A 57,671-nucleotide genomic window follows, 5' to 3' on the forward strand; every position below is an offset into this window, starting at 1 on the left:
CTCACCCGTTATAACCGCATGATGGGTAAAAACACTTTGTGGCAACCAGGTACAGACCATGCTGGTATTGCCACTCAAATGGTTGTTGAGCGTCAACTTGGCTTACAAGGTGTAACTCGTCACGACTTAGGCCGTGAAAAGTTCATTGAAAAAGTTTGGGAATGGAAAGAACAATCTGGCGGCACAATCACTAAACAAATTCGTCGCTTAGGTTCTTCGGTAGACTGGTCACGTGAACGCTTCACGATGGACGAAGGTTTATCAAACGCAGTTAAAGAAGTATTCGTTCGTTTGCACGAAGACGGTTTAATTTACCGTGGTAAGCGCCTAGTAAACTGGGACCCTAAACTTCAAACAGCACTTTCTGACCTTGAAGTAGAAAGCAAAGAAGAAAAAGGCTCACTTTGGCACTTTAAATATTTCTTTGAAGACAAATCAGTTAAAACTCAAGACGGCAAAGACTATTTAGTCGTTGCAACAACTCGTCCTGAAACTTTACTTGGTGATACTGCTGTTGCTGTTCACCCTGAAGATGAGCGTTATGCACACCTTGTTGGTAAAAACATTGTATTGCCAATTACAGGTCGTTTAATTCCAATCGTTGCCGACGACTACGTTGAAAAAGACTTCGGTACTGGCTGTGTAAAAATTACCCCTGCACACGACTTCAATGACTATGACCTAGGTAAACGCAATAGCTTGCCTATCATTAATATCTTCAACAAAAATGCCGAAGTTTTAGGTGAGTTTGAATATATTGCAAAAGCTGGCGAACAAATTTCTAAAACGATTACTGCACCTGCGGAATACGCTGGTTTAGAGCGTTTCGAAGCACGTAAAAAATTAGTTGCTCAAGCTGAAGCTGAAGGCTGGTTAGATCAAATCCAACCGTATGACTTAAAAGCTCCACGTGGCGACCGTTCAGGCGTGATCATTGAGCCGTTACTGACTGACCAATGGTACGTAAAAATTGCTCCGCTTGCTGAACCTGCAATTGAAGCAGTTCAAGATGGCCGTATTAAGTTTGTTCCAGAGCAGTACAGCAACATGTACATGGCGTGGATGCGTGAAATTCAAGACTGGTGTATTTCACGTCAGCTTTGGTGGGGTCACCGTATTCCGGCTTGGTACGATGCGAATGGCAACATCTATGTGGGCCGTAATGAAGAAGAAGTACGCGCGAAAAATAACATCGCGGCTGATGTTGAACTTAAACAAGACGAAGACGTACTTGATACATGGTTCTCATCTGCACTTTGGACATTCTCAACTTTAGGTTGGACTGGCGACGCACAAAAAGATGCAGCAAATGATTTCTTAAAAACTTTCCACCCAACAGATGTGTTGGTGACTGGTTTTGACATCATTTTCTTCTGGGTTGCCCGTATGATCATGATGACCCTACACTTCATGAAAAATGAAGATGGTTCATCGCAAGTTCCATTTAAGACTGTTTACGTTCACGGCTTGGTACGTGATGGTGAAGGTCAAAAAATGTCGAAGTCTAAAGGTAATGTACTTGACCCATTAGACTTGATTGACGGTATTGATTTAGAAAGCTTAGTTGCAAAACGTACGACTGGCCTCATGAACCCGAAAGATGCAGCGAAGATTGAAAAATCAACGCGTAAAGAGTTCCCAGAAGGTATTAATGCTTACGGTACTGACGCAGTTCGTTTCACGTTCTGTGCACTTGCAAACACTGGTCGTGACATCAAGTTCGACTTAAAACGTGTTGAAGGCTACCGTAACTTCTGTAACAAAATCTGGAACGCGACTCGTTTCGTTCTGATGAATGTTGAAGGTCAAACTGTTGGTCAACAAGCTCGCCCTGATCTTTGGGAGCTTCCAGAACAATGGATTATCAGCCGTCTGCAAAAAGCAGAAGCTGCTGTACACCAAGCATTTGCAACATATCGTTTAGACCTTGCTGCTCAAGCAATTTACGACTTTATCTGGAATGAATACTGTGACTGGTACGTTGAGTTAACTAAACCAGTTCTGAATGATGCAGAAGTTTCTGAAGAGCGTAAAGCTGAAGTACGCCGTGTATTGCTTGCAGTAATGGAAGCATCATTACGTTTGGCTCATCCGCTTATGCCGTATTTGACAGAAGAAATCTGGCAAACGCTTGCACCAATGCTTGGTCAAGGTGGTCCAACGATTATGACTGCTCAATACCCGATTCCTGAGCAAGCAAAAATCAATGAACAAGCTGAAGCAGATATGCAATGGCTTCAAGGCTTGATTGGTGCCGTACGTAACATTCGTGGTGAGTTAGGCTTAGGTAATGCGCGCTTGTTGCCAGTATTACTTCAAAACACTTCTGACGCTGAACGTGAACAAATTATTCGTATTGAAGCATTGTTCAAAGCATTGGCTAAAGTTGAAAGCATTGAGTTCTTGAATAAAGACCAAGAGCCACCTTTGTCTTGCTCTAGTGTTGTAAGCCATGCATCGGTATTTGTACCAATGAAAGGCTTAATTGACCCTAAAGCTGAGCTTGCTCGTTTGCAAAAAGACTTGGATAAAATCCAAAAGCAACACGACCAAATCGCTGGCAAACTTGCAAATGAAGGCTTTGTTGCAAAAGCACCAGCAGCAGTTGTTGAGGGTGAAAAAGCGAAGCTTGCTGAGTTTACTGCTCAGTTAGAGAAAGTTAAAGCGAATATGGAGCAGATTGCTGCGCTTTAAGATGTTGTTAATTTAATCTAATTTGTGTATAAAGGGCTGATTATTCAGCCCTTTATACATTGATATGAAATATATAAATACAATCCTACTTAAAAATATAAAAATACCGTTAAATGGTAGGAACCTTGTTCTTACAGGTAAAAATGGCGTAGGTAAAACGTATTTTTTAACTAAACTTTATGAACAACTACAATTTGAGTTCAGAGATAAATATATATCTACAGATGATCAGTTTCATTCTTCTAAAATATACGACACAGTAAATATTTTTTATAATGAATTTATAGCCTACTCAGACATACTTGAAATAAATAGTAAATATGTAAATTCAATTTCAAGCTTAGCAAGCGAAAAAAATAAAAAAAATAGCAATAAAATTAAAGAATTAAAAGAATTACAACATATATATAACGAGCATTTAAAAATTTTCCTTCAGGAAGTAAATATATTTACTAATAGCAATGATTCCAACTTTAAAAACAAATCTAAAAATTATTACTCCACAAAACCTGAACATCTTATTAGATCAAATGATTTATTAAAAAAAGCTTTAGATGAACTTACATCCTTTCAGAAATTCTTTAAAATAAACTTTAATGAAAGAGAAACCAATAATAGTACTATTTTTAGTTTTTTCGATGTAAATAGTAGATTGCAAGTTCCAGAAAAATATATACATATGGGAAACATGTATGATGTGAAGGACCTTACTTACTATTTAGAGGAACTAAAATTAAATTTTGACTCAGATATTGAAGGAGCATTAGAAAGATATCTCTTGGAAAAACGAGAAGAACTACGAAATAGTGAGGACAATATTTGCGAGGAAATCTATAAGATATTTAGTGATATAGAAAATGACTTAAAACTAATTTTTGATGATGAAACTACAGTACTTTCATTTGATGACTTCAATAATCGCGTTTTAATAATTCAAAAAAATGAAAATATCTCTTTTGGATTTGATGAGCTACCTTCTGGTTTTAAATCAATTTTTAAAATATACTCTAATCTTTTAATTAAATCTAAATTAATAAAAACAAGAAAAAACAAACTGAATGGAATTGTCTTAATTGATGAAATAGACTCCCATCTACATATTTCACTTCAGCAAAAAGTCTTACCTTTCTTCACAAAGGCATTTCCTAATCTTCAATTTATAGTTAGTACACATTCACCTTTTGTAATCACTTCTACAAATGATAACACTGTAGTCTTTGACCTTTCTAATAATGAGTTTTTCGAAGATAATTTAAGTCACTATTCGCATGAATCTATAATAAAAGAACTCTTTCATGTAAAGGAAGAAAATGAAAATATTAAAATACTATCAGATCAGCTTTTACAATTCATTGAATCAAGAAACTTAACTCAAGACCTAAATGCAATTCAAGAATTATTAAATGAAATTAATAAAGATTTTGAAAAGCTATCAGTAGAACTACAACTCCAGTATATGATTGCTAAAAATAAACTTACCAAATTAAAACATGAGGCAAAATAATTCATGTTTTCAGTTATTAGACCTGATACTTTTCCTAAAAGCTTAACAAAATCTACTAAAGACTACCGTGCTACTGATGTTGTTGAAGTACTTCAAGATATATTTTTTTCTAAATGTTATCTATGCGAAAGAAAAGGATTCTCTGACGTAAATATTGAGCACCGTGATCCACACGAAGGCGACCTTATTAAAAAATATGATTGGAATAATCTTTTCTACGCATGTGTTCGATGTAATGGTATTAAAGCCAATATATATAAGAATATTATAGATTGTTGCCAGACTTTAGATGTAGCTCAAGCTATTGAGTTACACTGCCCAATAGTCAATAACGATGACCATAAAGTAATTGTAACAGTTGGTAATTTAGCAAGTACTATCGAAATTGAATCTACAATTAAACTTCTTGACCAATGTTTTAATGATACGAATACAGCTTTAAAAGGTATAAGTAGGCACACTTTAATAAAGCAGATACAGAAATATCAAACTAAACTCTTAATTATTAAGGATGAGCTTTTGGATGATTCATTGATACTAACTTCTTCTGAAAAAAATCTGAGAATAGAAAAGTTAAAGGTTATGTGTGACCCTGAATTCCCTTTCTCTGCATTTTGGAAATGGTATATCACTCGTGATGTCGATTTATCAAAAATTGTTGGAAATGTTTTTTGATTGGCTCTACCCCTCTCCACTCAGGAGAGGGTTTACAAAACCCCATGCCCCAACAGCATCTTCACCCCACTCACCTTTTTCATATGCTTTAAACGCTCCTTTTCCCACTTTAACTGCTGCTTTAATTCAACACAGTCTGCATCTACAGCTTTATAAACATCACTAATGTGTACATGCTCTGCTTTTACATTCTTGGCTAACTGAAAAGAATCCAAAATCTCAGCAATTTGGCTTTCAAGCTGCTGACTTTGTGCATCTAAAGCCAGTTTATAAAACCTCAATTGCTCGGCAGATAGTTCTTTAGCACCTAGCCCCTTATTCTGTTCAAGCTGTAACTGGAGTTTAAGTAAATAAAACAAATCTTGCTTTTCGTAGGCCAGACTTGCTTGTTGGAACAACTCAGTTTTTTCTTCTTTTTTGGTTTCATCTTGCTCACGGTCTGGGTGAATCATCGCGGCAATTTTTAAATAAACTGTTTTGAGTGACTGAGCTGCCATTTGCTCGGCTTGTTCACGTTTTTGTCGTTGTCTTTGCTGTTTGGCTTGCTCCCGCGCTTGTTGTTGCTCGGCAGAATACTGTTCAAAGTCTTCTTCAAATTCTGAGCCTTGCTCAGCACTTTCATCATATTCAAATTTTATTGACTGAGCTTTTTTACCGAATCCCCCGCATGTTGCTGATAAAAGGTATCGATCTGCTTTACCAGCTCCAACTGTTCAGTAGACAGCATTTTAGAGCACTTCAACATTTGTGCTAGCTGAGCAATTTTTTCGTCTAGTTGTTGCATGTCTGCTTTGGAAAACTCATGGCTATGTAACATATTCCAAAGTTGCTCTAGCTGTTGAAATAGCACTATATGTAAATCGTTATACACAGACATCAGTTTTTGCCGAATGTGCTGTTGAATCTCAGCTTGTGCATTTTGCCATGTGCTCAGACTAACTTTTTGCTGTTCTATTTTATCAATCAGGCGGTTCAGTCTTTTCTGCTGTGCAGATGGCTCAGACCTTTGCTGCAAGCTCACTTTGAGATCAAAGGACATACTCATCCACCTGTAAAAGAAAAAAGTGTAGCAATAATCAAATGAGGAAGGTAGCAAAGCATTCTTTAAATACGAGTCAATCTAAAGATTTATATCTTAAGAAATCCACCAAATCACTAGTGGCAAAGTCACGGCAGCACATAAGGTTTGAAAGCTAATTACAGCTGCCATGAGCTGACTATCTCCACCCAAAACTTTGGTTAAAATGTATGAAGCAGAAGCCGTCGGCAACGCAAAGAAAATAACTAGAATTTGAGTTTGTAAGCTTGGCAAACCAAACCACATGCAGACCGCGTAAGCCAAAGCAGGTACTGCTAAAAGTCGAGCAAACGTGTCTGCTGCCAATACCACAATATCTTTTTTAATTTGCATAAACTGCAAAGCTGCGCCAACACATAACAAACCTAATGGCAGACTCGACACTGAAAAAAGCTTAATAAACTGACTAAAGCCTTCCCAAATCGGGATGTGAAGCGCATTGACTGCTGCCCCAACCACACACGATGCAATTAAAGGATTTTTAAGGAGTGCAATCAAAACAGTTTTAATTGCCATGTGTTCTTTAGAAGTTAAAGCAAGCACCGAAATAACGTTCACAAGCGGAATGCAGAGCGCCAATAAAATCGCCAGTATTGCCATTCCTTCATTTTTAAAAAGAGAAGTCACTAAAGCTAAACCAATATAGGTATTAAAGCGAACCATACTTTGTACATGCACACCAAAACGTGCGGGTGGTATGTGCCAAAACATTCGGAGTATGTATAAAAAGGCAGTCACTGCAAGAACCACAATCAACATCGCAATGATGGCTGTACTCAAGCTTTGTAAATCAATTTTTGTGGTCGATAGCGTACTAAAAAGCAAAGCTGGAAATAAAATATAGTAATTAAGCTTCTCTGCCCCAGCCCAAAACTCATCACTAAAAAATCGATATTTTTTAAATAAGTATCCCGATACAATTAATGCAACTAAAGGAAAAAGAGATAAAACAATACTATTCATTTCTTTACTCGAGTTTTGTTTGGGCTTGCTGTTTTTAGCAATGACCTTGGCTTACTCATATATTAAAGATAATGAAAACTCATGATAAAATGAGTTTTTACTCATAACAAATACAACATGACATTTACCCAACTTGAAATTTTTGCACTCATTGCTGAACTAAAAAGCTTTACTGCTACAGCAGAAAAGCTGGGAATTTCACAGTCGGCTGTTTCCCATGCGCTTAAATCATTAGAACAACAATGGGGCATTAACCTGATTTCAAGATCCCAAAGTGATATTGAGCTGACTACGACAGGTCAGCAGTTATTAACCCATGTAAAAGAGTTATTGAGTATTTCCGATACATTAGAAAAAGAAGTGGCTGCCATCCATGGTTTAAACGAAGGAACATTACGTATTGGTTCTTTTGGGGCTTCATCGTCTATTTATCTATTGCCTGAAATTTTAGAAAGCTTTCGGCAACGCTACCCTAAAATCGAGATTTATATTGATGAAGGTGAAGATAAAGAAGTTGCCCAGTGGTTATTAGAACGGCGTATTGAAGTTGGTTTTTTAATTATGCCAGATGAGCGATTCGATACATTCCCTTTAATTGAAGATCGTTTTGTGGCCCTAATTCCGAATAGTTACTCGCTTGCGCAGCAGCTCTATATTGATCCAGCACAACTAGAAAACTGCCCTTTTATTATGACAATGGCAGGTAGTCGTCATCAGGTCGAATTAATTTTAAAAAACTTTAATGTGAAACCAGACATCAAATTTTATGTTTCACAAATTCTAAGTATCGTAAGCATGGTCCATAACCAGTTAGGGATTTCGATTGTCTCTGATATGGTGCTCACCAAAGAGTTACTCTCACTTTATCCCCACGTGGTTAAACGCCCTTTTAAACCGAACCTTAAACGTTCTATTGGTCTCGCGGTCAAAAATAAAAAGCACATGAGTCCCGCTGCGAAAGCTTTTATTGAAGTCGCACAATCGGTTTGGTCAGATCATTAATAAAAATGGGTGACTCTTTTTAAACCTTGATAACGAACTCTTTCAGGTCGATTTATAAGTGCATTAGATGATTTGTAACGTAAAAAGCGCCAAAACTGCCCCTCTTTAACCAAATCAACGCACCATTTATCGCCAAAAACTACTTATTTAATCCAAATTGGTGCGCTTATTGCATATTCACTTTTATGCAATTGAGTTTGTTTCGACAAACTTAGGTTTTTAGATTCCTTAAATCTATTTTGGTGCAATTTACAGACCCAGATTTGTTCCAAAATGGAATTTAGCACTTTTTTCGAGCATGCTATGCAAAATGTAGATCTATTTTTCTTATTACTTGGTGCTGTTTTGGTTCTTGCCATGCACGCAGGTTTTGCATTCTTGGAACTTGGTACGGTTCGCCATAAAAATCAGGTGAACGCACTTAGTAAAATTCTGACTGACTTTGCCCTTTCTGCAATCGCATATTTCTTTGTTGGCTACTACATCTCTTATGGCCAGCACTTCTTCCATGATGGTACGGTTTTATCAAGTGATCATGGCTATAACCTTATGCGTTGCTTCTTTTTACTCACTTTTGCTGCGGCAATTCCTGCCATTATTTCAGGTGGTATTGCTGAACGCGCAAAAATGCGTTCACAAGCAATTGCCACACTCGCTTTAGTTGCGCTGGTATATCCATTTTTCGAAGGTATGGTCTGGAATGGTAACTACGGTCTGCAAAAGTGGTTAGAAACAACCTTTGGCGCAGCTTTTCACGACTTTGCGGGTTCAGTCGTAGTTCATGCCATGGGCGGTTGGATTGCACTTGCTGCTGTCATTTTATTAGGGGCGCGTTCTGGTCGTTATAAGAAAGATGGTCGTGTAAGTGCTCATCCCCCTTCTTCTATTCCATTTTTGGCGCTTGGTTCATGGATTTTGATTGTAGGCTGGTTTGGCTTTAACGTCATGAGTGCTCAGCGTGTTGATGCTATTTCTGGCTTAGTTGCCATTAACTCACTTATGGCAATGATTGGGGGTACAATTACAGCAAATGCGATTGGGAAAAATGACCCAGGCTTCTTACACAACGGTCCACTTGCTGGTTTAGTGGCAATCTGTGCAGGCTCTGACATTGTTCATCCAATCAGTGCACTTGTTATTGGTGGTGCAGCGGGTGCCATGTTTGTGTATCTATTCACCTATACTCAAAACAAACTTAAAGTTGATGATGTGTTAGGTGTGTGGCCTTTACACGGCGTATGCGGCGCATTCGGTGGTATCGCAGTAGGTTTATTTGGTCAACAGTGGCTTGGTGGCTTAGGCGGCGTATCTTTTGCTTCACAACTCATCGGAACAGCGCTCGCGATCGCTATAGCGCTTGCTGGCGGCTTTATTGTTTACGGTTTACTTAAAGCAACTATTGGCATTCGTTTATCTCAAGAAGATGAGTTTAGAGGTGCAGATTTATCTATTCATAAAATTTCTGCAAACTCTGAAGAAGGTATGTTCTAATTCTGTGTAGGCACGGCAGAGTATTTTCCTCTATAATAGCAAATAATATCAGTCAATTACGTTACTTTTGTTTCGGCATGAGTAGCGTCTAAAGCTACGCAAGACCAAAACCATTTCCATTCACAAAACCTGTTCCCTATTTATTACTATCCAAATAATTTGCAAAAACTTTAAACTTCTTATGCTCAACAGGTTGTGAATGGATACATCCATTCATCATTTTGGTCACGAAATTAAATTTAGTTTAAGAGCAATTTAAGTTTTATTTTATGTAATGCCTTTACTCACAATCTAATTGATGTTGCATGGCATGAATCAACAAAAACAATTTTTCCAGATTAATATCATTCTTCTGTTTTTCAGTTTTTTTCTGCTTTTAATCATTTTTCCAGTGGGTGGGAAAATTGATATGTACCTCATCCAACCTTGGATCGATTCAACGGGTCATTTTTTCAATCGAGACAATTGGTATCTGGAAAGACTTAATCATGAGATTGTAAAGCAGATCATTACTGGCATTTATGTCATCTTTTTGGGTCTATGGCTTGCATCATTTAAAGTTGAGAAATTAAAGCTTTATCGCTGGCAATATGGTTATATGTTTTTTGTGAGCATGGTTGGCAGCGCACTGGTTGGCTTATTAAAATCACAATCAGCTCATGCCTGCCCTTGGAATATGGTTCATCCGACTGCTTTAAGTTATGTATGGGATTTTACTGCTAAGCATGGGCATTGTTTTCCGGGCGGCCATGCAAGCGCTGGCTTTATTTTAATGACAGGTTATTTTGTTTATCGTCTTGAACAACCCAAACGTGCCTATTTTTATCTCATTTCAGGCATTTTATTAGGCTTTATGATGGGATGGGCACAAATGATGCGTGGAGCACATTTCTTGAGTCATAATTTATGGACTGGTTGGGTCATTTGGGCCGTAAATATCTTATTTTATACCGTTTGTATTCATCGCTTTGAGTTTGAAAAACGAATCAAACAAGAACTTGTCTAACTCAAGTCCTTGTTTCGTGAACATGTAAAATCTTTGGAAGTTTAACCAAAACCGAAAGTCCACCAAGCTCTAAACTTCTGTCTAGTGTCAAAGTCCCACCTAAACGTTGAGTTGCTCGGTCAACAATGGATAGACCTAAACCACTCCCCACTTCAAGATGATGATGTACACGATAAAAACGTTTTAGAACTTTATCATAATGTTCTGGGTCGATCCCCGCGCCGCTATCTTCAATTTGTATACACGCATCGCCATCTGTAGCAGTGAAAACAGAAATATTAATCATCCCTTCATGAGGCGTGTATTTGATTGCGTTATCAATTAAGTTAAAAATAATTGAATGAACTGTTGGTTCGACACTATGCATTTCAATTGGTTCATTACGAACAAACCCTAAATCGATTTCTTTTTGCATAGCCAGATTAACAAGCTGTTCAACACAATTTAAAGCGACATCATTAAGCTGAAAAGCCCTCGTCGGTTCAATCACACTTAAAGATACATCCTGCTTAGCTAGCGCTAAAAGCTGTGTCACCAAGTGCTGAATACGCGCTAATCCTTTACTCAAATTTTGCAGCGATTCCTGCTCAGGAAATTGACTAATTAAAATTTTAGTTTGTAAATTTAAAGCAGTCACAGGGGTTCGAAGTTCATGGGCTGCATCTGCAATGAACTGTTTCTGCTCATTTTGTGCCTTAGAAATGCGCTCAAAAAGTCGATTCATTTCATCAATTGTGGGTAACAATTCTTGAGGATAATCTACAACTTCAATAGGTGTCAGTTCTTCTGAATCACGATGAGTCAGTTCATTTTTAAAGTCATCGATGGGCTTCAGCCCACGACGAATAATTGCAGCTAAAGCAAAAATCGCAAATGGTAAGATAATCAAATATGGAATGAACATGCTACCTGCAAGTTCCCAAGCAAAAGCCTCACGAACCTTTTCTTGCTGGCTAATCTGAATCTGGTAATCCTTTAACGGTAAAACATAGGTACGGATTAAGCCGTTACTGGTTTTATGTGAGTAAAAGCCAGCTTGTGCAACAGGTGGAACCAATAAATGGAGATGGTGTGATAAATGGGCTTGATCTTTATAAGCCCAAATATCTACAAATAGATCTTCTTCATGATAAGTTTTATGAAAATCAAACTCACTGCTTACCGTTTTCAATGGATATTCAGCTGTTCGTTCAGCTAAATAACGCATTTGGGTATCTAAAATTTCATCAACTTCTTGCAGTGCAACTTTATACGCACTAAAAATTAATATACAACCTAAGATGACACTGAAAATTGAGGTGCCCCAAATCAGTCGTTTTTTTAATGAATAATGCACTGTTATGAAGTTCCAAAATTAAGTTACGATTGCCCTAAACGGTAACCCAATCCTCGAATCGTTCGGATAAAGTCTTTCCCGAGTTTAGCTCTCAGGTGATGTACATATACTTCAATCGTATTACTGGTCACATCACTATCGAAATCATATAACTTATCTTCAAGATTTGCTTTAGAAAAGATTTTATTTGGGTGACTCATTAAAGGAATCAGAATTGCCCATTCACGATTAGACAAATCAATACGCTGTCCTTTAAACGTTGCAATATGTTGCTCAACATTTAAAACCAGATCACCACTTTGTAATAGTTGCTCATGATTCGCAAGCTGAGCCTCTACGCCACTACGGCGTAATAGCGCATGAATACGGGCAAGTAACTCATCAAACTCGTATGGTTTGATCAAGTAATCATCTGCACCATGATTTAAGCCATCAACACGGTTTTGTAACTGATCTCGCGCTGAAATAATTAAGACGGGAGTTGCTGCTCTTTGGCGAATTTGCTTTAAGACCTGCATGCCATCCATCATAGGTAGCCCTAAGTCCAAAAGAATTAAATCGAATTTATTTTTAGCCAACTGAGCCAGACCGTCTAAGCCATTATTGACCCACTCCACTTCAAATTGATGATATTGCAGCAACGTTATTGTTGACTCTGCAATCATAAAATCATCTTCAATCATCAAGATTTTTGTCATGTTCTAGGCTCGCTTTAATTCACATGGGCACAAGAGTGCAGCATATCCAGTTGAGGGTTGATGACCTGAGTTTTTACACCTAACAAACTCAGTAAGCTTGGGAATAAATTATCCTGACTTAACTTTTCTTTAGTTTGTTGGCCTAAACAACTCACTTGTGCAAGGTTGTGTTGTTTCCAGCTATCAGAAAACCACATTATCATTGGTACATGCGTTTGTTGGGTCGGTGCAATTGCATATGGTGAACCATGTAAATATAAACCATGTTCACCCGTTGATTCACCATGATCAGATAAATACCATAAACCTGTTTGATATTTCGATAATTCTTTTAGGTTATTAATGATCTGACTTAACACATGGTCTGTGTATACAATTGTGTCATCATAACTATTTAATAACTCTGTTTGAGAACAACCCTGTATCGCATTAGTATCACAAGTCGGTTTAAACGGTTGATATTGGGCAGGTGCACGCTTGTAGTAGGCTGGACCATGACTTCCGACTTGGTGTAAAACAATGAGTCGCGGACGAGTGTCTTCTTTAGGAATAGTCGCTAAATACTCATTTAAGCTATCAATTAAAATATCGTCATAGCATTCGCCATCTTTACACCATTTTTGCTTTAACTTTTCTGGTATTTTGTACTGTTCAACACGATCACAAGTGCCCTTACAGCCAGAGTTATTATCAATCCAAGTTACTTGGTAACCCGCACGTTTAGCAATGTCCAATAGACCTTCACGGTGACTTGCTAGTTGTTCATCGTAGTCAACACGAGGCATTCCAGAGAACATACATGGAACCGACACAGCAGTTGCTGTACCGCATGAGCTGACTTGGGAAAAATTCAAAATATCTTGTTTAGAAAGTTCCGGATTCGTATTTTTCGAATAACCATTTAATGCAAAACTTTCTGCACGGGCAGTCTCACCAACAACGAGAACCATTAATTTAGGCAAGTTGCTTTGTACTTGCTGAACTTGATGAGCATCTTCTCCATAATGTATAAGTGGCAAGTTCTTCTTAGGTGCCATTTTGTGGTAATAAGACATTAAGGAAGAAATGCTATTTTGTGGTGAGATCATACCTTTCAAATCACGATGCTCACGAAAAATAGATGCAAAATCAACATAATAAACAAATAGTAAAACACCCACGATTGCACATGAGGCTACAATCGAACCAAGCTTTTTCATTAATAAGTAAGATACTTTTTCTTTTTTAAACTTTACCAGAGTAATTAAAATAATAGGCAAAACAACAAAGAAAACTGTCCAAAGCCCGAAACGTAATGAAATTAAATCAGAAACTTCAGATACATCAGTTTGTATCATATTTTGAATCTGATCAGGTGAGATAATTACACCTAATGTATTGACGAAATAAGAGCTAAAACCACCAATCACGATGAGTAAAATTGCAAAAATTTTAGCGGTCCATTTCCAGTTTAAAATCTGTAAAAGCGCATAATAAGCAGCAACCACAATAACTACTGTAGCAGCTAAAAATAGAATAGCCTTTATTCCAAAATATGGAGTTAAAAGATGCACTTGGTGATAAAAACCAATATTTAGAATTGCCCCTAACCAAATGGCTATAATCAAATTAAACATAAACAGCGAAATCTGCTTATGTTTTAAAGTAGAAAAAAAATTCAGCATCTTGGGTGACTACAATCTTTTTATGATGCTCTAATGTAGAAATTGAAACTTAAAAATGACTTAAATAAAAAATGATCTAATTCAGAAGCTTTAAAGCATGCTAATTCTTTTAATTTATATAAAAAAAGACGAGGTTAGATTTAACCTCGTCTTTTGAGCTTTTAACTAAATATTGTTTTTAGAAACTGTATTTAGCCATTAAACCAACACGGTTGTCTTTGTAATCATCACCAGCAAAGGTTTCGCGTTTACCATTAACATATTCAATACCTAAGTCAATTGGTTTAACTGGTGTATAAATGACGTTGAGCCATGCTTGCTGAACTTTTTCATTACCCGCAGTATATGCTTTAGCATAGTCTGTGCCATCATCAGCGAATTGAGCACCGTATGCTAAAGTAGCACGTAGGTTAGGTAAAATCTTATAAGTTCCACCCACTTGTACAGCTACAAATTCATTTTGCTCAATATTATCATTAACTAAAGTATAAGCAGAATTACTACCATATAAGTAGTTACTGTTACCTACAACATAAGAAGCATCAGCAAAGAGTTTTAAAGGATCTGCTACTTTAAAGTCAGTACCTGCAGCAACGCCCCACCCAGTCTGGTCATCGCCCTTTCCTGATTTGTAGTTTTCAACAAAAGCTCGAGCAGAAGCATTACCATTACCACCAGCATAACCTTGAGTAATTTTAGCTGTTAATACAGGTAATCTATATTTAACTGAGTCACCTGTTGCTGAACTATTACCTTCCTCAGCTGAAACAAATAATTGAGTCGCAGGAGCTAATTTATAGTTATAACGTACTTGTGGAATACGTGTTGTACCACCACCAATGTTCGTCGAAAAGTCGATCATTTCTGGTGCGTGGCTCGCCAAGAAGTTAGATGTAGTTTGACCAAACAACCAGTTGTTATAAGTTAAGTAAGCATGACGAATACGTACGTTTTCAGATTTGTTATTGTCACCACTTGCAAAGTCCAACTCAATTTTACCACCAACTTTGGCATTGCTTACAGGAGCAGTAAAATCTAAACCTAGACGAGTCGTTTTAGCAGTAGCACGCAATTTATCTTTTGCTTCACCATTAGACTTACTTACATCAGCGAAGTCACCATCCGCACCTTCGATAATATAGTTAGCATCGCCACGAACAAAACCATATAGATTCACATCAGCACCAGTTTTAGATTTTAATGATGCTAATGGAGAAGCTGGTGCAGCAGCTTGAGGTTGTGCCTTAACTTCAGCTAACTGTACTTGCTGTTGTTGCTGTACTTGCTGTTGTTGTTGCTGAACTTGACGTTGTTCTTGAATTAAAGCTTTTAACGCTTCAACTTCTTTACGAAGCTGTTGAATTTCCGCTTTGTCGGAAGTCGCAGCATGTGCCCCACTCATCATTAAAGCTGTAACTGTAAGAGCTAAACTTTTAATAACGAAAGATTTACGATTAAGGAATAGATCCATCAAAAACTCCTAAAAATATATTTTATGTTGCCTATCCATGCCAAGTTGATTTACGCCATTAAATTAGGAGCTAAAAAATCAACTCTCCTCCACATTGGTTACATTAATTTTATTACCGCAACCAAAACCAATTTCAACGTTGTGCAAGACTAAAACCTATAAACAAAGACATAAAAAACATACTTTGATTTACAGATTTTTACCTTAACTTCATGTTGTAACGAATCCTACACAACTCTCTTATCTTATAGAATGATTAAATCGTTATTTCATTATTCTTTTTTAGACTTTAGGCTAATAACCAATCTAATTGAACATTTTTCTGTCCATTTTGATTGATTCACATGATTTTTCTTGTTATCCAAATCCATTTTTTCTCCATTTAGCTTCCATTTGCTACCCACACAAGATGGCACAATTAATTGAGCATTTAAATAGCTAAAAATATACATTTTTAAAAACATAGACAAAGGTAGTAGATAAAGCTTAGATCACTGCTTGAGCAATATTAAAGTTCTTTATTTCATTTAGTTAACATTATTTTTCCTGTACTTTCTCATGTTTCCAGAGGAAAATAGGCAGTAAACTGATCACTGCAATAATGACAATAGCTATCAAATAATGGAAATAACCGAGTACATCTCCAATCACACCGCTAAAACTATAAAGAAGACCGCTAACAGTCGCCATGACTGAAACCTGAAAGGTAAAGTCTGTTCCCGCATATTCTTTTCGACTGTAATGCATGACTAGAGTCAACATAGCTACCAATAGCATTGCCGAGAATGCATCTTCTAAAGCATTGACTGTATATATAACCCAGACATTCAGCTGAATTTTTTGTTCATAGGCATAGGCTAAATAAGCATAGGCTCCTAGACTCATAATTTTAAAAACTGAAAAGCCAATTAATGCTGTTGGTCTTGAAAAGTATTTAAGCACTCCTCCTGCTATTGCCGCCCCAGCGAGTGCTGCTACTGCACCGAGCATCGTGATGTAAACACCAATTTGAGTAAAACTTAATCCTATATCCACCATTAAAGGTTTAAGTAATGGCCCTGCTAAGCCGTCTGCTACTTTAAAAGTGATCAGTACCATTAACCAAGAGCGGAGCTCTTTATTTTGAGAGAAATATCTTAGGTAAGCTTTAATTTTTAGAACTAAATTTTGCTGATCAAGTTTGAGTTCGCGACTCGCATGAGAAGTATGTTGAGGCTCTTTAAATAACCAAACTGGTAGAGTGTTTAAAAATACTATGGTCGCTAATAGCAAAAAAGTGGGTTGCCATGTTAACCAGTCTAAGCACCAAAGTACGGCGCCTCCCCCAACAATAAAACCTAACCGCGAACCAATGACCTGAAATGTATTGCCCCAATGCTGCTGATCATGTTTTAACAAGTTGACTGCTAAAGCATCGGTAGCAATGTCTTGTGTTGCTCCAGTTAAGTTCATAAAAAGAAGGGAAATAAAAAATGCGAATAAATAAATAGGTTGATCTAAAGCTTGAACAGGGAAAAAAGACAAAATACACAGTACACCCACAGTCAAAAACTGAGTAGGTAGAATCCAACTACGATAATGTCCTAAACGGGAAAGTGCGTGTCGGTCGACCCATGGCGCCCAAAAAATCTTGATTGACCACGGCAACATTAATAAGCCAAAGCCACCAATGTGGGCAAGTGAAACTCCTTCTGCCCTTAAAATCACAGGTAAAGCATGGGTCATAAACCCAACAGGCAGTCCTTGTGCCCAATATAAAGAAAATAGCAGAAGATAAAGATTTTGCTGCCGCAACATAGAAACCTACTTTTTATTTGTTTAATGAGGAATAACATCAAATGTCATGTTGTTCTTACATTTTGCCAATGAAGCATATATTTCAAAAGATTAAGATAAAACTAGGACAAGTTAAAATTTAAAAAAATATGGATCAACATTTCCCTAATTTACCTGATTTAGTACCTCAACGCGGTACTGCTTTAAGCCGAGCGCTATTTAAAAAACTTTTTTTAGCGCAAGGTTGGACAATTGAAGGCGAAGTTCCTAATTTGCCAAAAGCAGTGGCGATTATTTCCCCCCATACTTCCAATATTGATGGATGGTATGGCTTTCTTGCGATTTTCGGATTAGGTATCCAAATTACGGTCCTAGGTAAAGATGCCCTTTTTAAACCACCATTTAAACGAGCTTTAGATTGGGCTGGAGTTATTCCAGTTAAACGTGACACAGCCAATGGACTTACTGAGCAAGTCGTTGCAACCATTCAAAAATATGACAAGATCTGGATTGGAATGGCGCCCGAAGGCACACGTAAAAAAGCAAAAAAAATGAAAAGTGGTTTTTACCATATTGCTGCAAAAGCCAATATTCCCATTGTGATGTTTTCTTTTGATTATGATCATAAGACGATTCACTGTTTAGGGCACTTAAACCCAAGTGGCAACTACGACGAAGATCTCACCAAGATTTTTGAGCGTTATGAAGGAAAAATTTCACCTAAAAATCGTAATTGGCTTGCCGAACCTTTACAAAATCTAGTGAAAAAAACCTAGCAAAAATTGAGCAAATCTGGTCTCATGAGCCCTCTTAATTTATCTCGACGTAGATTATTTTTAAAGATGAAAATTGCTCAATTTGCCAGTATTGGATTTATCTCTCTAGCACTATTTGGCTGTGATAAATTTAGCAAAACACCAACACCGACAACCTCAATGAAAGCCCGTGAACCTGTGATTGCACTTGCTTTAGGTGGCGGTGGAGCAAAAGGATTTTCACATATTGGTGTAATTAAGGTTTTAGAGTCTCACGGAATTAAACCTAAAATTGTCACGGGTACCAGTGCCGGTAGCTTTGTTGGAAGTATCTACGCAAGTGGACAAACGCCTTATCAATTGCAAAGTCTGGCTTTAAAGTTACAAGAGTCAGATATCCGCGATTTAACACTTAATCGTCAGGGTATCATTCTTGGACAAAAGTTACAGGACTACGTTAACCGTAATGTAGGCAATAAACCGATTGAGAAGTTCCCAATCCGTTTTGCTGCCGTGGCAACACGCCTTGATAATGGTCAAAAAGCTGACTTCATTAAAGGTAATGCAGGCCAAGCCGTACGTGCATCTTGTAGTATTCCAAATGTGTTTGTACCAACAACAATTGGCAAGCAGAAATATGTAGATGGTGGATTGGTTAGCCCAATTCCTGTTAAAACTGCTCGTGATATGGGTGCAGATATTGTGATTGCTGTTGATATTTCTGCACGTCCAGCAGGAAATCGCCCAGCCAATATGTGGGGACTACTGGATCAAACCATTAATATCATGGGTCAACAAAGTATTAATGAAGAGCTCAAGCAGGCCAATGTTGTCATTCAACCTAAAGTTGGTCATCTAGGTACCCTTGATCTCAAATCAAGTAACCAAGCAATTTTGGAAGGCGAAAAAGCAGCTCAAGCGCAAATACGCCAAGTTGAAACTGCAATTGCAAACTTCAAAAAATCTCCAGCTGCGTTTAAGCCTGCACCACGCCCTAAATTCTAATTGAGGTGGTTTTTTTCTATCCACACTCCCCATCATCTGCTACAGTGGTAAAAGTGATATTGAGTCACTTTTACCCATCATAAAGATATATAAAAGAGCAGATCTATGGAGTTTGTTATACAACCTTGGCACTGGTTTGTATTGGGTATCTTACTTATTCTTTCTGAACTGATTCTACCCGCCTTTGCCGCGCTTTGGTTTGGTATTGCCGCCATTATGGTGTGCTTTCTCTACTGGTTATTTCCAGATATTAGCCTCACAACGCAAATTATATTGTGGATAGTTCTGTCAGTGCTATGCACCATTCTTTGGTTCAAATTTATTAAACCATTATCAATTGATAAGACTAAGGCGGGATTACCCCGTGAAGCGACTATTGGTCAAATTGGTATGGTGATTCAAACCGGTCTCGACCATGATCAAATTATCGTTCGCTTTCCAATGCCCATTTTAGGGGCTGATGAGTGGAACTGCCGAAGCACCACACCAGTCAAAGTCGGTGATCGTGTTAGAGTTATTGATATTTCGGGTAACGACTTAATTGTCCAGTCCCATGGTACTTCATAAACATTAAAGATAAAGAGAGGGTATTTTCATGCCAGTCGGTACTATTATTGTTTTAGCCTTTTTGGCTTTTGTGGCTGTCACCATTTTTAAAGGGGTTCGTATTGTTCCTCAGGGTTATAAGTGGATTGTTCAACGTTTAGGGAAATATCATTCTACCCTTAATCCGGGGCTTAATTTCGTGATTCCCTATGTTGATGAAGTGGCCTATAAAGTTACCACTAAAGATATTGTGTTAGATATCCCATCTCAAGAAGTGATTACGCGCGACAATGCTGTATTACTCATGAATGCTGTGGCATATATTAATTTAACCACACCAGAAAAAGCGGTCTATGGTATTGAAAACTATACATGGGCAATTCAAAACCTTGTACAAACTTCATTACGTTCTATTGTCGGTGAAATGGATCTAGATGATGCTTTGTCTTCACGAGATCATATTAAAGCGAAGCTCAAAGCTGCGATTTCTGATGATATTTCAGATTGGGGGATCACGTTAAAAACTGTTGAAATTCAAGATATTCAGCCCTCTTCTACCATGCAAGCTGCCATGGAAGCTCAAGCTGCGGCAGAACGTCAACGCCGTGCGACAGTAACGAGAGCTGATGGTGAAAAACAAGCTGCAATTTTAGAAGCTGATGGTCGCTTAGAAGCATCCCGCCGTGATGCAGAAGCACAAGTTGTTTTGGCAGAAGCTTCACAAAAAGCCATTGAGATGGTGACAAGTGCAGTGGGTGATAAAGAAACGCCTGTTGCTTATCTGTTAGGTGAACAGTATGTCAAAGCAATGCAAGATATGGCGAAATCGAGCAATGCTAAAACTGTGGTTTTACCAGCAGATGTTTTAAATACAATTCGCGGAATTATGGGAAAACATAATTAATTTAGTTACATTTAATACGTAATTGAAATCAAAACGGCGACTACTATGTCGCCGTTTTTTTATCTTTTATATTATTGGTTTTTTAATCTTTTCTGATCTTTCAAAGGTAGTTTTTTTACAACCAAATCATAAGAATCCTGAATTAAATCTTGAAGTAAATCGCTTGTTAAGTTCTTATGCGGTGTAATCGAAATCCAGTGCTTTTTATTCATGTGATAGCCTGGAATAATAAATGAATAGAGCTCCTGATATTCCTGACTTTTATACGGATCACATTTGACATTAACTATTTTGACGTCAGCTACTTCTGCTGTCAGCATGAATATTTTTTCTAAAATTTTAAAAACTTCATAGTCTGGACCAAATGGATGGTCCTGTTGGCTAAAAGGAAGATTGCGAGCGATTTCAATTGCAGCTTGATGAAGCTGAGCACCATTCATTCTTTTCTCCCTTATTCATTGAATATGAATAGAAGTTATGAATATTGATTTAATATTATTAATTGGTACGTGCTAAAAGGAATTGTGAGATATCTACTAATTCTTTGGCATCATCACCAAAATGAGCTAAAGCTTCAAAAGCTTGATCATGCAATTCTTTAGCATAGACCTTTGCTTGTTCGAGCCCCATTAAGGCTGGGTACGTCGATTTTTGTACTTGTTCATCCTTACCTGCGGTTTTACCCAAGGTTTCCGTACTCGAAGTAATATCGAGAATATCGTCTAATACTTGAAAAGCCAGTCCAATGGTCTGCCCATATTGACGCAACTTTGGAATTGCTTGATCTGTTCCAGAGAAAATGGTCACGGCACCCATCATAATAGCCGCTTGAATGAGCGCACCAGTTTTATTACGATGGATATTTTCAAGTTCGTCTTGAGTGATTTTCTTGCCTTCAGCTTGCAAATCTAAAACTTGTCCAGAGACCATTTTAGAGCTGGCAGTTGCTAAAATCTGCATTTGTTTTAGTACAATTGCGGCATCGGTACCCTGCCCTTGTTCATCAAACAAACGGCTACCTAAAACCTCAAAAGCCATTGATTGTAAAATGTCGCCTGCAAGCAAAGCCGTATCTTCACCAAATGCAACGTGACAAGTCGGCTGACCACGACGCAGTAAGTCATTATCCATACAAGGCAAATCATCGTGCGCTAGTGAATAACAATGGATAAGTTCAACTGCAACCGCAGCACGGCGGGCCGCAGCAAAATTTGGATTTGGCTGTAAAGAAGCAGTGGCATAACACAAAGCCGGACGCACACGTTTTCCACCAAGCATAACTGCATGGTGTACTGCACTTTTTAGAGGTTCTGGAATTGAAAATGCAGCCAGTGTCGTCAATAAATCTTGTTGAATACGTTGTTGAGCTTGTTTTAAAACATCCGCATTAACTTGAGAGAGTGATGACACAGTCGCCTCGATAAAATCAGTAGAGAAATTTTATTGAATGTCATGAAGCATTCATGCGCTACATCATACACGATTCACTGTTAAAAGTGGGTGATGAGTTTTTGAAGGCAACTGTAAAAAAGCCTCTACATAATTGAGAGGCTTTTTCTTATTTAACAACTTTTAGAAGCTGTCACCTGGAACGCGTACCCAACCTTCCATTAACACACGTGCACTACGGCTCATAATGGCTTTTTTCACGACCCATTGATCATTAATCAGTTCCGCTTGAGCACCAACACGTAATGTTCCAGATGGATGTCCAAAACGTACTGCTTCACGTTCTCCACCACCAGCCGCTAAATTTACTAAAGTGCCTGGAATGGCAGCTGCTGTGCCAATCGCAACCGCTGCTGTTCCCATCATCGCATGGTGTAATTTACCCATCGACAAAGCTCGAACCAATAAATCGACATCACTCTCTGAAACTGACTTACCGCTTGAAGCTGTATAGTTTTTTGGCTTAGAGACAAAAGCAATTTTGGGTGTGTGCTGACGAGCAGCCGCTTCTGAAATATCTTTAATTAAACCCATCTGCACCGCGCCATAGGCACGAATTTTTTCAAAACGTGCTAGTGCAGTTGCATCACTATTAATATGATCTTGCAACTCTGTACCTTGGTAACCCAAATCTTCTGCATTTAAGAAAATGGTTGGAATACCTGCATTAATGAATGTCGCTTGGAAACGGCCAATATCAGGAACATCTAATTCATCAACGATATTTCCTGTCGGGAACATATCACCGCCTTCTTCACCGTCATCGGCTGGGTCTAAAAACTCAATTTGAACTTCAGCGGCAGGAAACGTCACCCCATCCAGTTCAAAGTCCCCAGTTTCTTGAACTTGACCATTGGTAATAGGCACATGAGCAATAATAGTTTTTTGAATATTTTTTTGCCAAATTCGAACCGTACATAGGCCATTTTCTGGTATACGATCGGCATCAACTAAGCCATTTGAAATCGCAAAAGAACCAACAGCCGCGGTTAAATTACCGCAGTTACCGCTCCAATCTACAAAAGCTTGATCAATTGAAACCTGACCAAACAAGTAATCGACATCATGATCTGGCTGAGTGCTTTTAGCAAGAATAACGGTTTTACTCGTACTCGAAGTAGCACCACCCATTCCATCAATTTGTTTTCCATAAGGATCCGGACTACCAATGACACGTAGTAACAGCTGATCTCTTGCTTGACCTGCAACTTGAGCTCTTTCCGGCAAATCATCAAGTTTAAAAAAGACACCTTTACTAGTTCCACCACGCATATAAGTTGCTGGAATTTTAATTTGCGGTACTGAGCTCATATCAACTGTTATCCTTACTATTATGTTCTTCTATATCAAAACAAGCATTCTTGTTTACCCTTCTCTTCATCTTAAATTGTTTTAAGGCCAAGAGATAGCGATCTGCTTTATACATCAATCGTATTGACGCGAGCATATTTTGTGAATTTAACAATGCTCTTGCAATGACTTAATCTAAGCAAAATCTAAGAAAAAAAGTCTATCTGAAATTATATTTTTTAGAGTACTTTTCACTCGAAATAGAAATATTAAAAGCAAGATTATGATTTTAAATAGTTTTTACAATTACTTTTCAGTCACTGCTTATTAATTTGTAGTCTAGGCTAAAATAACTCCATCTATTAGAATAATTTACTTATTCATAGTGAGTGAAGACCTTTGACCAACGAATCTTCTACACTTCAACGAGGACTAAAAAATCGACATATCCAATTAATTGCTATGGGTGGAGCAATTGGTACCGGATTATTTTTAGGCTCGGCGCAAGTGATTCAATCTGCGGGACCATCCATTATTTTAGGATATGCCATTGGTGGCTTAATTGCTTTTTTAATTATGCGCCACCTGGGAGAAATGATTGTTGAAGAACCTGTTGCAGGATCGTTCAGCCATTTTGCGTATAAATACTGGGGGAAATTTCCCGGATTTTTAACCGGATGGAATTATTGGATACTCTACGTTCTGGTTGCGATGAGCGAACTCACCGCAGTGGCCAAATATATTAATTATTGGTGGCCTCATATTCCAGCGTGGACGTCTGTCTTATTTTTCTTTGTCGTGATTACGGCAATTAACCTAACAAACGTCAAATTTTATGGTGAGTCCGAATTCTGGCTCGCTATTATTAAAGTTGCTGCGGTCATCTCTATGATTGTTTTTGGACTCTATTTGCTATTTACAGCAGATGTAGGCTCAAATATTTCATTTAGTAACCTTTGGTCTCATGGTGGATTTTTTCCAAATGGCTTTAGCGGCCTCTTCTATATGTTGGCTTTCTTGATGTTCGCCTTTGGTGGTATTGAACTGATTGGTATGGCCGCAGCAGAAGCAAAAGATCCGAAAAAAACGATTCCAAAAGCAATTAACCAAGTCGTTTTCCGTATCTTGATTTTCTATATCGGTTCATTGGCAATTTTACTTTCATTAGTGCCATGGAACCAATTAGATCTTGGCGGTCTCGACAAAAGTCCATTTGTTATGATTTTTAGCCAAATGGGTATTGGTTGGGCTGCACACTTACTTAACTTTATTATTTTAACTGCTGCTCTATCTGTTTATAACAGTGGGATGTTTGCAAATAGCCGTATGCTCTACAGTCTTGCTCAACAAGGGAATGCACCAAAAGTTTTTGCAAAAACCAATAAACAGGGGGTTCCTATTCCCGCTGTTTTACTTTCTGCTTTATTAATCTTTGGTTGCGTTCTTTTAAATTACTTTGTACCTGAAGATGCTCTTGGACATCTCATGTATGTTGTAGTTGGTGCACTTGTTCTAAACTGGGCAATGATATCAATTACACATTTGAAGTATAAACGCTTTGTTAAGCACGCGAATATTAAGACTTCTTTTCCAGCGTTATGGTCACCTTTTAGTAATTACTTAGTTTTAGCCTTTATTGCTGTGGTTCTCTATATTATGTGGACTCAAGGCTTCAAAGAGTCAGTAATGATGATCCCTATTTGGATTACGGCAATGCTCGTACTTTTTGACTATTTAAATCCTAAAAAACTAGATTCCATTGTGAATCCTGAAGAATAAATAAATCTAAAAAGCCATTGTCTAGACAATGGCTTTTTTATTTAAAACTATAAGATTAAAGCCATATCTGAATCTCAGTTTAAAGCCACCGTTTCGTATCATCAGCGACTGGTGTGCCATGAATAACGTGCATAATCATTGCATGAGCAATACTGCCTTTAAATGGAATTTCAGGTAATTGATTAAATTTGAAAAACTGAGCATCGCTAAGTTCTTTCTCCTGAATTTCAATTTCGCCCGCTTCATATTCAGCTTTAAAAGCCAACATTAAGTTACTCGGAAATGGCCATGGTTGACTCGCCAAATACTGAATATTCTTAATGTGTAATCCAACTTCTTCTAATGTTTCACGTCGCACAGCATCTTCTAGTGTTTCCCCTACCTCGACAAAGCCAGCGATTAAACTGTACATCTGGCTCGTATTTCTGGCATTTTTAGCCAGCAAAATCTCGTCCTCTCCACGTGTAATAATAGTAATCACACAAGGATTAACTCTAGGATATTGACTAAAGTTACATGCTGGACAAGTCATAGAATATTCAGTCTTATGCTGTTGGGTTTTATGTCCGCAACGGCTACAAAACTGATGATTACGACGCCACTCTAGCAACTGAAAAGCGCGACTTGCCTGCTCAAACTGAGGTTTAGTCCAATACTGTAAGAGTTGGCGAATGGGTATAAACTGATATCCATTTGGTATAAGTTCGCTTTCTTGGAAATCTCTTGCTATTACTAGAGGGTCTGCTTGTATAGGTAAATCATATTCCTGCTGTTCAAGGCAAGGTAGATTAAAATTCGCATCAACCAAAAGTTGTTGCTGCTGAAAAATATAAGCAATAGGAAGGTTGTTGGTATCCATTTATATACTCGAGTGAAGAACCTTTCGATGGCCTCTATGGCTCCTTCAAAAGGATCAAGCTTAAACATATTTTTTAAAAATCTTACGCATACTGGCAAACATCTTCAATTTATTTAATTTGTATCTTTTTGATTAAAATCACATTTTATTCACGCACGCTATGCTTTTAAGTTATATCTATGACTTTATAGCTAACTGACCAGTGATGAACTTAGAAGCTCTGCTTCACATAAAATTGATCTCTGAAAACTTAAACTAGTTTTAGTTCCATCTCATGAAGCAAAAATATGCGATTTGGTTTAATTCTGGGTGATCAATTAAATCACCAACTCGCAACGCTCAAGTATTTAAACCGGAATGAAGACGTTATCTTGATGGCTGAAGTACTTGAGGAAACATCTTATGTTGCTCATCATCCACAAAAAATAGCGCTGATTTTTAGTGCAATGCGTCACTTTGCAAAAGAATTAAAAGCACAGGACTGGAAAATCCGTTATCACACATTTAAGCGCGAAAGTCATATAAAAAAGTTAGTCGACTTTATTGCTTTGCAGCAGCAACACTTCTCGGCGAATACTCTCGTCATTACCCAATGTGGTGAGTATCGCTTACAACATGAAATCGAAACTTCATGGGCTAACAAGCTAAAACTACCTGTTATGTGTCTAGAAGATGATCGCTTCTTTTGTACTGTAGAACAATTCAAGCGATGGGCAAACAAATATAAAACGCTAAGAATGGAATACTTTTATCGAGAAATGCGCAAGCAAACTCACTATTTAATGCATGACCAACAACCCGTTGGCGGGCAATGGAACTTTGATCAAGCCAATCGAAAAGCATGGTCAGGCAATCCATCTTTGCCATCAAAATTAGCCTTTGAGCATGATCAAATTGATATAGATGTTATTCAACTGGTCAAGAAAGAATTTTCACAACATATCGGCAATATCAACTCCTTTCAATGGGCAACTACCCGTCAAAATGCCCTACTTGCTCTAGATCATTTTATCTCTAACATCTTACCTCACTTTGGCGATTATCAAGATGCCATGGTTTATGGTTCAGATTTTATGTTTCATAGTCTGCTCTCACCTTATTTAAATTGTGGATTGTTGTTGCCAAAAGAAGTGTGTGACGCTGCTCAAACAGCCTATTACAGCGGACAGGCTCCCTTAAATGCAGTAGAAGGATTTATTCGGCAGATATTAGGGTGGCGGGAATATGTGCGTGGAATATATTGGTTATCTATGCCTGACTATAGTGATCAAAATACCCTTCATGCCAGCACGCCGCTGCCACAATATTATTGGACGGGTAATACAAAAATGGCATGTATGGCCGAGTGTTTCAGAAATACCTTTGCACATGGCTACGCTCACCATATTCAGCGTTTAATGATTACAGGCAACTTTGCACTTTTAGCAGGTGTAAATCCATCAGAAATTTGCGAATGGTATTTAGCTGTCTATGTAGATGCTTATGAATGGGTCGAATTACCGAATACATTAGGCATGGCCATGTATGCTGATGGCGGCATCATGGCAAGTAAACCCTATGCTGCATCAGGTAATTACATACATAAAATGTCAAATTATTGTCAGCAGTGTACATATAACGTCAAAACAAAAACTGAACCAGACAGTTGTCCATTTAACAGCTTGTATTGGTATTTTATGAGCCAGCATGAGGCCATATTTCGTCAAAATCCCAGAATGGCTATGGTCTACAAAAACCTTGATCGTATGAAAGATAAAGCTTCTGTCATGCAGCATGCAAAGTTACTTATTCATCAACTTGATGAGCTTTAAGATCATGAAAAAACAGCATCTACCCCAGAAAATATGTGTCTATTGTCAACGCCCTTTTGACTGGCGAAAGAAATGGGAGCGTTGCTGGGAAGAAGTAAAATATTGCTCTGAAAGATGTAAACGACAGGCTCGCTCAAATAAGTAAATATTCCACGCGATTGTTTTAACTGATTCAACACTACTCTTCATTGTTGAATCAGCTATATTTCAATTGGTTATATATGATGATGTTAAGCATATTTATACTGACGAGAACAGTAAGCTCGTTCAACCTCTGGTGAACGTAATTGCTGATGCTTAGTTTTACGCCCTGCCATACGTTTACGCCAAAGTTTAAAACTATTGGTTTTTAGGTTGTATCTCATTAAACGAATAACTTCGCTTTCGCTTAAGCCATACTCTCGCTCAATTGCTTCAAATGGAGTGCGATCTTCCCATGCCATTTCAATAATTCTAGATAAGTCCTGTTCATCAATTTTTTTCATGCTCTGCCCTTTTGAATTATAGGTAGCTAAATCTGATTTTTAACAAACAACCTTTCGGGAATAGTTTCATCTACTCAATTGCTTGTCTTAAACCTTTTCGTGTTTTGCTTGAGATCATAGAAAGACAAACATGAAGTTTTTGTGATTTTTTAGCTTTATAAACTGTTTTTCTACAGACATAAGTGTTTGAAACCGTTGAATGGTTCAACTTTATCTTTATTGGCCACTCTGGCAAAAGTTTTTAATAACTAAAACGTAAAAAAGCCATTGCCTTCGCAATAGCTTTTTTGTTTATAATCATAAAATTATGCGCCCTTAGCTTAACTGGATAGAGCAGTTGCCTCCTAAGCGACCGACGTGGGTTCGAGTCCCGCAGGGCGCACAAACTTAATACGTTAATCCTTCACTTCAGCCAACAATGTTTCAGCTGCAAGTTTTCCTAAATTATTAGAAGCAAGTGGACTATCACCAGTTAGCAATTTACGGTCTCGATGACATTGACCTGTAATGCCCTTATTTAAAATTTCGACACCGAGCTTTTCAAGATTTTCACCTACTAACCAAGGTAAAGCCCCCGGCATATAACCAATATCAATATTTGCTCCCTTATCTAATGAATCAGGGAATACACAAATTTGATAACCTTTAAAAATATAATTCTCAGGTTGTTCGCCTACTGCCGCAGCTAGTAATGAAGCTGGACCATGACATAACGTAATAATAAATTTATCTTGTTCAACCGCCCATTTAAGAACTTTTTTCACCTCAAGGCTATGTGGAATTTTAGCTAATACGCCATGCCCACCCGGAATAAATACAGCCGTATATGGTGAGTTTTCACCGACTGCATTTTCTAAAATGTCAGCTAGTTTTAGCGGATTTTTTAATTTATCTGCATATTTCTGAAAGGTGTCTAACACCACTTGTTCTTGCTTTGGCATTGCCCACATTTCAAGTTTGGCAGAGTTCCCTGAAAGTGTCGCAATATCAATTTCGAAGCCAGCATTATCTAAATGAAACATCGGTAAAAGCATTTCTACAGGATGGTTACCTGTTGAAAAGAACTTACCGTTTTGCATCTGAATATAACGTTCATCAGTTGCAATCATTAAAACTTTTTTATTGCCTGTATACGGCGTTGAATAAGTCGTGCCATCGTAATCGGTTTTAGGAGCAGTATATTGACTTAGTGAATAAGGTGATGGGAAAAAGGCATTATCTTCAGCCAAATCTGGAGTAGGATTTTTATCATCAATATTTGCGGTATTCATTGTTACTATCCTTTTTCATCAGTATGGAAAGAAATAATAAGGTAAGAACCAATTGTTATTTCTTACTCAATTTATAGGTGAAGTTATAGAACTGGTGCAATCTGCCAATAGAATTTGGCAATTTTTATAGAGAAATAGGCAGAATCTAGAATTATAAAATTCAGTTTAGGCGAACCTGTCGTTCGCCCAAACTTCAATGATTACAGCGTTACGCATTCATTTCTAAAACGATCTTTCCAATATGATCACCTTGTTCCATACATGCGTGAGCACTTTGTACATCTGAAAAAGCATACGATTTATAGATTTGCGGTAAACATTTACCTTGAGCCAATAATGGCCACACATGCTCATTCAAAGATTGGGCAATTTGTGCTTTTTCTTGGCTATTACGTGCTCGCATCGTTGAACCCGTAATTGTGGCACGTTTTAAAATCAGTTTTTGTAAATCAAATTCTTTTGCGATTCGTCCCCCCATAAAACCAATAATGACCAATCGGCCATCACGTTTTAATAGATTTAGGTTTTTCGTGAAATAAGAACCACCTACAATATCTAAAATGACATCAACACCTTGATCTTGAGTGTGCTTCAAAACTTCCTGCTCAAAATCTTGGGTTTTATAGTTAATTGCTGTGGTGAAACTAGAGAGTGCTTTAATTTTATCTTCACTACCAACCGTAGCAAAAGTTTTAATCCCTAAAGCTTGGCAAATCGCTAAAGCTGTGGTTCCAATACCACTTGCCCCACCGTGAATCAATGCAGTTTCATGTTTCTTTAAACGGCCAATATCAAATAGGTTTGCCCAAACCGTAAAAAATGTTTCCGGAATCGCAGCAGCTTGTGTAAAAGATAAATTTTCAGGAATTGGTAATACTTGAGTTGCTGTTACCGCACAGTACTCAGCATAACCACCGCCATTTGTTAGGGCGCAAACTTTATCTCCAACCTTGAATTGATCGACTTGTTCACCTACAGCAACCACGACACCAGCGACTTCAAGTCCGGGTATTTGAGTAACACCTTTAGGCATTGGATATAAACCCATACGCTGCAATACATCAGGGCGGTTAATTCCAGCAGCCTTTACCTCAATTAAGACTTCATCTGCTTGAGGTGCTGGAATATTTGCATCTTGAACTTTTAGAACCTCAGGTCCACCAGGAGCCGTAATTTCAATAATTTTCATGGTTGTTGGAAGGGTCATATAATGCTCCATGTTTGATTTATATTTCAAAATACTAATCTACGTTAAATAATTGAAGACTTGGGTGGAACTCCAAACAGTCGCTTAAATTCTCGGCTAAATTGAGAAGCACTAACATATCCAACTTCATAGGCGGCTTCTGCGACTCCCATTTTATTGTTCGTGATTAACTCGCGTGCCTTATGTAACCGAGTAATTTTGATGTACTGTAAGGGCGAATAATTCGTCACCTTTTTAAAAGTTTGATGAAAAAGCGATATGCTCATGCCCGCTTGTTTCGCCAACTCTTGAACCGTTAAGTTATGATAATAATCACGTTGAATAATTTCACAAATGGTGTAAATCACGCCATTTCGACTTGCCATAGCCGATAAGCTCTCGACTAGATTGCCGCCTGAAGCCTGCACCACACGATAAACCAATTCTCTTTTAACTTGCTCACCCAATATAAAAGTATCTTGTTTAGAACGAAGTAAATTGAGCAATCTGAGAGCAACATCTGAAATGGTGGCATTCATGTCAATCACTCTAAGCCCACAGCTTAATTTTAAATCTTCTGAATGAGCATCTTCAGTAACCACTTGTTGCTGTTTATCCATTTTAGTAATGAGATCAGCCATCATTTGTGGTTCAAACTTTATTGCGATTGCCAACATGAGTTCATTATTTTCAACTACAGTATCGCAATTAAACGGTATTGCAATTGAGATAAATAAGCACTGTCCTTGTTGAAACTGAAAGATTTCTTTACCAATATATCCGCGCTTTAACCCCTGTATCACTAAAACAATTGAGGGTTCTTGCAGCACGGCAATAGGTGGTGTGGAATGATCTACACGCATCAAAGTGATGTTAGAAATAAAAGTAGGATAGAGGCCTTCTGCTGGAGCCAAGTGCAAAAATGCATCGACCAAATGTTCTGTAAGATGATTTTGCGGCATAGTTTTATTGTGAGAGGTAATCTAATAATCAATATAACAATGAACTTAAAATGAAAACATCTGTCTTGCGTTTACTTTGTATAAATAGGCAATTCAAATCAATTTTTAGGCATAAAAAAACCTAGAGCATTCTAGGTTTTTTTCAATTTATAAGATTATTTAAGCCGATAAATTAAAGAACATTGCTGCAATCAAAATAATTACACCAAGTACAATTCGGTACCAAGCAAATACACGCAACGTGTGACGCTCAACAAACAGTACCAATGCTTTTACAACAAACAGCGCGGCAATAAAAGCAGCAACGAATCCAACCCCAATATTAACCATATTGTCTGAGGTGAGTACGTCAGCATTTTTAATCAAGTCAAAAGTCGCAGCCCCCAGCATGGTCGGCATAGCAAGGAAGAAAGAAAATTCTGTAGCAGCTTTGCGTGATAAACCTGCAAACATTCCGCCTACAATTGTTGCGCCTGAACGCGAAGTTCCCGGAATCATCGCCACACACTGAGCAAGACCTACTAAAAGTGCTTGTTTAAAAGTAATTTTAGTTGCATCGAGTGTTTTATGTTCAAACTGTCTAGATTCAACCCAGAAAATGATCAGGGCGCCGACAATTAAGGCAATCGCAACCACAATTGGGCTAAATAGAACACTTTTAATAAAGTCGACAGCTAGAACACCAATAATGACTGCTGGAAAGAATGCAATAAGCACACTAATCGCAAAATGACGTGATTCCACATCACCACTAAAGAATCCCTTAATCAAGTTAATAATTTTTTGTCGGTATAACCAGCACACTGCCAAAATAGCACCTAACTGGATTACGACCTCAAATACACGACCGCCGTCTGAGTGGAAATCGATAATATGACCAAATAAAATTAAATGGCCTGTACTCGAGATGGGTAAAAATTCAGTTAAGCCTTCGACAAAGCCTAAAAACAGTGCTTTTATAACTTCAAAATTTTCCATAACTTGCTCAAAGAAAGTTAATGATTAGAACGACCTAAAATTTATTTTATCGAAATTGGTAAGTCCCAAATTAGACTTAACACAAGTTCAATATCAGATCATTTCTAACGTTTGTGGTTATTGCCCCTAGTTAAAGGCAGTTTATTTAAAGTGCGATAATGTATCACATCATGATGACAAACTTGGGTTAACTATCGTAAAAAGATAAAACTTGGTTAATAACTGCCAAAGTTTTTCTTATTATAGACAAAGCTTTTTACCTTAACTTACTCTACAAAATGATCTTAAAAAGTCCTTAAAAAAACATGATATTATTCTGATCAAATGCAACTCATATCAAAAATTCAATCTGAATGAAAAATACCAAAATTAATGCACGCCATCTCATTATCGATTTATTTCTTTCCTCGGCCTACCCTCAACTCACCATTAAACAAATATTAATTGCCGCTAAACTTTTTAATATGAGTGACAACGGTATTCGTGTGGCTACGACTCGGCTATTAAATGAAGGGATGATAGAAAGTGTAGAACGCGGTATTTATCAACTTTCGCCATCAACCAAAGAATGGGCAAAAGTTATTTTGAATCGTAAAAATGGCATTAAGCAGACTAAAGAATGGCAACAACACTATCTGGCAGTCTTTACTGGAACTTTGGGTCGTATTGATCGGACCGCTTTAAAAAAGAGAGAACGCGCTTTACATCAATTTGGTTTTAGAGAGCTCGAAACTGGAATTTATATACGTCCAGATAATTTAGCGTATAGCTTTGAAAAAACATGTGAAGAGCTCGTATTAGCGGGCCTTGAAAATGAAGCTAAAATTTCTATTATTCAAAAACTTGACTCAAAAACAGTTTCGTTAATTCCTTCTTTGTGGGATACCAAACAGCTTGAAAAGAACTATGAAATGTATAGTCAAGATATCCAAGAATGGCTTTTAAATTATAAAAATTTATCCTTAAACGAGGCCGCCACTCAAGCTTTGTTATTAGGACGCGAAACAATTACCTTACTCATGAATGATCCTCTACTGCCCTCTCCATTTGTTGACGAACATGCCCGCAATCAGTTTGCTCAAAATGTACAACAGCTCGATTCGATTGGACAAAAGCTGTGGCAGAAACTTTATGAAAATGAATTAGCCCACTAACGGGCGATTTATTTTTTTACAAACAAATATTTCACTTTTTAAATTTTTATGACTATATTTGTAATATAAAATATGGATACCAAACTCTAATTTGGGAGAATAAAAATGAATGCACAGGTGAGTGTTACCGATCTATTTAGCAGAGAAGAAATACAAGAGCTTACAGAACCTTCAGATGCATATGGCGCTTGGGCCGTTACTAGCACATGGGCTGTTATTGGAGGAACATTTGCCAGCTTAATTATGATGTGGGATTACTTACCGAGTTGGGGAAAATTATTAGCATGTATGCTTGCTCTAGCTGTTTTAGCTGGCCGTCAGTTATGCCTCGCAATTTTAATGCACGATGCATCCCATAAAAGTTTATTCAAAAATAAAAAAATAAATGACTTTGTAGGCGAATGGCTATGCGCCCGTCCAATCTGGAATGATCTACAAAAATATCGCGTACATCATGTTCGTCATCATGCAAAAACCTCTACTCCAGATGACCCTGACCTTTCGTTAGTTTCTGGTTTTCCTGTAAGCAAAAAATCGCTTACTCGTAAATTTTTACGCGACTTAACGGGTATGACGGGATTAAAGTTTGGCTTTGGTCGAGTGTTAATGGACCTAGATCTAATGAAATGGACCGTTGCAAATCATCAAGTCTGGTTAGATCGAAGCAATAAAGATTTCGTTGACTATGCCAAAAGTCTTATAAAAAACATTAGTGGTGCCATTGCTACCAATGTTGCTCTTTATGGTGTTTTAAAAGCTTTTGGTCAGCAACGGTTTTATTGGTTATGGCCTTTAGCGTATTTGACACCGTTTCCATTATTTTTAAGAATTCGCTCAATGGCCGAACATGCAGGGATGCAAACGAGTAATACCGCTTTAACTAATACCCGTACTACACGTGCAGGTTGGATTGCTAGAAGTTTTGTAGCGCCTATTCATGTCAATTACCACATGGAACACCATTTAATGGCTTCGGTCCCCTACTTCAAACTGCCACGTATGCATCGTCTATTGAGAGAGCGCGGCCATGTTCCAGCACCACCTAGCTATTTTGAAGTGATTGATTCACTCTCATCTAAGCCAGAATAATCTACTTAATTGACTCAAATCATAAATGAAAGGCCATGAAATTAAATTTGTGGCCTTTTAACTTAAATCATCCATCTTATGTTTGGTTTGGAAATATTTAGGCGTCATCCCCATCCAGCGCTTAAACGCACGAGTGAAGTGAGAAGTTTCGGCATAACCCAGTATTAAAGCCACTTTTTCAACCGACATATTATTTTGAGATAAAAGTTTCTGGGCATGGTCCTTTTTCAGTGAGTCCACCAAAAAGGTAAAACTAGTGTGATCAAGAGCTAAATAGCGTTGCAGGGTTCGCTCTGACATATTCATGATATGAGCCACTTGCCCAACTTTTAATGTCTCAATCTCCCCATTCAAAAGCAATTTTTCGGCAACTTGTTTGACTTGTCCTTTCCAACCACTTTTTAAGTTTAATTTCTCTATATCCCGCTTACATTGCGCATTTAATAACGGCGCTAGCATTGGGTCTGCCGTTAATACAGATTGTGCTAAATACTCTTTTGGAAATATCCAACGATTACCCTTTTGGTTAAATAAACAAGTCACAGCCAGTTGATGACTGATTTGGTCAAAACCTATCGGCTCTGGCATTTGTAATTCAACTTTTCCCAAATGAGAAAGCCCTGTTAATTTTTTCGCAATTTGAACAAAACCGAGTAACAAAAAAATGTTGGCATTGGGGCTCAGCTGAAATGCATTGACGGGCTGATGAATTGACCAACAAGCATCATTATTTTCTTGTTTTAATTCCGGTCTAAAGACCTTACAACGTGAACCAATGAATTGTTCAAGTATTTTCAGTGCTTCTCCTAAATTTGGAGAAACTATGGCAGCCATTCCAACTGAACCATAACATGAAGCCGTCATGCTTAAAGCTAAATATCCAGCTAATGCTGGCTCTTTGCATAACTCGATCGCCCGCTCAATAAGCTGATTTAAGATGTTGAATTCAACATACCAGTAAGGCTTTTCTAATTGGTCTAAGGTTATTCCACTTCCATTTAAAAGCTGCTCACCAGAGACACCCCACCGCTTAACAGTCTCAACAATTAAATTAATATAAGTTCCGGGTAATTCTGGATTCATAAACAAACCAATCAGCAAAAAAATGGCGCAAAATGGTAAAAACTGACAGTTCATGAACTATGCCATGCTTTTAAATTGATGCATAGTTATTCAAAACAAAATCCGCTGAATTGCACTAGACAGCACAATTTCTGAAAAGAATACAGGTCTCACCTTATGAACATTCTTATTGTCCATGCTCATCCAGAACCCCAGTCTTTCACCACTGCTCTAAAAAATACAGCTAAGCAAACCTTAGAAAAATTGGGGCACAGTGTAGAAATTTCAGATTTATATGCGATGCAATTTAACCCTATTGCATCCAAAGCGGATTTCTTAGAGCTTAATCAACCTGAGTATTTTAACTATGCTCTAGAGCAAAGAAATGCCAGCAAAAATCAACTTCTAGCTCATGATATTCAAGCAGAAACTGAAAAGGTAAAAAAAGCAGATCTCGTCATTTTAAATTTCCCACTTTATTGGACATCTGTGCCAGCAATTTTAAAAGGCTGGATTGATCGTGTATTTGTCTCTGGACTTTTTTATGGGGGCAAGCGTTTTTACAACCATGGCGGCATGGCAGGTAAAAAAGCGATGTTATGTTTAACACTCGGTGGTAGAACACACATGTTTGGAGAAAACTCAATTCACGGCCCAATCGAAAATTATTTATCCCCGATTCAACGTGGTACTTTGGCATATGCTGGTTTTGAAGTCCTACCTCCATTCATTGCTTACCATGTACCGTATATTAGCCAAGAAGCACGACAAACCCTTCTTGAAGACTATGTAATCTACCTTACTCATCTGGACCAGCTCGAGTCATTAAAATTCCCCAAACTTGAGCAATTTGATGAAAAACTATATCCACTCTAATGCGATGTTTTAGCTCTTAGAATTAAATAACCGAATTTAGATCATTATTTTCGGTTTTTTATTACACATAACTTTCAAATATAGAATCCAAATTCGCTCAAAAAATAGATCAAATGGTAAAAAAATTAAGGTGAACTTTTTCATAAAATGAATAATATAAAATTGAATCAATAATATACAGATGTAGAGAAACTGGACTTATCAACTAAAAATAACTACCAATACTCATTTCATAATCACTTAACTCATATTTTTACAAAAAAATCTTTGACCATTTTTCTTGGATTTGCGACAAAAATGTCATAAAAACAAAGGCCACCACTAATATATAAAAAATATAAATATCAAATAATTAAATTAATTTAACAATGCAAATATTCCTTCATATTTCATCCATTATTGACATTATTTGTATAAAAAATGAGTACTGCCCAGTTCATATAACAGATTTACTCTTATTGTAATTATGCTATTTTTGTTACATGGAGTTATCAAAGCTTCTATTACTTGTAATTAGGAGCTTTGAAGGCAACACAGTTTAAACGGTTTAACTCTGTTACTTTTAAAAAAATGTCTTGAAGTTCAAGGAAAGATTAAAATGAAATTAAAACATCTGAGCACTGCAATGATTTTAGCAACGCTGCCTGCAACTGGGGTTTTTGCAGCAGCATTGGATCGCTCTGGACAATCAATGTCTGCATTCTTCCAACCGGGTAATTATTTTGAAGCAGGTATTTCTGTTTTAGACCCAGATGTAGCGGGTAAAGAAGCAGGATCAAGCGCAACACGCCGCGATATTGGCGATATGGCTAATGATTATTACTTTCCAAGTGCGGCATTAAAATTACAACTCAACGATAAATTCTCTTTCGGCCTACTCTATGATCAACCATTTGGAGCAGATGCAGAATATTCAGGTAATAATGTATTCGTTTCAAATCCAGGCACTGATACTATTTTAAGTCAAAAGGCATTAACTGACTTAGCAACCAGCTCAATTAACAAGTTAGTTCAAGCATCTGGATCAGCATTTACACCAGCTCTTATAGCTGTGACGAATGCTACTGGCGGTGATCCTACAAAACCGACTCAAACAGAGATCTTAGGCGCGTTACAACAAGTTGCTAAAGGTGGAAATACAACTGTAGGTGCAGGACTGACAGCATTACAAAACACCCAAGCTGCTATTAATGCTGCAAATAATTATTTAGGTACAGGTGGAACTAAAGTTAAAGTTGATACACAAAATTTATCTTTTGTTCTTGGTTTCCAACCAACTCAAAACTTTAACTTCTATGCGGGTCCTGTATTACAAACAGTTAAAGGTAATGTAAGTTTACGAGGTCAAGCTTATAGCCTTTATAATGGTTATGACGCAAATATTAAAGAAACTACTGGTGTAGGTTGGTTAGCAGGTGCAGCTTATCAAATTCCTGAAATTGCACTCAGAGCATCTTTAACCTATCGATCTGAAATTGATCATAAAGTGAATATTAATGAAGACTTATCTATATTAAATTTCCCTGGTCTTACTTCAGTACTTGCGGGCTTAGATGTTCCTGCGTCTAAACTTCAAGCTATTAATACAGAAGGCAAAACTACAATTACTACACCACAGTCTGTAAACCTTGATTTCCAAACAGGAATCATGGCTGATACTGTTGCGTTTGCGAATGTACGTTGGGTGAACTGGAAAGATTTCTCAATTCAACCATATAAATTCGGCAAAGTATCGGAAGCTGTAGGTGGTCTTGTTGGACGTCCAAATGGCTTTAACCTAGTTGAATACTCTGATGACCAATGGTCTGTGAACGCTGGTGTAGGTCGTAAACTGAACGATAAATGGGCTGGTAATATGTCTGTAGGCTGGGACTCTGGTGCAGGTAACCCTGTAACAACACTAGGACCAACAGAAGGTTACTGGAACGTAGGTTTAGGTCTTCAATATAGCCCTACTCCACAAACGTTTATTGCTGGCGGTGTAAAATATTTCTGGTTGGGTGATGCTAAAGCTCAAACAGGTGCACAAGCTGGTAGTGATGAATATGTTGCAGACTTCTCTGACAACAATGCCATCGCTTATGGTTTAAAACTTGGTTATAAATTCTAAGTTTAAAAATTATGTATATAAAAAAAGGCGCTTTAAGCGCCTTTTTTATTCTTTATTCTTAAGCTGGGATTGTACGCTGTGAAACAGAACGGATTGCTTCTTTTAATGCATCGTAACCGTGAATAGCTGGAAATTGTGGAAACTCAGCAATCACATTTGCAGGCGCATCAAATAAGAAACCATGGTCCGCTTCACCAAGCATGGTTGTATCGTTATAAGAATCACCTGCAGCGATTACACGGAAATTCAAGCCATGCAGTGCTTTAACAGACTCACGTTTTTGATCGGGTTGACGTAGTTTATAAGCGGTGATCATACCTTCTTCATCTGTCTCTAACTTATGACAGAAAATTGTTGGCCATCCTAATTGCTTCATTAAAGGATGTGCAAATTCATAGAAGGTATCTGACAAGATCACGAGTTGGAAATGCGTACTCACCCATTCAACAAACTCTTTTGCACCCGGTAATGGCCCCATCTCAGCAATGACTTCTTGAATGTCATTTAAGCCTAAACCGTGTTGTTTTAAGATATTAAGGCGCTGAGTCATTAAAACATCATAATCCGGAATATCACGAGTTGTTGCTTCGAGTTCTTTAATCCCTGTTTTTTTAGCGAAATTGATCCAGATTTCAGGAACTAAAACTCCTTCAAGATCTAGGCATACGATTTCCATGAATGCTTCCAACGTTGGTTAAAAATTGCTGTATCATACCATTAAGATTTTCAGTTTTGCGTTGTTATTGATCAAATCAATTTTATTCATAAGGATCGAAATTAAAGTGCTAAGCACTTTATTAACTATCCTTTAGAATATTTTTCATAACTCAATGCGCCCAAGCCTTTTGCCAGGAACACACATGACCGTTATTCCGACTATTGAGATCGTAGATGCTCTTGCTGCTGAATATGCAACCAAAAGCCCTCGAGAAATTTTAGAACTTGCCTTAAGCCAACAAGGTGAAATTGCAATTTCGTTTTCGGGAGCAGAAGATGTTGTTTTAATTGATATTGCTTCACGCTTAGGCAAACCATTCCGTGTATTTAGTCTCGACACAGGCCGCCTGCATGCCGAAACTTATCAATTTATTGAAACTGTCCGTAAACACTACAATATCAATATCGAAATTTGTTTCCCTGAATCTGAAGCTGTTCAAAACATGGTAAACGAAAAAGGTTTATTCAGCTTTTTTACAGATGGGCATCAAGAATGTTGCGGTATTCGAAAAGTTCAGCCTTTGCGTAAAAAACTTGCGACTTTAGATGGCTGGATTACGGGTCAACGTAAAGATCAAAGTCCTGGTACGCGTACAGAGATTCCTGTAGTACAAGCTGATGCAGGTTTCTCTGGCCCAGGTAAGCAACTCATTAAATATAATCCTCTAGCGAACTGGACAAGTGCTGAGGTATGGAGCTACATCCGTATGATGGAAATTCCATATAATCCTCTTCATGAGCGCGGTTTTGTTTCTATTGGCTGTGAACCATGTACGCGACCTGTATTACCTAATCAACATGAGCGTGAAGGACGCTGGTGGTGGGAAGAAGCCACTCAAAAAGAGTGTGGCTTACACGCAGGTAATATGAAAAAGTAACTGGATATCAAAAAACCACTGGTAAATCAGTGGTTTTTTTTATGTCATGTTCCGTACACAAAGTCATATTTTCTCTACTCTAAACGCTATATACTTAATTTTACGGTTCTATAATTCTAATAAGAGCTCATATAAGGGCTTCTTAGAAAAATGCATGAGGCACAATGATTTATGCGTCCATTACACCCAATTGATTTCATTTTTCTGTCACTTGAAAAAAGACAGCAACCCATGCATGTCGGTGGATTATTTTTATTTGAAATTCCTGAAAATGCACCAGAAACCTTTGTACATGATTTAGTAGAAGATATTAAACGCTCAAAGAGCATTCCTATTCCGCCCTTCAATAACCGCTTAAGTGGTCTGTTTTGGGATGAAGATGAAGAATTCGATATCGATCATCACTTTCGCCACATTGCTTTGCCTCATCCTGGCCGTATTCGTGAACTTCTGGTGTATATTTCACAGCAGCATAGCTCTCTAATTGATCGTGCAAAGCCACTTTGGACTTGTGACATTATTGAAGGAATCGAAGGCAATCGTTTTGCCATGTATTTTAAAATCCATCATGCGATGGTCGACGGCGTTGCGGGTATGCGTTTGATCGAGAAATCTCTATCAAAAACACCAGAAGAGAAACATGTTGTCCCTTTATGGTGTGTTGAGAGCAAAAGAGCTAAGCGTCTAAAAGTACCAACTCCAAGTACTAGTAAAATTAAAAGTATTTTAGGCGGTATTAAGTCTCAACTCGACATAGCTCCAAAAGTCATGCACGAGCTATCTCAAACAATATTCAAGGAAATGGGTAAAAATCCTGATTATGTTTCTACTTTTCAGGCACCAGTTTCTATTTTGAACCAAAGAGTCAGTGCTTCACGTCGTTTTGCGGCCCAATCATTTGAATTAAGCCGCCTTAGAAAAATTTCAAAAGCATTAGGCGTGACGATTAATGATGTTGTCCTAGCTGTATGTTCAGGCGCTTTACGTGAATATTTGATTAGCCAAAACAGCTTACCTAAAAAGCCACTTATTGCCATGGTTCCAGCTTCATTACGTACAGATGATTCTGACATGAGTAACCGGATTACTATGATTTTGGCAAATTTAGGGACGCATAAAGATCAACCGTTAGAACGCCTAGAAATCATTCGTCGCAGCATGCAGAATTCAAAGCAACGCTTTAGCCGTATGACTGCGAATGAAATTTTAAACTATAGTGCGGTTGTTTATGGTCCGGCAGGATTAAACATCATGTCAGGAATGCTTCCTAAGCGTCAGGCGTTCAATTTAGTGATTTCCAATGTACCAGGACCACGTGAACCGCTTTATTGGAATGGCGCGAAATTAGATGCACTCTACCCTGCTTCGATTGTCATGGATGGACAAGCTCTAAACATTACCATGACTAGTTATTTAGATAAGCTTGAAGTTGGCTTAACAGCTTGTCGAAATGCTTTGCCAAAAATGCAAAACCTTTTGACTCATTTAGAAGATGAGATTCAACGTTTTGAAGAAATTATTGCAGAGAAACAACTGAAACATCATTCAGCAAGTTAAAAAAAGTTAAGGGGCTTTGAATTGGCCCCTTATTTTTTGATTGTGCGGCACTGGTTAAGCAACTGATGACATACTGAACGAATCATAGCAGTTGTGATTGGTACTTCTTTACCTTGGTCATTCAACATATAGCAGCTATTTACTGGCGTGCTTTCTAAAACATGTTTAAGACCGTTGCTAATTAAGTTTTCACTTACATTCATGGGTTATACCTCTTATTGTTTGCTAAGACGTTTAATAGGGAGAACGTCTAGGGCTACTGTATGTAAGTAGTATTTAAAATTCATGAATGAAAGTAAAATTTCAGTTGTAACAAGGATTAAGCGATATCTTGTTACAACTTTAACTTAAAATGATATCGTATTGCTCTTGCGTATATAAATTTTCGACCTGAAATTTAATAACACGGTTAATAAAATGCTCTAAATCGGCTACTGCTGGTGCTTCTGCTGTTAATAATCGGTCAATCACAGAAGGATGCGCAACAACAGTAAAGCCACTCGTTGACTCAAATGCACGGGTATAACGCAATATCTCACGAAATATTTCGTAACACACTGTCTCCGCTGTTTTGACAAAACCACGTCCTTGACATGTTGGACATGATTCACATAACAAGTGTTCTAATGATTCACGAGTTCGTTTACGCGTCATTTCGACCAGACCAAGTTCTGACACTTGAGTAATTTTGGTCTTCGCGTGATCTCGCTCAAGCATTTTCTCGAACTGACGCATCACCTCTTCACGGTGAGTTGCTTCTTGCATGTCAATAAAATCAATAATGAGAATCCCCCCCAAATTACGCAGTCTAAGTTGACGCGCGATAACTTGAGTCGCCTCCATATTAGTTTTAAAAACCGTGTCTTCAAGACTACGACCACCTACATATGAACCTGTATTAACGTCAATCGTTGTCATGGCTTCAGTCTGGTCGATCATCAGATAACCGCCCGACTTCAAAGCTACGCGAGTTTGTAAGGCTTTTTGAATATCTTCTTCAACATTATAAAGATCAAATAGTGGTCGCTCGCCCGGATAATGAATGAGACGACTCTTCATATTCGGGACAAACTCATCTACAAACTCAAGCAGTTTTGCATGAATCTCTCGCGAATCTACATAAATCTTTGCGGTTTCTTCGCTTGCTAAGTCGCGAATAATACGTTGAGGTAATGGAAGTTCTTCAAAAATTAAAGAAGGAACAGCAACGTCGGTCTGTTTACGCTGAATGTACTCCCACAATTTGCTCAGATAGCACATGTCCTGTGCAATTTCTGCCTCATCCACACCTTCTGCAGCCGTACGGACAATCACGCTACCGGGTAAATTATGCTCAGATTGAATACCTTCAATAATATTACGCAGTCGATCTCGCTCTTCTTCAGACTCAATACGCTGCGAAACACCAATATGGTTACCATACGGCATTAAAACCAAATAGCGAGAAGGGATTGAAAGATCTGTACTTAGACGTGCACCTTTTGTGCCCAACATATCTTTCATTACTTGGACAGTAAGGGTTTGCCCAGGATGTAATAGCTCAAAGACATTTGGGGTAGGCTGCGAACGAGGCCAAACCATATCATTGATATGTAAAAAGGCTGTTCGAGACAAACCAATATCAACAAAGGCAGCTTGCATGCCCGGAAGCACTCGTACAACTTTACCCTTGTAGATATTGCCGACTAGACCGCGTTTAACTGTACGCTCGACATACAGTTCATTAACAGTTCCATTTTCGATTAATGCCACCCGACACTCCATAGGCGTGACATTAATAAGTAGTTCTTCTGACATACATAAACTCAAAGCATTATAAAATTTTTTATTAAAGAGTCAGAGAAGCTGTTAACTTTAACGTTGTCTAGTGTTCATCGACAATGCTATTCAATGAAGAATGATAACAACCCCTTATGTCTTTACTCTTTTGAATAACTGTGCAAATTCGTATAAAGGAAGTCCTACCACATTACTATAACTTCCTTGAATTTGGGGAATATATTGCGAGGCAATTCCTTGAATTGCATATCCACCCGCTTTTCCAACAGGCTCACCAGTGGTCCAATAATCTTCCATATCCTGTGTAGTCAGGTGCTGAAACTCAACTTGTGTTTGCACTACCTGACTTAACATCTGTTGTTGAGTCGCAACGCACAGTCCAGAAAACACATCATGCCAACGTCCAGATAATTTTTTCCAGATTTCAAAAGCATGATTTTTCGATTCAGGCTTACCAATAATTTGACCATCAAGTCCCAGACTTGTATCGGCAGCAATAACAATTGCTTCTGGAAAAAGCTTCAATACAGTTTGAGCTTTTTCTCTAGCCAATCGTTCAACATAATGATGAACCAGCTCATTTTCATGAACAGACTCATCAATGTCAGGACTATAGATTTCAAAATCTAAGCCTAGCTGTTGTAAGAGCTCCTTCCGACGAGGAGAGCTAGATGCTAAAACTATATGCGCCATTTTGCCAAACAATAATAGACGACTGGCCACGTGATGATACTTGTCATCAAAGGTTGCCAATGTCTAGCAATCGAAAAATGAATTCCACCCATCGTCTGTGTTACCCACATAAATGCTAAATGGGCAATAATGACCAGCGTTGCTATCGTCCATAAATTAACAAAAGTTAAAATACGGCGTTCCCGAATTAAAAAACGGGTAAGAAAAGTCACAATTACAAAACTTAAGGCATTTAGCCCTAAAGGCGCATCAAGCAGTAAGTCTGTAAAAATCCCCATCCCAAATGCAAACCAGACCCCACACCATGTTGGCTGACATACTACCCAAAATAGCATAATCATTAACATGAATAGTGGCCGCCATCCTGAAATATCATAAGATAGCGGATAAACCATGAGTACAGAACCCACAATAACGGAGAGAATAATTCCCCATAATGGGTCTTTACGCTTTTCTCGTTTAAGTTTAGCGATCGGCATACGGCTGCTCCTTCGCTAATGATTCAGAGAAAAGTACAACTACATGATGGCCTGTTGCTAATTGTGCTGATGGTGTTACATCAATTTCAGCAAACTCACCTGAATTATGGCGTTTTATTTTGGCCACTGTACCCACTGCGTAACCTGCTGGGAAATGTTCACCCAAGCCTGAGCTAAACACTTTATCACCCACCTGAATATTCGCACTGGTCGGGACATATTCCATTTTTAAACGGCCCAAATCACCTGTACCAGAAACAATCGCCCGCATTCCTGTACGTTCAAGACGTACCGACAGTGAATGTTCTTTATCTGATAACAACATCACGCGTGAGCTATGAGGATATACATTAATAATCTGCCCCATAATCCCCTTATCATCCAGAACCGTTTGACCGACCTTTAGATGGTCCGTAGAGCCTCGGTTAATAATGATGATATGGCGTAATGGGTCTGCATCTGTCCCAATCACTTCGGCAATTTCCATACGACCATCAATAATTAACGGTGTATCAAGAAGGCCTCGTAAACGGGTATTTTCAGCTGACAGTTCAGAAAGCTTCTGTAAGCGGACTTGAGCTTGTAAAAGCTCAGCCTGCATCGCGGTATTTTCACGACGCAGTTGTGCTTCAGATTTTGTTTGTTGATTCAGCCATTCTCTCGACAGTACCGGATAACTAGCCAATGCATAAATTGGGTTATATGCAGCGTACAAGACATCCCTTGCTGGCTGAATTACATAAGGCATGCGCCAATCAAAGAACAGCACAACCAAACATGTAATGACCGCAATAATGAACGAGCGGAAAGATGGCGGCTGTCTTGAAAAAATATTCGGTTGCACCGCCTAATCCTTAAACTTAACCGACGAAAAGCATGTCATGGTTCGGGTTGTCGAAGAATTCTAATACTTTACCACCACCACGGGTTACGCAAGTAAGAGGATCTTCAGCAACAACGACTGGTAAACCAGTTTCTTGAGCCAATAACTTGTCAAGGTTACGAAGTAGCGCACCACCACCTGTCAACACAATACCGCGCTCAGCAATATCAGAAGAAAGTTCAGGAGGAGTTTGCTCAAGAGCAGATTTCACAGCGCTTACAATGCTTTGTAACGGATCAGAAATGGCTTGAGTAATTTCGTCAGAAGTTACGGTAATTGCACGAGGCACACCTTCTGCAAGGTTACGGCCACGTACTTCGATTTCTAATGTTGTACCATCAGAAACAGCCATACCTACTTCTTTTTTAATAATTTCAGCAGTGGTTTCACCAATCACACAACCGTGAGCTTTACGAACATAATTGATGATTTGCTCATCAAAAACATCGCCGCCGATGCGTAAAGAGTCAGCATAGACACAACCTTGCAATGAAATAATTGCAATTTCTGTTGTACCGCCACCAACATCCACAACCATAGAACCACATGCTTGTTCAACTGGCATACCTGCGCCAATTGCTGCTGCCATAGGCTCTTCAATCAAACGAACATCACGGGCACCAGCATTAAATACTGCTTCGCGAATCGCACGACGCTCGACCAAAGTTGATTTACATGGTACACATACAACTACACGAGGTGCAGGTGGGAACAAACGTTTTTCGTGAACTTTACCAATAAACTGATTCAACATGGTTTCAGTCACTTCAAAATCCGCAATTACACCGTCTTTCATTGGACGAATTGCAGAAATATTCGCAGGCGTACGGCCCAGCATTTGCTTAGCATCTAGACCTACAGCAGCAACAATTTTTTGTGAACCACTGTGACGAATTGCCACAACTGTTGGTTCATTTAATATAATGCCGCGGCCTGGTGCATAAATAAGTGTATTTGCTGTACCTAAATCAATGGCTAGATCCGGCGAAAACAAGCCAATTAGTCGTTTTAGAATCACGGTTCGTTCTCAGTTAAACTTTCATGTGGATGCAAGGTGGCAACTTTAAACTAAATGTGATGATTTGAACAAGTCAATCGCTTATTATAACGCACGATATTTTGAAAATTTTTAATACTGATTAGGTGATGTTATGTCTACATCGGATGCACAGCATTCAGCAGATTTAAATGCACAAACAGTTTCAGCAATCGCCAATCTTGCTCGATTGTCGCTCAATGATACGCAATCTGCTGAATATGCTCAAAGTCTAAATAAAATTTTAGGCATGATGGAAACCTTAAAAGGCATTGATACGGAAGGCGTAGAACCTTTGAAAAGTCCTTTTGACAATCCTCAACCTTTACGTGCTGATGTGGTAACTGAAAGCAATCATCGAGATGAATACCAAGCAGTTGCGCCTGCAACTCAAGATGGTTTGTATCTTGTTCCTCGCGTGATTGAATAACTTTTACTCAATTAACCCATCTTCCCTCTTTTGAATGTAAAGAAATTTTACTCATGACTGATTTACATCGCTTATCAATTCGTGAACTTGCTGAGGGCTTAAGCCAAGCGAAGTTTTCATCTCGCGAACTGACTGAACATTATTTGCAACGTATTGCTAAAATTGACCCACTGGTAAAAAGCTATGTGACGGTTACGCCTGAGCAAGCGCTTGCCGAAGCTGACGCTGCCGATGCTGCATTAAAAGCAGGTAATGCAACCGCTTTAACGGGTATTCCTCTTGCTCATAAAGATATCTTTTGTACCAAAGGCATTAAAACGACTGCCGGTTCAAAAATACTAGACAACTTCATCTCTCCATACGACGCAACTGTTGTTGAAAAAACTAAAGCAGCAGGTCTTGTCACTTTAGGTAAAGTGAACATGGACGAGTTTGCAATGGGTTCAACTTCAGAAAGCTCGTATGTTGGTGCAACAAGTAACCCATGGGCACTCGACCACGTTCCTGGTGGCTCATCAGGTGGTTCTGCTGCGGCTGTAGCGGCTGATTTAGCACCTTTTGCTACAGGTACTGATACAGGCGGCTCAATTCGCCAACCTGCGTCATTCTGCGGTTTAACAGGCTTAAAACCAACCTATGGTCGTGTATCTCGTTTCGGCATCATTGCTTATGCATCATCTTTAGACCAAGCGGGGCCAATGGCACGCTCTGCTGAAGACTGTGCCTACCTCATGAATGTAATTGCAGGTCACGATGCAAAAGACTCAACTTCGGTTAAAAAGGAAGTTGATGACTACGTTGCAAATTTAAATGGCACACCTGTAAAAGGTTTACGCATTGGTATTCCTAAACAGTACTTTAACGTTGCAGGTTTAGATGCTGACGTAAAAGCACGTGTTGAAGAGTCTTTGAAAAAGCTTGAAGAAATGGGTGCAACACTTGTTGAGATCGACCTCAACATGACTGAAGCCTATGTTCCAACGTATTACCTCATCGCGCCAGCAGAAGCATCTTCTAACTTGTCACGTTACGATGGTGTTCGTTACGGCTACCGCTGTGAAAACCCTGCTGATTTGATGGATCTTTACAAACGCTCTCGTTCAGAAGGTTTTGGTCCAGAAGTTCAACGTCGTATTCTCATTGGTACTTATGCGCTTTCTGCGGGTTATTACGATGCTTACTATGTGAAAGCACAAAAAGTACGTCGTTTAATTCAACAAGACTTCTTAAAAGCATTTGAAAATGTAGATGTGATTGCTGCTCCTGCTGCGCCAACAACTGCATATAAAATTGGTGCGAACTTAAGCCCAACTGAAATGTATTTAGGCGATATCTATACACTTGCAGTGAACTTGGCAGGCTTACCAGCGATTAATGCTCCTGTTGGTTTTGATAAAGATAGCTTGCCTGTTGGCTTACAGTTGATTGGTAACTATTGGTCAGAATCACAATTATTGTCGATTGTCCATCAATACCAACAAAACACCGATTTCCATACTCAACGTGCGGCAATTGCTGAGGAGAATGCATAATGGCTGAAGCTCAAAAGTTGAAATTGATTGACGGTTGGGAAGTCGTTATTGGTATCGAGATTCACACTCAGCTTGCAACCAATTCTAAAATTTTCTCTGGTTCATCAACTGAATTTGGTCAAGACCCAAACACACAAGCGAGCCTTGTCGACTTGGCTATGCCGGGTGTACTCCCTGTTTTGAATGAAAAAGTGGTTGATCTTGCTATCCGCTTTGGTTTGGGTATTGATGCATACATCGACCAAGCATCTGTGTTTGCACGTAAAAACTACTTCTACCCTGACTCGCCAAAAGGCTACCAAATTAGCCAAATGGATAACCCAATTGTTGGCTTAGGCCACATTGATATCCAGCTTGAAGATGGCACAACAAAACGCATTGGCGTAACTCGTGCTCACCTTGAAGAAGATGCGGGTAAATCTGTACATGACCAATTTGAAGGTATGTCTGGCATTGACTTAAACCGTGCTGGTACACCTTTACTTGAAATCGTTTCTGAGCCCGACATGCGTTCGGTTGAAGAAGCAGTTGCTTATATCAAAGCAATTCACACATTAGTACGTTGGTTAGGTATTTCTGACGGTAACATGGCAGAAGGTTCATTCCGTGCGGACTGTAACGTATCTTTACGCCGTCCGGGCCAACCTTTTGGTACGCGCTGTGAACTTAAAAACCTCAATTCATTCCGTTTCATTGAGCAAGCGATCAATGTTGAAATTGAACGCCAAATGGAAATTTTGGAATACGGCGGAAGTATCGACCAAGAAACTCGTTTGTTTGATCCGAACAAAATGGAGACGCGCTCTATGCGTTCTAAAGAAGAAGCGAATGACTACCGCTACTTCCCAGATCCAGACTTGTTACCTGTGATTATTGCTGATGAGCAAATTGAAGCTGCTCGCGCTGCACTTCCAGAGCTCCCTGCTGCTCGCCGTGCGCGCTTTATCGCAGACTTTGGTGTAACTGAGTACGATGCTCACGTACTTACGCTCTCACGCGAAATGGCAGACTTCTATGAAGCTGTTGTGGCTGCTGCTGGCGGTGCGAAGCAAGGTAAAGTATCAGCAAACTGGGTAATGGGTGAATTCTCAGGTGCGTTAAACAAAGCTGGCCTAGACTTAGCAGACTCTCCTGTTTCTGCTGAACAACTTGGCGGCATGATTGCACGCATTATTGACAACACCATTAGCGGTAAGATTGCTAAACAAGTCTTTGGCTTTATGTGGGAATCGGAAGGTAAATCTGCCGATGACATCATTGCTGAAAAAGGTTTAAAGCAAGAAACCGACACTGGCGCAATTGAAGCGATTATTAAAGAAGTCCTTGCAGCCAATGAAAAAATGGTTGAAGAATACAAATCTGGTAAAGAAAAAGCCTTTAACGGTCTTGTTGGTCAAGTCATGAAAGCTTCTAAGGGTAAGGCTAACCCTGCTCAAGTCAATGAATTAATGAAAAAATTGATTGGTTAATTCCATTAGCTAACTCAACAAAAAAGCCTCGATTTATCGGGGCTTTTTTATATAACCTACAAGATACACTTCGACTAAAGAATGGGCTTTTTTCTAAAGAATTACTCAGTGATTATGCTAATTTAAATTAAAAATTGAAATCACTTATATTTTAAAAAGAGAGATAAATCATGTCTAAAAAGATTTTAATGTTAGTCGGTGACTATGCCGAAGACTATGAAACTATGGTTCCTTTTCAGTTTTTAACTGGTTTAGGTTATACCGTGCATGCTGTTTGCCCAAATAAAAAGAACGGCGACCATATTGCAACGGCTATTCATGATTTTGAAGGCGAACAAACTTATAGCGAAAAACGTGGCCACAACTTTGCGATTAACTATGATTTTGATGCCGTTAATACCGAAGATTATGTAGGTCTAGTTATTCCGGGTGGTCGTGCACCAGAGTATTTGCGTATGAATGATCGTGTTATCGAAATTGTACGTGAATTCGATAGAGTGAAAAAACCAATTGCAGCTGTATGCCACGGTGCTCAGTTACTCGCAGCGGCAGATGTATTACAAGATCGTCTCTGCTCGGCTTATCCAGCATGTGCGGCCGAAGTAAAATTGGCAGGTGGGCAATATGCAGATATTGCTGTGACTGAAGCCGTTACAGATGGTCATTTAGTGACTGCCCCAGCTTGGCCGGCACATCCAGCTTGGTTAGCTCAATTTGTGAAAGTTTTAGGGGCTACAATTACGATCTAAAGAGATCTCTTTATACTAAATACCATAAAGCCTGCATTTAGATCACAGGCTTTATTACTAAAATAGAAAACTAGATTTTTATCTTGTAATTCCCAACTTATTCCAAATTTCTGGTGTTAAAAACGTCGTCACTAATTTATTTAAATCAATATAGCGTAATGTGCCCTGCAACTGCTGTTTAACAGCTGGGTCCTTAACAATATCTTCACCCGCACTTTGACCTAACTGTTGAAATGCCTCCCCAACAGCCTTCACACCTTCTGCTTGAATTACAGCTTTGGTCTGAGCAGAACATTGCTCCACAATCACACGTTGTAAAACCTGAGCCAGTTTTTGGTCTAGCTGATCTTTTTGCTCGGGCGTTACATTACTAAATGCTTTTAAGTCGGGATGAGCTGCTAAAGCTGTAAATGTCCATTGAAGTACAGTAGTTTTGTCTGAAGCCGTTGTAGCCTTAACTAAACAGTCACTGAGCTGATCAACTGTTGGGCCAGCCATCGCAATTTGAGTAGTCCCCAACACAGCAGCAGCCACACATATTGAACGGCTCAGGTGTAAAAACTTATGGTGAGCAATAGCGTAAAGATGATGTGACATAGGTCTGGCTCCAATAAACAATCTGTTCTTTTTATCACAGAGTCACTAAAGTTACCTGTTATGACTCTGTAACCGCAAAATACCTATTTCACCACAGACTCTATTCGATCCAGCTCCCACACCCCACCTGCTGCCAAGCCTTTGCACATCCCTGTCCACATATCCTTAGTCTGTACAAAACTCTTGCCATCCCAGACCCACTCTTCACTTGCCCAGCAGTCTCCAATGCCTCTTCCTTTTTGAGCACTACTAATAATACCGCTATCGAAATCAGAAGCTGTTTCTGTCACAAACGTTGCTTTACCAGTCAAAGACTCATCGAGTACCCACGCCCCATACCCTTCGTTATAAGCCCCTCTCCAACACAACGTAGTCGCCAAAACTTTCTTATTGGTTAGTTTATATAGCTCAATTTTTTGTGGTTCAGCTCCATCACTATTACCACCATAAATTCCTTCACAAAAGTCTTCTTTAGGATTCGGATTTGCTGCCATCAAGCTACGGTGTATTGCTTGATACTGCTTGCTTTTCAGTTGTAGCGTTAAATAAGGTTTGACTGTAGTTTTAATGCGTTTAACAAGTAGTTTTGGCTCAGGCATAAGTACTTTAGTTTCATTGGCACTGCCCTTTTTAACCAAAGCACCAACAGTCCCAATACGCTTCTGAAAATCATCCATTTTTAATAACACAGCGGTCATTCCAGCATCGGAAATTTTCCATTCATGCTGTGCATTTTTAAATACAATTTCAGTCTTCTGTTTGGATTGCTGTAGTACAGCATTGACTTGCGAGCTGTTGAGTTTACCCATAAGTGGTAACTCAGTACCATCTACAGTCACAGCGCCTAAATCTTTGCCATTTATATAAAAATGAGTATTTTTAAGCTGGTTGGCTGGCAAACTTTGCTCATAGTCTGATAAAGCAAATTCAGCTTGCACAGGTTGTTTTGGCCCTGCTTTACGCACCAATAAAAGTGATGCTGGATTATCACCATTTTCTTCACTTTGATAGCCTGCGGCTTTACATGTACCTGTATTGCTACACGAGATTTCCCACTCTTGGTGTGAAAATGAAATACCTTTGATTTCTTGAGCAAAACTATAAGAACTCATTACTGCCAAACAGCAAATTGAAAGCATATTTTTCATTATTTCATATCTCTATAAGTCTGTTTTATTATGAAGTTAACAATAGTGTTAAATTTTGAGTTACCGTCTAGTTTAAAAGAATATGCTAGATTTATATAAAATTTAAATTGATTACTTTCTAAAAATGAAAAAACTGAATTTTTTATTATTTACTGCATTTAGCAGTCTACCTTCACCTGCTTATGCAGAAGTAAAAAGCTTTACACCCCATTTCCCCAAATTTTATAACTCTGCTGCGACCCGCAAAGCAGATAATCAGTTCTATTCTCTAGGAGAGGCAAAATTTTTAAACGGTATTACAGTCCCTTTTTATGGTGTTACAGCACAAAGTCCTACAGAGAATGGTTTACTTAAAGACTTTGAAACCTGTACACCTAAAAGCTGCCATTTTAATTTTAAACTCGAGGCTCAACACGCCAAACAATTAAAACTTATTGCATTACCTGAAACGGGTTTAGTACTTATTCCCAAAAGTTGGCACGACGTGCAGGCAAATGCAGGTGCAAATGGAACTGGTTTTGCTCTAGTCATGAGTCCAGACCACAAACAAGCAATCAAACTTTACGACTCCTCATTTTGCGTTGGATGTGGCTTACCCAATGCAACGCTTTACTTTCCCCAGCTATTAAAAGAAAGTCTGGAAAATGAATTTGGCGGATTTAAAGATCCTAAAAAACTCATCAATATTGTTCACCCTTCTAAAAAAGTGGCTTTTTTTAGTTATCAAATTCCACAAGTGAACAATAAAACCCATGGTATTGCTAAATATTATGATGAAGACACGTTTAACTATAAAGAAATTCAAGTCACGTTAGATAAATCCCAACAATCTTTAGTTGGCCCTATCCTTAATTTTTATAATGCAACGCACTAATCCAATACTTATAAAAAAACCCGCTTTCGCGGGTTTTCTTAATCACCAAATAGTTACCCGCTTCTCTGGTGGTAAATACATCTGATCATCTTCGTTTATTTTAAAAGCCTCATAAAATGGTTTTTGATTCATTAAAGCTCCATTGCCACGTACTTTATCAGGAGAGTGAGGATCTGTTTTTAAATAGATAATCGCTTGAGCTTCGCGGGTTTTCGCACGCCAAACTTGAGCCCATCCCATATAAAAACGTTGCTCCCCAGTCTGTCCATCAATTACAGGAGCTGGCTTACCGCCTAGTGCAATTTGGTAAGCCTTATAGGCAATTGCTAACCCAGAGTTATCTGCAATGTTTTCACCTAATGTTAATTCACCATTAACATGATAACCAGCAATCGGTTCATAACGGTTATATTGTTCAATCAACGCTTGTGTTTTAGCTTTAAAATGCTGATGATCTTCAGCATTCCACCAGTTTCTCATATTGCCCAATTCATCAAACTGACTACCCTGATCATCAAAGCCATGACTAATTTCATGGCCAATCACAGCACCTATACCACCATAGTTCACTGCATCATCTGCGTTTATATTAAAAAAAGGCGGTTGTAATATCGCTGCTGGAAATACAATTTCATTCAATGATGGATTGTAATAAGCATTCACCGTTTGTGGTTTCATATACCATTCATCACGATCAACCGGCTTACCCAATTTATTAAGTTCATATTGGTATCTAAACTCACTTGCACGAATTATATTTCCAACTAAATCATTTTTAGCGATGTGCAGACCAGAATAATCACGCCACTTTTTTGGATACCCGATCTTTATTGACATGTGAGAAAGCTTTTTACGAGCTTGTATTTTCGTCGCAGGACTCATCCAGTCCAATTCTGTAATGCTTTGGTCATAAGCACGAATCAGATTTTGTACCAATAATTCTATCTGTTGTTTTTTCTCAGCAGGAAAGTATTTTTCAACATAAAGTTTGCCAATACCATCTCCCAGAACCTTATCAACAAGCTGTACACCACGCTTCCAACGCGCTTCTTGTTCAGTAATATCTCGAAGTGTCTTGTTATAAAAATCAAATTTATTATTTACAAAAGCGCTATTTAGTAATGGAGAAAAATTATTTATCAAATGCAATTTAAAATAAGCTTTCCATATATCTAAGGGTGTATCTTGAATAATTGTATTTAAGCCCTGAAAGTAGTCTGGCTGATTTACCTGAATAGTATCAATTTTTCCTTTTAATTCAGTTGCTGTTAGATAACCTTGCCAATCAAATACAGGTGTTAGTTTATATAAATCTTTGATTTTGTATTTATTGTAGCGTTTTGCAAGATTACGATTTTGTACATTACTCCATTGTATTTTTGCCAACTGAGTTTCAAGTTTTAAAATTTCCTGAGCATGTTGTGCTGCTTGCGAGTCTCCAGCAAGTGTTAAAGTTTTTTCAATATACTTTAAATACTGTGCACGAGTTTCAATAAATTTTTTATCATCTTTCAAATAATAATCACGGTCAGGTAGACCCAGACCACTTTGCTCCAAACCAGCCACCATTTCAGTAGATTGTTTCATATCCTGTTCAATGCTTAGACGGATTGGGCTATTGACATCAATACGAGCAAAATGTGCCATTAAAATTGCAATTTTATTCTTATTTTTCAATTTATCAATTTGATTTATCTCATTTTTTAGAGGACTAATACCTTGCTTCTCAATACTTTTTTCATCCATAAAGCTAGCATATAGAGTAGCTACTTTTTGCTCTAAACTACCATCCACCCACTTTTGACCAGAGAGCTCTTCTACAATTTCATGTACTTGGCTGATTGATAACTCACGGAGCTGATTAAAAGCTCCCCAACTTGCTTTATCAGCTGGGATTTCAGTATTTTTTAACCAAATACCATTTACATGTGAATAAAAATCGTTCTTTTCATTAATAGAGGAATCAATATATTGTTGATCTATACCTGATATTTTTTTGATTTGAGAATTTGTTACTAATTCCGCACGTACCAAATTAGCAGAAGTCATAAGTGCAATCGTAAGAGCACTTTTAAGTAAAATAGATTTCAAAGACTCAACCTCACATTTAAATATTTAATAATTAAAAACAATAACTTAATAGCGATTGACTTTTATTAATTAAGCGAATGGCAAAATTAAAACCAATATAGAAGCAAGTTTTATACCGCGAAAATATAATATTTTCAAAAATATATTTTTATATAAATCAAAATAATAAACGAAGAAACTTACTAAATCTTTTATTCTACTAAATACTTAATAATTCTAAAGATGCCATGGTTTGAACCAAGGCATCTTTCAGAGATATGATTACTTTTTAATCTAAAATTTTCTCAAATATTCTTAAACGCTTATAAATTGAAAGCAGTTCAATAATCGTTTTCCATGAACTAATTAAATATTGGAATGATTCACGGACTTTATCAAAAACATTACCTATTTGCGTAATTAAACCCAATGTCATTTTACCTGCGGCAATAGAAGGGAATAAAACAACTAGACTATATAAAATATCTAATTGGATATACCAAATACTAACTAAATTAAAATAAGAGTAATGCAGATATAAACGGAAATAATTCAGCCTAACACTTGTGAACAATTCTCTTAATGTTTTTGGCTGCGCACGCTCCTCATGATCCTCACCATAGACAAGTTCTTTACGATAGGCTGCTTCTACTTTTTGATTATTAAACTGTAAACCAGGTAATTTAATACCAACAACCATTAATAGAACAGTACCAAAAACAGCCCATACAATTGCAGCCCAGACCAATGAATGATCAATTTCACCTACAATAGGTAGTACTTTAACTTGTTTAGAAAGTTCAAAAAGAATAGGTAAAAAGGCAATTAAAACCATTATAGCCTTAACAAAATTTACTCCCAGGTCTTCTAAAACAGAGGCGAAACGCATGGTATCTTCTTGAACACGCTGTGAAGCCCCCTCGATATGACGAAGCTTTTCCCAATGCTCTGTGTAATATTCATTCATTGCTGTACGCCAGCGGAATACATAATGACTAGCAAAAAAAGCATTAATAACAGCTAAAGTCACACCGACCATCGCAATTAAAAGAAATGTAACTGTTCCCATATAAAGTTTATTAATATCACCACCACCGTGATCTAACATACTTTGAATGAGATTATAAAAAGGCCCATACCATGCATTAACAGCTACACTAACCTGAACGCTAAACCAGATATTAAATAAAATAAACGCCGAACCCCACACAGACCAACGTTGCCAAGGATTATTCGATATAGCCCTCCAGAAACCAGCAAAAAGCGCAGTAGAGACTAAAAACCAAACATAAAACCATAAGAAAGTGGGAGACCAAAAACGGCTCACATCTAATGGTAGTTGAGTATCATGGTAGCCCTTAGCAAAGCCGATAAAAGTTCCCCATGTGTTTCCACCTGAGTACCAGAGCACCATATTGAGCGCGATCCAAATGACCGCAGATATAAAGAAATACCTTGGTGATGGAAAAAATGATTTGAACATTGAGCGTGGATATCCCTATATTTCTTCAAATTTACAATGAAAGGAATACTAAAACCTAAACCTTAAAATTGTGAAGGGTAAAGTTTAGAGAATTGTCAGTTTTTCCTGTTCCATTAAAGGATTTGATCGTTTTTTTGTAAATAAATCCCTTTTTTGGCAATTTAATCCATTTAAATTACCTTGTATATGACTCTCGATAGAGCCATATACAGCTTTTATAACACAGTGATATCAGAGATTAAATCTCTTCTTTACGAACAATATAGCCTTCTAATTGCATTGCTTGAATGAGCAAATCTAGATCCGAGGCACTTTTTAACTCTACATCAACGCTCACAGCGCTTTCTTTGGCACGGCTTGTTGCCGCA

General features: G+C 38.2%; 53 protein-coding genes, 1 tRNA gene and 2 pseudogenes (2 of these 56 running past the window's edge). 25 read left to right on the forward strand and 31 right to left on the reverse strand.

Annotated features, from left to right (window positions below):
* The 3 genes from HMPREF0013_RS21335 to HMPREF0013_RS21345 form a co-directional block, all read left to right on the forward strand.
* Nucleotides 1-2,694, forward strand: the 3' portion of a protein-coding gene (locus tag HMPREF0013_RS21335) for a valine--tRNA ligase (protein WP_002116441.1). It extends 204 nt beyond the left edge of the window; 2,694 of the gene's 2,898 nt are visible here — the last part of the coding sequence; the start codon falls outside the window, past its left edge; its stop codon occupies nt 2,692-2,694.
* Nucleotides 2,695-2,758: 64 nt separating this feature from the next.
* Nucleotides 2,759-4,198, forward strand: coding sequence for an AAA family ATPase (locus HMPREF0013_RS21340; protein ID WP_005804661.1), 1,440 nt, complete (start codon nt 2,759-2,761; stop codon nt 4,196-4,198).
* A 3-nt stretch (nt 4,199-4,201) separates the two neighbouring features.
* A complete protein-coding gene (locus HMPREF0013_RS21345) occupies nt 4,202-4,873 on the forward strand; it encodes a hypothetical protein (RefSeq protein ID WP_002116346.1) in 672 nt (223 codons plus the stop codon).
* A gap of 32 nt (nt 4,874-4,905) precedes the next feature.
* Here the strand turns inward: HMPREF0013_RS21345 and HMPREF0013_RS21350 are convergent.
* A pseudogene (locus HMPREF0013_RS21350) lies at nt 4,906-5,912 on the reverse strand (molecular chaperone DnaJ).
* Between the two features lie 96 nt (nt 5,913-6,008).
* Nucleotides 6,009-6,914 (reverse strand): AEC family transporter, encoded by a 906-nt coding sequence (locus tag HMPREF0013_RS21355; RefSeq protein ID WP_002116189.1) that lies wholly within the window; start codon nt 6,912-6,914, stop codon nt 6,009-6,011.
* Between the two features lie 117 nt (nt 6,915-7,031).
* Between HMPREF0013_RS21355 and HMPREF0013_RS21360 the strand changes: the two genes are divergently transcribed.
* Together HMPREF0013_RS21360 and HMPREF0013_RS21365 are read left to right on the forward strand one after the other, a co-directional pair.
* A complete protein-coding gene (locus HMPREF0013_RS21360; RefSeq protein ID WP_002116103.1) occupies nt 7,032-7,916 on the forward strand; it encodes a LysR family transcriptional regulator in 885 nt (294 codons plus the stop codon).
* A gap of 303 nt (nt 7,917-8,219) precedes the next feature.
* Nucleotides 8,220-9,407, forward strand: a complete 1,188-nt coding sequence (locus HMPREF0013_RS21365) for an ammonium transporter (protein WP_002116320.1) — start codon at nt 8,220-8,222, stop codon at nt 9,405-9,407.
* Between the two features lie 139 nt (nt 9,408-9,546).
* Here the strand turns inward: HMPREF0013_RS21365 and HMPREF0013_RS25030 are convergent.
* Nucleotides 9,547-9,636: pseudogene (locus HMPREF0013_RS25030) on the reverse strand (hypothetical protein); the annotation flags it as partial.
* Between the two features lie 69 nt (nt 9,637-9,705).
* Here HMPREF0013_RS25030 and HMPREF0013_RS21370 point away from each other — a divergent pair.
* Entirely contained in the window at nt 9,706-10,413 is a 708-nt protein-coding gene (locus tag HMPREF0013_RS21370) for a phosphatase PAP2 family protein (protein ID WP_002116051.1), read from the forward strand.
* Nucleotide 10,414: 1 nt separating this feature from the next.
* On the opposite strand, the gene HMPREF0013_RS21375 is transcribed toward HMPREF0013_RS21370, so the two are convergent.
* From HMPREF0013_RS21375 to HMPREF0013_RS21400, 6 genes are all read right to left on the reverse strand, one after another.
* Nucleotides 10,415-11,749: a two-component system sensor histidine kinase PmrB gene (locus HMPREF0013_RS21375; RefSeq protein ID WP_002116013.1), complete on the reverse strand. Its 1,335-nt coding sequence runs from the start codon at nt 11,747-11,749 to the stop codon at nt 10,415-10,417.
* Between the two features lie 23 nt (nt 11,750-11,772).
* Complete coding sequence (locus HMPREF0013_RS21380) at nt 11,773-12,447, reverse strand: DNA-binding response regulator PmrA (protein ID WP_002116411.1); 675 nt, start codon at nt 12,445-12,447, stop codon at nt 11,773-11,775.
* 14 nt (nt 12,448-12,461) lie between these two features.
* Complete coding sequence (locus tag HMPREF0013_RS21385; RefSeq protein ID WP_005072860.1) at nt 12,462-14,111, reverse strand: phosphoethanolamine transferase; 1,650 nt, start codon at nt 14,109-14,111, stop codon at nt 12,462-12,464.
* Nucleotides 14,112-14,289: 178 nt separating this feature from the next.
* A complete protein-coding gene (locus tag HMPREF0013_RS21390; RefSeq protein ID WP_002116353.1) occupies nt 14,290-15,582 on the reverse strand; it encodes a DcaP family trimeric outer membrane transporter in 1,293 nt (430 codons plus the stop codon).
* A gap of 272 nt (nt 15,583-15,854) precedes the next feature.
* A complete protein-coding gene (locus HMPREF0013_RS21395; RefSeq protein WP_005804665.1) occupies nt 15,855-16,046 on the reverse strand; it encodes a hypothetical protein in 192 nt (63 codons plus the stop codon).
* Between the two features lie 73 nt (nt 16,047-16,119).
* Nucleotides 16,120-17,379 carry an MFS transporter gene (locus HMPREF0013_RS21400; RefSeq protein WP_002116253.1) on the reverse strand — a complete coding sequence of 420 codons (1,260 nt, stop codon included), beginning with the start codon at nt 17,377-17,379 and terminating at the stop codon, nt 16,120-16,122.
* 128 nt (nt 17,380-17,507) lie between these two features.
* Between HMPREF0013_RS21400 and HMPREF0013_RS21405 the strand changes: the two genes are divergently transcribed.
* From HMPREF0013_RS21405 to HMPREF0013_RS21420, 4 genes are all read left to right on the forward strand, one after another.
* Nucleotides 17,508-18,134 carry a lysophospholipid acyltransferase family protein gene (locus HMPREF0013_RS21405; protein ID WP_002116508.1) on the forward strand — a complete coding sequence of 209 codons (627 nt, stop codon included), beginning with the start codon at nt 17,508-17,510 and terminating at the stop codon, nt 18,132-18,134.
* Nucleotides 18,135-18,200: 66 nt separating this feature from the next.
* On the forward strand, nt 18,201-19,118 hold the full coding sequence (locus tag HMPREF0013_RS21410; protein ID WP_002116244.1) for a patatin-like phospholipase family protein: 918 nt from the start codon (nt 18,201-18,203) through the stop codon (nt 19,116-19,118).
* Nucleotides 19,119-19,223: 105 nt separating this feature from the next.
* A complete protein-coding gene (locus HMPREF0013_RS21415; protein ID WP_002116499.1) occupies nt 19,224-19,685 on the forward strand; it encodes an NfeD family protein in 462 nt (153 codons plus the stop codon).
* A gap of 28 nt (nt 19,686-19,713) precedes the next feature.
* A complete protein-coding gene (locus HMPREF0013_RS21420; RefSeq protein WP_002116544.1) occupies nt 19,714-20,568 on the forward strand; it encodes an SPFH domain-containing protein in 855 nt (284 codons plus the stop codon).
* Between the two features lie 71 nt (nt 20,569-20,639).
* Here HMPREF0013_RS21420 and HMPREF0013_RS21425 read toward each other — a convergent pair whose 3' ends face one another.
* The 3 genes from HMPREF0013_RS21425 to prpF form a co-directional block, all read right to left on the reverse strand.
* Nucleotides 20,640-21,008: an MmcQ/YjbR family DNA-binding protein gene (locus HMPREF0013_RS21425; protein WP_002116325.1), complete on the reverse strand. Its 369-nt coding sequence runs from the start codon at nt 21,006-21,008 to the stop codon at nt 20,640-20,642.
* Between the two features lie 58 nt (nt 21,009-21,066).
* The gene (locus tag HMPREF0013_RS21430) at nt 21,067-21,978 is read right to left on the reverse strand and encodes a polyprenyl synthetase family protein (RefSeq protein WP_002116125.1); all 912 of its coding nucleotides are present in this window, start codon (nt 21,976-21,978) and stop codon (nt 21,067-21,069) included.
* A 162-nt stretch (nt 21,979-22,140) separates the two neighbouring features.
* On the reverse strand, nt 22,141-23,328 hold the full coding sequence (prpF, locus tag HMPREF0013_RS21435; protein ID WP_002116337.1) for a 2-methylaconitate cis-trans isomerase PrpF: 1,188 nt from the start codon (nt 23,326-23,328) through the stop codon (nt 22,141-22,143).
* A 378-nt stretch (nt 23,329-23,706) separates the two neighbouring features.
* Here prpF and HMPREF0013_RS21440 point away from each other — a divergent pair, with 378 nt between their 5' ends.
* Nucleotides 23,707-25,086, forward strand: a complete 1,380-nt coding sequence (locus tag HMPREF0013_RS21440) for an amino acid permease (protein WP_002116340.1) — start codon at nt 23,707-23,709, stop codon at nt 25,084-25,086.
* A gap of 79 nt (nt 25,087-25,165) precedes the next feature.
* Here HMPREF0013_RS21440 and nudC read toward each other — a convergent pair whose 3' ends face one another.
* Nucleotides 25,166-25,945, reverse strand: a complete 780-nt coding sequence (gene nudC, locus HMPREF0013_RS21445; RefSeq protein ID WP_002116282.1) for an NAD(+) diphosphatase — start codon at nt 25,943-25,945, stop codon at nt 25,166-25,168.
* Nucleotides 25,946-26,232: 287 nt separating this feature from the next.
* On the opposite strand from nudC, the gene HMPREF0013_RS21450 reads away from it, so the two are divergent.
* Together HMPREF0013_RS21450 and HMPREF0013_RS24770 are read left to right on the forward strand one after the other, a co-directional pair.
* On the forward strand, nt 26,233-27,756 hold the full coding sequence (locus tag HMPREF0013_RS21450; protein ID WP_002116547.1) for a cryptochrome/photolyase family protein: 1,524 nt from the start codon (nt 26,233-26,235) through the stop codon (nt 27,754-27,756).
* Between the two features lie 4 nt (nt 27,757-27,760).
* Complete coding sequence (locus HMPREF0013_RS24770; RefSeq protein ID WP_077162469.1) at nt 27,761-27,901, forward strand: DUF2256 domain-containing protein; 141 nt, start codon at nt 27,761-27,763, stop codon at nt 27,899-27,901.
* A gap of 85 nt (nt 27,902-27,986) precedes the next feature.
* Here the strand turns inward: HMPREF0013_RS24770 and HMPREF0013_RS21455 are convergent, their stop codons facing one another.
* Nucleotides 27,987-28,241, reverse strand: a complete 255-nt coding sequence (locus HMPREF0013_RS21455; RefSeq protein WP_002116175.1) for a TIGR03643 family protein — start codon at nt 28,239-28,241, stop codon at nt 27,987-27,989.
* A 309-nt stretch (nt 28,242-28,550) separates the two neighbouring features.
* On the opposite strand from HMPREF0013_RS21455, the gene HMPREF0013_RS21460 reads away from it, so the two are divergent.
* Nucleotides 28,551-28,623: transfer RNA gene (locus HMPREF0013_RS21460), tRNA-Arg, on the forward strand.
* Between the two features lie 13 nt (nt 28,624-28,636).
* On the opposite strand, the gene hchA is transcribed toward HMPREF0013_RS21460, so the two are convergent.
* From hchA to HMPREF0013_RS21480, 4 genes are all read right to left on the reverse strand, one after another.
* Nucleotides 28,637-29,512 carry a glyoxalase III HchA gene (hchA, locus tag HMPREF0013_RS21465; protein WP_002116447.1) on the reverse strand — a complete coding sequence of 292 codons (876 nt, stop codon included), beginning with the start codon at nt 29,510-29,512 and terminating at the stop codon, nt 28,637-28,639.
* A 208-nt stretch (nt 29,513-29,720) separates the two neighbouring features.
* Nucleotides 29,721-30,731, reverse strand: a complete 1,011-nt coding sequence (locus tag HMPREF0013_RS21470; RefSeq protein WP_078210291.1) for an NAD(P)H-quinone oxidoreductase — start codon at nt 30,729-30,731, stop codon at nt 29,721-29,723.
* A gap of 32 nt (nt 30,732-30,763) precedes the next feature.
* Entirely contained in the window at nt 30,764-31,660 is an 897-nt protein-coding gene (locus HMPREF0013_RS21475) for an AraC family transcriptional regulator (RefSeq protein WP_005804668.1), read from the reverse strand.
* Nucleotides 31,661-31,819: 159 nt separating this feature from the next.
* Nucleotides 31,820-32,638 carry an undecaprenyl-diphosphate phosphatase gene (locus HMPREF0013_RS21480; RefSeq protein WP_002116515.1) on the reverse strand — a complete coding sequence of 273 codons (819 nt, stop codon included), beginning with the start codon at nt 32,636-32,638 and terminating at the stop codon, nt 31,820-31,822.
* A gap of 353 nt (nt 32,639-32,991) precedes the next feature.
* Between HMPREF0013_RS21480 and HMPREF0013_RS21485 the strand changes: the two genes are divergently transcribed.
* Both HMPREF0013_RS21485 and HMPREF0013_RS21490 read left to right on the forward strand, forming a co-directional pair.
* Nucleotides 32,992-33,792: a PaaX family transcriptional regulator C-terminal domain-containing protein gene (locus tag HMPREF0013_RS21485; protein WP_002116030.1), complete on the forward strand. Its 801-nt coding sequence runs from the start codon at nt 32,992-32,994 to the stop codon at nt 33,790-33,792.
* A 105-nt stretch (nt 33,793-33,897) separates the two neighbouring features.
* Nucleotides 33,898-34,881 (forward strand): fatty acid desaturase family protein, encoded by a 984-nt coding sequence (locus HMPREF0013_RS21490; protein ID WP_002116459.1) that lies wholly within the window; start codon nt 33,898-33,900, stop codon nt 34,879-34,881.
* Nucleotides 34,882-34,938: 57 nt separating this feature from the next.
* On the opposite strand, the gene HMPREF0013_RS21495 is transcribed toward HMPREF0013_RS21490, so the two are convergent.
* Nucleotides 34,939-35,964, reverse strand: a complete 1,026-nt coding sequence (locus tag HMPREF0013_RS21495; protein WP_025464193.1) for an AraC family transcriptional regulator — start codon at nt 35,962-35,964, stop codon at nt 34,939-34,941.
* 156 nt (nt 35,965-36,120) lie between these two features.
* Between HMPREF0013_RS21495 and HMPREF0013_RS21500 the strand changes: the two genes are divergently transcribed.
* Nucleotides 36,121-36,819, forward strand: coding sequence for an NAD(P)H-dependent oxidoreductase (locus HMPREF0013_RS21500; protein WP_002116152.1), 699 nt, complete (start codon nt 36,121-36,123; stop codon nt 36,817-36,819).
* Between the two features lie 598 nt (nt 36,820-37,417).
* Nucleotides 37,418-38,929 carry an OmpP1/FadL family transporter gene (locus HMPREF0013_RS21505; protein WP_002116318.1) on the forward strand — a complete coding sequence of 504 codons (1,512 nt, stop codon included), beginning with the start codon at nt 37,418-37,420 and terminating at the stop codon, nt 38,927-38,929.
* A 58-nt stretch (nt 38,930-38,987) separates the two neighbouring features.
* Here HMPREF0013_RS21505 and thrH read toward each other — a convergent pair whose 3' ends face one another.
* A complete protein-coding gene (gene thrH, locus HMPREF0013_RS21510) occupies nt 38,988-39,605 on the reverse strand; it encodes a bifunctional phosphoserine phosphatase/homoserine phosphotransferase ThrH (protein ID WP_002116438.1) in 618 nt (205 codons plus the stop codon).
* A 184-nt stretch (nt 39,606-39,789) separates the two neighbouring features.
* Between thrH and HMPREF0013_RS21515 the strand changes: the two genes are divergently transcribed.
* Both HMPREF0013_RS21515 and HMPREF0013_RS21520 read left to right on the forward strand, forming a co-directional pair.
* Entirely contained in the window at nt 39,790-40,524 is a 735-nt protein-coding gene (locus tag HMPREF0013_RS21515; protein ID WP_002116388.1) for a phosphoadenylyl-sulfate reductase, read from the forward strand.
* A gap of 171 nt (nt 40,525-40,695) precedes the next feature.
* Nucleotides 40,696-42,081, forward strand: coding sequence for a WS/DGAT/MGAT family O-acyltransferase (locus tag HMPREF0013_RS21520; protein WP_005064414.1), 1,386 nt, complete (start codon nt 40,696-40,698; stop codon nt 42,079-42,081).
* Nucleotides 42,082-42,110: 29 nt separating this feature from the next.
* Here HMPREF0013_RS21520 and HMPREF0013_RS21525 read toward each other — a convergent pair whose 3' ends face one another.
* The 6 genes from HMPREF0013_RS21525 to HMPREF0013_RS21550 form a co-directional block, all read right to left on the reverse strand.
* Nucleotides 42,111-42,284 (reverse strand): PA1571 family protein, encoded by a 174-nt coding sequence (locus tag HMPREF0013_RS21525; protein WP_002116397.1) that lies wholly within the window; start codon nt 42,282-42,284, stop codon nt 42,111-42,113.
* Nucleotides 42,285-42,423: 139 nt separating this feature from the next.
* Complete coding sequence (gene rng, locus HMPREF0013_RS21530) at nt 42,424-43,878, reverse strand: ribonuclease G (protein ID WP_005064412.1); 1,455 nt, start codon at nt 43,876-43,878, stop codon at nt 42,424-42,426.
* Nucleotides 43,879-43,992: 114 nt separating this feature from the next.
* Nucleotides 43,993-44,553, reverse strand: a complete 561-nt coding sequence (locus tag HMPREF0013_RS21535; RefSeq protein ID WP_002116203.1) for a Maf-like protein — start codon at nt 44,551-44,553, stop codon at nt 43,993-43,995.
* Nucleotides 44,541-45,032 (reverse strand): rod shape-determining protein MreD, encoded by a 492-nt coding sequence (gene mreD, locus HMPREF0013_RS21540; protein WP_002116279.1) that lies wholly within the window; start codon nt 45,030-45,032, stop codon nt 44,541-44,543. Before mreD ends, HMPREF0013_RS21535 begins: the two co-directional genes overlap by 13 nt.
* Complete coding sequence (gene mreC / locus HMPREF0013_RS21545) at nt 45,019-45,876, reverse strand: rod shape-determining protein MreC (protein WP_002116449.1); 858 nt, start codon at nt 45,874-45,876, stop codon at nt 45,019-45,021. The genes mreD and mreC overlap by 14 nt, the downstream gene beginning before the upstream one ends.
* 16 nt (nt 45,877-45,892) lie before the next feature.
* Entirely contained in the window at nt 45,893-46,933 is a 1,041-nt protein-coding gene (locus HMPREF0013_RS21550) for a rod shape-determining protein (RefSeq protein WP_000601379.1), read from the reverse strand.
* 133 nt (nt 46,934-47,066) lie between these two features.
* Between HMPREF0013_RS21550 and gatC the strand changes: the two genes are divergently transcribed.
* The 4 genes from gatC to HMPREF0013_RS21570 all read left to right on the forward strand — a co-directional run bounded on the left by gatC (nt 47,067) and on the right by HMPREF0013_RS21570 (nt 51,131).
* Complete coding sequence (gene gatC / locus HMPREF0013_RS21555) at nt 47,067-47,381, forward strand: Asp-tRNA(Asn)/Glu-tRNA(Gln) amidotransferase subunit GatC (protein ID WP_000107699.1); 315 nt, start codon at nt 47,067-47,069, stop codon at nt 47,379-47,381.
* A 53-nt stretch (nt 47,382-47,434) separates the two neighbouring features.
* Nucleotides 47,435-48,913, forward strand: a complete 1,479-nt coding sequence (gatA, locus tag HMPREF0013_RS21560) for an Asp-tRNA(Asn)/Glu-tRNA(Gln) amidotransferase subunit GatA (RefSeq protein ID WP_002116210.1) — start codon at nt 47,435-47,437, stop codon at nt 48,911-48,913.
* Complete coding sequence (gatB, locus tag HMPREF0013_RS21565) at nt 48,913-50,382, forward strand: Asp-tRNA(Asn)/Glu-tRNA(Gln) amidotransferase subunit GatB (RefSeq protein WP_002116348.1); 1,470 nt, start codon at nt 48,913-48,915, stop codon at nt 50,380-50,382. Before gatA ends, gatB begins: the two co-directional genes overlap by 1 nt.
* Before the next feature lie 170 nt (nt 50,383-50,552).
* Nucleotides 50,553-51,131 carry a DJ-1/PfpI family protein gene (locus HMPREF0013_RS21570; protein ID WP_002116141.1) on the forward strand — a complete coding sequence of 193 codons (579 nt, stop codon included), beginning with the start codon at nt 50,553-50,555 and terminating at the stop codon, nt 51,129-51,131.
* A gap of 78 nt (nt 51,132-51,209) precedes the next feature.
* On the opposite strand, the gene HMPREF0013_RS21575 is transcribed toward HMPREF0013_RS21570, so the two are convergent.
* Both HMPREF0013_RS21575 and HMPREF0013_RS21580 read right to left on the reverse strand, forming a co-directional pair.
* Entirely contained in the window at nt 51,210-51,728 is a 519-nt protein-coding gene (locus HMPREF0013_RS21575; RefSeq protein WP_002116443.1) for a hypothetical protein, read from the reverse strand.
* A gap of 83 nt (nt 51,729-51,811) precedes the next feature.
* Nucleotides 51,812-52,876, reverse strand: coding sequence for a DUF1176 domain-containing protein (locus HMPREF0013_RS21580; RefSeq protein WP_005804671.1), 1,065 nt, complete (start codon nt 52,874-52,876; stop codon nt 51,812-51,814).
* A 124-nt stretch (nt 52,877-53,000) separates the two neighbouring features.
* On the opposite strand from HMPREF0013_RS21580, the gene HMPREF0013_RS21585 reads away from it, so the two are divergent.
* A complete protein-coding gene (locus tag HMPREF0013_RS21585) occupies nt 53,001-53,750 on the forward strand; it encodes a DUF4850 domain-containing protein (protein ID WP_002116488.1) in 750 nt (249 codons plus the stop codon).
* A gap of 42 nt (nt 53,751-53,792) precedes the next feature.
* Here the strand turns inward: HMPREF0013_RS21585 and HMPREF0013_RS21590 are convergent, their stop codons facing one another.
* From HMPREF0013_RS21590 to HMPREF0013_RS21600, 3 genes are all read right to left on the reverse strand, one after another.
* Complete coding sequence (locus HMPREF0013_RS21590; RefSeq protein ID WP_002116375.1) at nt 53,793-55,841, reverse strand: M13 family metallopeptidase; 2,049 nt, start codon at nt 55,839-55,841, stop codon at nt 53,793-53,795.
* A 268-nt stretch (nt 55,842-56,109) separates the two neighbouring features.
* A complete protein-coding gene (gene sbmA, locus HMPREF0013_RS21595) occupies nt 56,110-57,303 on the reverse strand; it encodes a peptide antibiotic transporter SbmA (protein WP_005804672.1) in 1,194 nt (397 codons plus the stop codon).
* Nucleotides 57,304-57,541: 238 nt separating this feature from the next.
* Nucleotides 57,542-57,671 carry the final stretch of a threonine ammonia-lyase gene (locus tag HMPREF0013_RS21600; protein WP_002116295.1) on the reverse strand. Its footprint extends 1,106 nt past the window's final position, so only the last 130 of its 1,236 coding nucleotides appear in the window; the start codon falls outside the window, past its right edge; its stop codon occupies nt 57,542-57,544.

The organism is Acinetobacter sp. SH024, assembly GCF_000163635.1.
GTDB classification, from domain to species: Bacteria; Pseudomonadota; Gammaproteobacteria; order Pseudomonadales; family Moraxellaceae; genus Acinetobacter; species Acinetobacter pittii.

Bases quoted from the DNA above. Each gene is read 5' to 3' on its own strand.
- HMPREF0013_RS21340 (WP_005804661.1), top strand. From the start codon at position 2,759: ATGAAATATATAAATACAATCCTACTTAAAAATATAAAAATACCGTTA.
- HMPREF0013_RS21345 (WP_002116346.1), top strand. From the start codon at position 4,202: ATGTTTTCAGTTATTAGACCTGATACTTTTCCTAAAAGCTTAACAAAA.
- HMPREF0013_RS21355 (WP_002116189.1), bottom strand. From the start codon at position 6,914: ATGAATAGTATTGTTTTATCTCTTTTTCCTTTAGTTGCATTAATTGTA.
- HMPREF0013_RS21360 (WP_002116103.1), top strand. From the start codon at position 7,032: ATGACATTTACCCAACTTGAAATTTTTGCACTCATTGCTGAACTAAAA.
- HMPREF0013_RS21365 (WP_002116320.1), top strand. From the start codon at position 8,220: ATGCAAAATGTAGATCTATTTTTCTTATTACTTGGTGCTGTTTTGGTT.
- HMPREF0013_RS21370 (WP_002116051.1), top strand. From the start codon at position 9,706: ATGTTGCATGGCATGAATCAACAAAAACAATTTTTCCAGATTAATATC.
- HMPREF0013_RS21380 (WP_002116411.1), bottom strand. From the start codon at position 12,447: ATGACAAAAATCTTGATGATTGAAGATGATTTTATGATTGCAGAGTCA.
- HMPREF0013_RS21385 (WP_005072860.1), bottom strand. From the start codon at position 14,111: ATGCTGAATTTTTTTTCTACTTTAAAACATAAGCAGATTTCGCTGTTT.
- HMPREF0013_RS21390 (WP_002116353.1), bottom strand. From the start codon at position 15,582: ATGGATCTATTCCTTAATCGTAAATCTTTCGTTATTAAAAGTTTAGCT.
- HMPREF0013_RS21395 (WP_005804665.1), bottom strand. From the start codon at position 16,046: ATGTTTTTAAAAATGTATATTTTTAGCTATTTAAATGCTCAATTAATT.
- HMPREF0013_RS21400 (WP_002116253.1), bottom strand. From the start codon at position 17,379: ATGTTGCGGCAGCAAAATCTTTATCTTCTGCTATTTTCTTTATATTGG.
- HMPREF0013_RS21405 (WP_002116508.1), top strand. From the start codon at position 17,508: ATGGATCAACATTTCCCTAATTTACCTGATTTAGTACCTCAACGCGGT.
- HMPREF0013_RS21410 (WP_002116244.1), top strand. From the start codon at position 18,201: ATGAAAATTGCTCAATTTGCCAGTATTGGATTTATCTCTCTAGCACTA.
- HMPREF0013_RS21415 (WP_002116499.1), top strand. From the start codon at position 19,224: ATGGAGTTTGTTATACAACCTTGGCACTGGTTTGTATTGGGTATCTTA.
- HMPREF0013_RS21420 (WP_002116544.1), top strand. From the start codon at position 19,714: ATGCCAGTCGGTACTATTATTGTTTTAGCCTTTTTGGCTTTTGTGGCT.
- HMPREF0013_RS21425 (WP_002116325.1), bottom strand. From the start codon at position 21,008: ATGAATGGTGCTCAGCTTCATCAAGCTGCAATTGAAATCGCTCGCAAT.
- prpF (WP_002116337.1), bottom strand. From the start codon at position 23,328: ATGAGCTCAGTACCGCAAATTAAAATTCCAGCAACTTATATGCGTGGT.
- nudC (WP_002116282.1), bottom strand. From the start codon at position 25,945: ATGGATACCAACAACCTTCCTATTGCTTATATTTTTCAGCAGCAACAA.
- HMPREF0013_RS21450 (WP_002116547.1), top strand. From the start codon at position 26,233: ATGCGATTTGGTTTAATTCTGGGTGATCAATTAAATCACCAACTCGCA.
- HMPREF0013_RS24770 (WP_077162469.1), top strand. From the start codon at position 27,761: ATGAAAAAACAGCATCTACCCCAGAAAATATGTGTCTATTGTCAACGC.
- HMPREF0013_RS21455 (WP_002116175.1), bottom strand. From the start codon at position 28,241: ATGAAAAAAATTGATGAACAGGACTTATCTAGAATTATTGAAATGGCA.
- hchA (WP_002116447.1), bottom strand. From the start codon at position 29,512: ATGAATACCGCAAATATTGATGATAAAAATCCTACTCCAGATTTGGCT.
- HMPREF0013_RS21470 (WP_078210291.1), bottom strand. From the start codon at position 30,731: ATGGAGCATTATATGACCCTTCCAACAACCATGAAAATTATTGAAATT.
- HMPREF0013_RS21475 (WP_005804668.1), bottom strand. From the start codon at position 31,660: ATGCCGCAAAATCATCTTACAGAACATTTGGTCGATGCATTTTTGCAC.
- HMPREF0013_RS21480 (WP_002116515.1), bottom strand. From the start codon at position 32,638: ATGGAAAATTTTGAAGTTATAAAAGCACTGTTTTTAGGCTTTGTCGAA.
- HMPREF0013_RS21485 (WP_002116030.1), top strand. From the start codon at position 32,992: ATGAAAAATACCAAAATTAATGCACGCCATCTCATTATCGATTTATTT.
- HMPREF0013_RS21490 (WP_002116459.1), top strand. From the start codon at position 33,898: ATGAATGCACAGGTGAGTGTTACCGATCTATTTAGCAGAGAAGAAATA.
- HMPREF0013_RS21495 (WP_025464193.1), bottom strand. From the start codon at position 35,964: ATGAATCCAGAATTACCCGGAACTTATATTAATTTAATTGTTGAGACT.
- HMPREF0013_RS21500 (WP_002116152.1), top strand. From the start codon at position 36,121: ATGAACATTCTTATTGTCCATGCTCATCCAGAACCCCAGTCTTTCACC.
- HMPREF0013_RS21505 (WP_002116318.1), top strand. From the start codon at position 37,418: ATGAAATTAAAACATCTGAGCACTGCAATGATTTTAGCAACGCTGCCT.
- thrH (WP_002116438.1), bottom strand. From the start codon at position 39,605: ATGGAAATCGTATGCCTAGATCTTGAAGGAGTTTTAGTTCCTGAAATC.
- HMPREF0013_RS21515 (WP_002116388.1), top strand. From the start codon at position 39,790: ATGACCGTTATTCCGACTATTGAGATCGTAGATGCTCTTGCTGCTGAA.
- HMPREF0013_RS21520 (WP_005064414.1), top strand. From the start codon at position 40,696: ATGCGTCCATTACACCCAATTGATTTCATTTTTCTGTCACTTGAAAAA.
- HMPREF0013_RS21525 (WP_002116397.1), bottom strand. From the start codon at position 42,284: ATGAATGTAAGTGAAAACTTAATTAGCAACGGTCTTAAACATGTTTTA.
- rng (WP_005064412.1), bottom strand. From the start codon at position 43,878: ATGTCAGAAGAACTACTTATTAATGTCACGCCTATGGAGTGTCGGGTG.
- HMPREF0013_RS21535 (WP_002116203.1), bottom strand. From the start codon at position 44,553: ATGGCGCATATAGTTTTAGCATCTAGCTCTCCTCGTCGGAAGGAGCTC.
- mreD (WP_002116279.1), bottom strand. From the start codon at position 45,032: ATGCCGATCGCTAAACTTAAACGAGAAAAGCGTAAAGACCCATTATGG.
- gatC (WP_000107699.1), top strand. From the start codon at position 47,067: ATGTCTACATCGGATGCACAGCATTCAGCAGATTTAAATGCACAAACA.
- gatA (WP_002116210.1), top strand. From the start codon at position 47,435: ATGACTGATTTACATCGCTTATCAATTCGTGAACTTGCTGAGGGCTTA.
- gatB (WP_002116348.1), top strand. From the start codon at position 48,913: ATGGCTGAAGCTCAAAAGTTGAAATTGATTGACGGTTGGGAAGTCGTT.
- HMPREF0013_RS21570 (WP_002116141.1), top strand. From the start codon at position 50,553: ATGTCTAAAAAGATTTTAATGTTAGTCGGTGACTATGCCGAAGACTAT.
- HMPREF0013_RS21575 (WP_002116443.1), bottom strand. From the start codon at position 51,728: ATGTCACATCATCTTTACGCTATTGCTCACCATAAGTTTTTACACCTG.
- HMPREF0013_RS21580 (WP_005804671.1), bottom strand. From the start codon at position 52,876: ATGAAAAATATGCTTTCAATTTGCTGTTTGGCAGTAATGAGTTCTTAT.
- HMPREF0013_RS21585 (WP_002116488.1), top strand. From the start codon at position 53,001: ATGAAAAAACTGAATTTTTTATTATTTACTGCATTTAGCAGTCTACCT.
- sbmA (WP_005804672.1), bottom strand. From the start codon at position 57,303: ATGTTCAAATCATTTTTTCCATCACCAAGGTATTTCTTTATATCTGCG.